This window comes from Streptosporangium amethystogenes (assembly GCF_000721075.1).
Classification (GTDB): Bacteria; Actinomycetota; Actinomycetes; order Streptosporangiales; family Streptosporangiaceae; genus Streptosporangium; species Streptosporangium amethystogenes.
The window spans coordinates 115,344-173,014 of record NZ_JOEQ01000007.1; the positions used below are offsets into that span (position 1 = coordinate 115,344).

Sequence of the window (57,671 nt, forward strand, 5' to 3'; positions counted from 1 at the left end):
TCTTCGAGATGGACTTCCGCCGCCACGTGACCGCCGGCCGGCTGTCGGAGATGTTCGGCTCGGCGACGCTGACCGAGGACAAGGTCATCCGGACCATGGGCTGGCGAAAGGTGGCGGAGAAGGAGCTTCCCCTGCTCGGCGAGCAGACCCGGCGCTACCTGGACGCCTACGCCGGCGGGGTGAACGCCTGGATGGAGCAGAACAACGGCTTCGCCGCCCGGAGCCTGGAGTACGTGCTGCTGCGGGCGACCAGCCCCGACTACAGCCCCGAGCCGTGGACCCCGGTCGACTCGCTGGCCTGGCTCAAGGCCATGGCCTGGGACCTGCGCTCCAACATGACCGACGAGATCGGCCGGGCCCTCGCGGCGAGCAAGCTGCCCCGCGGGCGGGTGGAGCAGCTCTGGCCCTCCTATCCGTATGACACCCACCAGCCGATCGTCACCCGGGGCTCGGTCGGCGAACGCGGGTTCGACCAGGACGAGGAGCCGAAGAAGAGCGTCACGGAGCCGCCGGGGACACCGGCCACCGGGGCGCTGATCCGGGCGGCGGCGGCCATCCGCGCGGTGCCGAGCCTGATGGGCGACCCGGCGGGCGGCAGCGGCATCGGCTCGAACTCGTGGGTGGTCGGCGGCAAGCACACCAAGTCGGGCAAACCCCTGCTCTCCAACGACCCCCACCTGTCCGCGAGCATGCCCTCGGTCTGGTACCAGACCGGACTGCACTGCCGCGCCAAGGGTCCCGAGTGCCCGTTCGACCTCACCGGGTTCAGTTTCTCCGGCGTGCCCGGCGTGATCATCGGTCACAACGACAGGATCTCCTGGGGCTTCACCAACCTCGGCCCGGACGTCGCCGACCTCTACCTGGAACGGATCAAGGATGATTCGTACCTGTTCATGGGCGACTGGAAGCCGCTGACCACCAGGACTGAGACGATCAAGGTGGCCGGAGGCGCCGACGTACAGCTCAAGGTGCGCGACAGCATGCACGGGCCGATCATCTCCGACGTCCTGCAGAGCACAAAGGACACGCTGCCCGGTATGGACGCGGTCTTCGAGGAGAAGGGCGACGCGGTCGCGCTCAAGTGGACGGCCCTGGAACCGGGCAGGACCGCTGACGCGATCTTCGCGCTGAACACCGCGCAGGACTGGCAGCAGTTCCGGGCGGCGGCGAGCAAGTTCGAGGTGCCCGCACAGAACCTGGTCTACGCCGACACCGCGGGCAACATCGGGTACCAGGCCCCCGGGCGGATCCCGGTGCGGAGCCGCGGCGACGGCACCTGGCCGGTGCCGGGCTGGACCGGCGAGTACGCCTGGCAGTCGACGATCCCCTTCAGCGAGCTGCCCAGCGTCTACAACCCGCCGGAGGGCTACATCGTGACCGCCAACAACGCGGTCATCGACCCCACCCGCTATCCGTACAACCTCACCAAGGACTGGGCGTACGGATACCGCTCCCAGCGCATCCTGGACCGCCTCAGCGACGCGGTGAAGGACGGCAAGGTGGACGTGGCGGCGATGAGCGCGCTGCAACAGGACACCGACAACGGCTTCGCCGACTTCCTGGTGCCCAAGCTGATGGACGTCAAGATAGCCGGACCCGCCGAGGACGCTCGCGAGCTGCTCCAGAAGTGGGACCGCTCGCAGGGCGAGGACTCGGCCCCCGCGATGTACTTCAACGCCGTCTGGCGGCACCTGCTCATCGAGACCTTCAACGACGACCTGCCCGAGGGGGCCTGGCCCGGCGGCGGCGACCGCTGGTTCGAGGTCGTCCGGGTCATGCTCGACAAGCCGAACGACGCGTTCTGGGACGACGGCGGCACCCCGCGTACCGAGTCCCGGGACGACATGCTGCGACGGGCGATGGCCCAGGCCTACGACGAGCTGAACGCCCAGCTCGGCCCGGACGTCAAGGACTGGCGCTGGGGAGACCTGCACTCGCTGAAGCTCGTCCACCAGACCTTTGGAACCTCGGGGATCGGCCCGATCGAGTGGCTGTTCAACCGGGGCCCGTTCCCGGTGGCCGGCAGCGACGACGCGGTCAACGCCGCCGGCTGGGACGTCCAGTCCGACTACACGGTGGGCTGGCTGCCGTCCATGCGAATGGTGGTCGACCTGGGGAACCTGGACGAATCCCAGTGGATCAACCTGACCGGCGCCTCCGGTCACGCGTTCCACGACAACTACTGGGACCAGGCGCCGCTCTGGGCGAGCGGGAGGACCGTCCCCATGCTGGCCCGCGAGGAGTCCGTCAGCAAGGCGGCCACCAACGTCCTGACGCTCAGCCCCTGACGTCCCGGGGCGGGCGCCGGGAGGCGCCCGCCCCGGGACTCCGGGTCACAGGTCGTCAGGCCGTCAGCACGCGCGACTCGCCGACGGCGAGGTCCCACAGGTCGGCGCGGTCCCGCCCCGCCTCCGCCCAGGCCGCCCTGGCCTCCTCGATCGGCGCGAGGAGCGACTCTCCGGACAGTACGAACGTGCCCCAGTGCATGGTCGCCATCCGGCGCGCCCCGACGTCCTGGCAGGCCCGTACGGCCTGCGCGGGGTCGACGTGCGCGGCCTTCATGAACCAGCGGGGCTCGAACGCGCCCACCGGCATCAGGGCCAGGTCGATGCCGCCCGGATAGCGCGCCCCGATCTGGGCGAAGCGCTCGCCGTAACCGGTGTCCCCGGCGAAGTAGATCGTCTGGTCGTCGGAGGCGATCACCCAGCCGCCCCAGAGGGTCCTGCAGGTGTCCCAGACCGTGCGGCGGCTCCAGTGGTGGGCGGGTACGAAGTCGAAGCGGACACCGCCCACCCAGGTGCTCTCCCACCAGTCGAGCTCGATGACGTGGCGGAACCCGCGTCTGGTGAACCAGGACCTGAGCCCTGCCGGGACGAGGACCGGCGTGCTCCGCGGCAGCCGCCGCACGGTCGGCGCGTCCAGGTGGTCGTAGTGGTTGTGGCTGATCACCACGGCGTCGATCCGGGGCAGGTCCGCCCACGCGACGCCGGGCGGGGTCAGGCGGGGCCGGGTGCCGGGGATCTTCCTGGCCCAGACCGGGTCGGTGAGGATGGTCAGCCCGCCGATCTGCACCACGTACGTCGCGTGGCCCACCCAGGTGAGGACCGCGTCGGTCCCCGCCGGGCGGGGAAGACCGTCCCGGTGGACCGGGATGCGGTCCGCGTCCCCGACCCCCGGGCGGAGCCTGCCGTGCCACACGATCGCCAGCAGCTCCTGGAAGGTCGGGACCGGCGAGGTCAGCCGGTCCCTGAAGCCTCCCGGCCACGACCGCCGGGGCACGGGTGCCAGGTGGCCCGGCAAAGGCGCCGGTCGTACGGACGACTCCGGCCGGGTGGGGGCTTCCGGGAGCGTGGCGGAGTCGGCCGCCGCCTCGACCACGGCCGTCCGTTTGGAAGCCCGGCCCAGCTGTCTCAGCGCGCGCGCCGGACGCGTGGCGAACCGGGCCGACCACCCGGAACGGCGGGTCGGCGCTTCGACAGGGCCCATGGATTCCGCGGCGGCGGCTTCGGGGTGGGACGTCTGCGACATGGGCGGTCCCCTTCTGTCATCGTCGGCTCACCCCCTGTTGATCCCCCCACAGAGAGATCCATTCCCTTTTAAGAGGATTTAGTACGAAACCACCATGGGGACCTGCGGGCGTAGTTGCCGTCCTCCAGGTTCGCCAGCCGCTCGAAGAGGTTCCACGAGGCGTGGTCGCCGCAGACCAGCATGGAGACCGCCACCGCCACGACGTAGAGCGGGAGCATCGGCAGGCCCACGCAGAGCATGTACTGGGAGGCGTGCCGGTCCTCGTGCCTGAGCAGGGCCCCGGTGAGGAAGCCCTCCTCGTGCTTGGTCAGCACCACGTTGCCCACGGTGAACGCCGAGGCGATCGGGAACCGGAAGCGATAGCCGTACGCCAGGACCAGCCCGTCGGGCCCGGCGGCCACCCTGGCCCGCCCGAGGCGCGCCAGCAGCAGCCCCAGGGGCGTGGCCAGGTTGATGTAGTTGACAGTCCGCCGTACCCGATGCAAGCGCCGCATACCGGGATTGTGCGTCATCCGGACGGCTCGCGGTAGCGACCCCCACCGCGCGAGGTCCGGGCGGAACCCGACCGGACGAGCTTCAGGTGCCGGGCGGGGGTGGCGGGGCGGGTGGTGCCTGCGGGGCGGGTGAGGGCTGCGGGCGGGGACCGTACCCGTGCTGGGTGAGCAGCCACGAGCCGCCCGCCGGGGCCGGTGGCGAGAGCAGGACCCCCACCGCGACCACCGCGAGGCCCCCGTAGAGGTAGACGTAGCCGGACAGGTCGTTGGCGATCACCAGGTCGCCCTCCGGCCGTCCGGTGATCCAGATCATGGTGATCAGCGCCCAGCCCATCGCGAACGACAGGGCCGCCGCCTTGCCGCGGGTCATCCGGCCCGCTCCGTAGGTGATCGCGAACAGCAGGGCGACGCAGACGAGGGCGGAGACCGGGACGGGCCTGATGTACCAGGAGTGCTCGAACCCGCCGAGGACGCCCATCAGCAGTCCGAGCATGACGAGCACCGCGTTGACCGCCACGGTGACAACCGTCTCCGAGGGTTCGCGTGTCGCTGGGACCTGCTCCATCACAAACATCGAGGCTAGTCGATCCCGGCGAAGAGGTCGTCCTCGCGGCCGTAAGGCTCGCCGAGACCTCCCACCTCGATCGGCGCTCCGGGCCCCGCGGGACCCCGTGCGCCGGAGCGGAGGATGAAGTGCTCGATCCCGAGCAACTCCTGGCCGACGTCGTTGGACAGCGCGAACCAGGGTGGGCTCACGCTGATCTGGGTGGCGTGCGCCCGCATCGCGGCTGTCTTCCGTTCGATGTGGGCACGGGCGTCGATCTCGGTGGTGACGTCATCGTCCGCGCAGCCGAACGGCAGCTCGGCGACCGGCTCGACCAGGAAGGGGGCGCCGTTCTCGCGCATCGCCTCCTCCCCTCTGACCATCACCGACCTGGGCACGGCGGTGTGGTAGAACTTCGAAACGCGCCATGGGTCGCCCTCGCCGAACGCCGGGTCCGCCGCCAGCTCGAAGGCCCGCCAGGTGATCCGGTGGGCCTGGATGTGGTCGGGGTGACCGTAGAAGCCGTTCTCGTCGTAGGTGACGAGCACCTGGGGCCGCACCTCGCGGAGGATCCTGACGAGCTCACCCGCCGCCTCGTCCAGATCGGCCTGCCAGAAGGCGTTCGCGGCGTGGTTGGAGACGACGCCCATCATGCCGGAGTCGCGCCAGCGGCCCCGGCCGCCCAGGAACCGGTGGTCGGTGACGCCGAGCGCGGCGCAGGCCGCGGCGAGCTCGGAGACGCGGTGCTCTCCCAGGGTGTCGTCGCGATCGGCGGTCAGGTGGGCCAGCTCGGGCGGGATGACCTCGCCCTCCTCCCCCAGGGTGCAGGTCACCAGCGTGACGTGCGCGCCCTGGGCCGCGTACCTGGCCATGGTCGCCCCGCTGCCGATCGTCTCGTCGTCCGGATGGGCATGCACGAGCATCAGGCGCCGGTCAGTCATAGGTTTGAGGGTATCGAGGCCAGGGATCGCCTAGAACCTCCGAATTCACCACTTCTGGAAAACAGGACAGTCGATGCGGAACTGGCAAGATGGCTCGTATGAGTGAGAGCTTTCCTCGCCTGCATGCCAGAACCCGCCGATTCACCCTCGGAGTGCCCCGCGGTTTCACGATCGCTCCGAGCGGTGATCGCATCGTCTTCCTACGGACCAGGGGCGGCTCCGACCCGGTGACCTGCCTGTGGGAGTACGACGTCCTCAGCGGCACGGAACGGCTCGTCGTCGATCCGCGCGCCCTGGCCGCGGATGACGAGAACCTGCCCCCCGAGGAACGGGCGCGCCGAGAACGGAGCAGGGAGCAGGCCGGCGGCATCGTCGGATACAGCACCGACGCCACGGTGGCCACCGCCGCGTTCGCGCTCTCCGGCGGCCTCTACGTCGTCGACCTGAAGACCGGGTACACAAGGAACCTGAAGACCCCCGGACCGGTGATCGACCCCCGGATGTCCCCCACCGGAGAACACGTCGGTTACGTGACCGGCGGCGCCTTCCACATCCAGGACCTGACGGACGAGGTCGACCACGCGCTGGCCCGCCCCGAGGCCCCGGAGGTGACCTACGGCCTGGCCGAGTTCATCGCCTCCGAGGAGATGGACCGCATGCGGGGCTACTGGTGGTCCCCGTCGGGGGACGCGATCCTGGTCGAGCGGGCCGACGAGTCGCCGGTCCAGCGATGGCACATCGCCGACCCGGCCAACCCGGCCCGGCCCGCCGCCGAGCAGCGCTATCCCTCCGCGGGAACCGCCAACGCCGGGGTCGAACTCTTCGTGCTGACCCTCACCGGGGCCCGCGTCCCCGTGCCCTTCGACGACGAGTACCTGGTCAACGCCGCCTGGGACGCCCACGGCCTGTCGATCGTCACCATGACGCGCGACCAGCGGACCATGCGGCTGCTCGCCGTCGACCCGGCCACCGGCACCTCCACCCTGGTGCGCGAGGACACCGACCCCGCCTGGGTCGACGTCGTCACCGGCGTTCCCGGCCACCTGGCCGACGGCAGCCTCGTCTGGACCGCCACCTCCGAGGGCGGCCACCGCCTGATCGTCGGCGACGGCCCCGTCACGCCGCCCACCCTCCAGGTCCGCGAGATCCTCGACATCGACGGCGAGACCGTGCTCTTCCGGGCGAGCGGGGAACCCACCGAGATCGCGGTATGGGCGTACCGGAGGGGTCAGATCACGCTCGTCAGCCCGACCGAGGGCGGTGTCTACAGCGGCCACACCGCGGGCGGCACCCTCGTGATCACCGGTCAGACCCTCGAAAGCGAGGGCTCCGTCACCCGCGTCCTGCACAACGGCACGCCCCGCGGCCACATCACCTCGTACGCCGAGCGGCCCGGCCTGGACCTGCGGGTCTCCCTGATCAGGGCGGGCGAGCGCGACCTGGCCACCGCGGTGCTGCTGCCCTCCGGGCACGTGCCGGGCTCCGCGAGACTGCCGGTCCTCATGGACCCGTACGGCGGACCGCACGCCCAGCGCGTCCTGGCCGCGGCCGGGGCGCACCTGACCAGCCAGTGGTTCGCCGACCAGGGCTTCGCGGTGGTCGTGGCCGACGGCCGCGGCACCCCGGGGCGGGGCCCCGAGTTCGAGCGGGCCATCCTGCACGACCTGGCCACCCCGGTCCTGGAGGACCAGATCGACGCCCTGCACGGCGCCGCCGCGCGGTTCCCCGACGACCTGGACCTGACCCGGGTCGGCATCCGCGGCTGGTCCTTCGGCGGCTACCTGGCCGCCCTGGCCGTCCTCCGGCGCCCCGACATCTTCCACGCGGCCGTCGCGGGAGCCCCGGTGACCGACTGGCGCCTGTACGACACCTGCTACACCGAGCGCTACCTCGGCCGGCCCGACGAGGGACACTACGACTCCTCGTCCCTGTTCGCCGACGCCGAGAAGCTGGACCGCCCCCTGCTGCTGATCCACGGCCTGGCCGACGACAACGTGGTCGCCGCCCACACCCTCCGTCTCTCCTCGGCCCTGCTGGCCGCCGGTCGCCCGCACAACGTGCTGCCACTGTCCGGGGTCACCCACATGACCCCGCAGGAGGTCGTGGCGGAGAACCTGCTCCTGCTCCAGGTCGACTTCTTTAAGAAGGCCCTGGTCTGACCCGTCGGAGGATATGACGCCGTGCCGGTGCGGCACAGAACCGCTCACCGGCACGGCGTTTCCCACCGAACGCGTGACTGAGTTCCGCCGGTCATCACGTTCCGGAACAAGTACGACTCGACCCCTCAACAGCCCCACCGAGGATATATAGGCGAGTCCCCAGGGCAACGTAGGCAATCCAGCCCGCCGCGCCCCCCGATCGGCCCATCGGGCCCGCCGGGAAACAGCCAAGAATGTGCCGGTATTCTCCCGGGCCGATCCATGGATTGGCGATGAAAATCCGGCACGCCGCCAAACACTCGTCATCATGGGATTTGGGACGGGTATGGCTTTTCCCCGCTCGGCACTTTTCCCATTCGCCGGTGGCCGTCCGCCCCTCATCTCGGATTCGTCGCCATTCCGGGGTTCGCCGATGCCTCGATTTACCCTGGAGAAGTTTCAGCGCTCGTCGTGGCGGCCTTCCCCGGTCGGCCACGCCGAAAATTGATCGAGCTGGGCGGATCCAGAAAGAAGGCGTTCCCAGGTGCGCGCGAATTCAGAGAAGGTACTTGTCGTCGGAGCCGGTGTGAGCGGGTTGACGACCGCGCTGTGTCTGGCCAGGGAGGGATTCCGGGTCACCGTCGTCGCGGACAGGTTCGCACCCGACATCGTCTCGGTCGTCGCGGGCGCGCTGTGGGAGTGGCCGCCCGCGGTCTGCGGTTACCACCACGACCAGGTCTCGCTCGCCCGCTCCAAGAACTGGTGCGTCACCTCGTACCGGATATTCGAGGAGCTGGCCCGGTCCGGAGTCCCCGGGGTGGCCATGCGAAGGTCCAACTTCTATTTCAAGCACCCCGTCGAGGAGAGTCCCCACGATCTCCACAAGATGCGGGAGCTCTCGGGGAAGGTGCGCGGCTTCGTCCACGACCGGTCGCTCTCCGAGCGGAACGGCGTCGACCCAGGCTACGGCGTGGTCGACGCCTACTCCCATCTGGCGCCCATGATCGATACAGACCGGTACATGCTGTGGCTGATGCGGCAGGTCAAAATGCACGGGGTACAGGTCAGACGGCATCGGATCGAGGGGGCGCTGACCGACAGGAGGGCCGAGCTCCTCGACCGGTTCGACGCCGAGGTGATCGTCTGCTGCGCGGGGCTCGGCACCGCCGAGCTCCGCGGTGTCAGCATGTACCCACTCCGCGGTGCGCTGGTGCGGGTCCGCAACGACGGGATCGACGAGGCCCACTGCGTCTCCCACGACGAGACGAACGACGGCGAGCAGGACATCGTCTTCATCGTGCCGCGCAGCCCGCAGATCCTTGTTCTCGGCGGCCTGGCGGAAAAGGACGAGTGGGACACCGGAATCAACCTGGAGAACCACGCCCCGGTGCGGGACATGTACGAGCGCTGCCTGGCCTTCATCCCCGCGCTGCGAAGTTTCCAGCTGGATCCCGATGAGCCGGTACGGGCTGGATTGCGGCCGTTCCGGAAGGAGAACGTCTGCCTTGAGTGGGACGAGGAAGGACGGGTCATCTACAACTTCGCACACGGCGGGGCCGGATTCAGCTTTTCCTGGGGCTGCGCCCAGGAAGCCGTCGGCCTGGTGCGCGCGGCCGTGCAGGACCGCACGTACTCCTACTCCTGCTGAGCGTTCTCCTTTCTTCCCGGAGTCGACGCGAGACGGCCTGAACACGGCGAGCCCGCACCGCCGCATATCAGCCTGCCCGGTCGCGACGCCAGACCAAAGAGGCTCACTGAAATGCAGAGAATCGTCAAATGCCTTCTGATCGTGAACACGGCCCTCGCGTTCACCTCGTGCCTGCCGTTCGGCATCGCGAACACCGGCGTCGCGTCACCGAGACGCTCCGGACCCGCCGTTGCCGATGACCACCCACCCCGTTCCGAGCACACCCCGCTGTCGCGTTTCCCCGTCCTTCGCCCCGGTGACCGGGGAACCCAGGTCCAGGAGGTCAAAAAACGTCTCGACCGGCTGGGGTTCCACCCGGGATCTTCCAGCCAGGAATACGACCCCGCGCTGCGCGCGGCCGTGTGGGCCTTCCAGAAGGCCAACGGGCTGCCCGCCGGCGACGAGATCGACCCGTCGACCTGGAAGGCACTCGCCCACCCGGCGCGCGTCAGGCCGCTGGTGCCCTACGGGGAGCCCACCAGGGTGGAGATCGACCTGCGTCGTCAGTTGCTCACCGCCTGGCAGGACGGCAAGCCGGCGCTGGTCTCCCATATCTCGACCGGTAACGACAAGCACTACTGCAAGAACGGCCACTGCGGGGTCGCCGTCACACCCACCGGGGACTTCCGCGCCTGGTGGCGGACCACCGGATGGACCCACGGGCCACTGGGCGACCAGTTCTACACCATCTACTTCAACGGGGGTATCGGCTTCCACGGCTCGGAACGGGTCCCGCTCCACCCCGCGTCCCACGGCTGCATCCGCGTCCCGCTGCACAACGCCAGGCCCCTGTTCGACATGACCCCGACAGGAACCCCGGTCCACGTCCGCCGCCCGGCCCCTCCCGAGCCGCCGAAACAGGACGCGGCCCGGCCGAAGGCCCTCCGAGGCTGATCACGGCCAGAACCTCAGCCGGAGGTGCCGTGCCAGCTGCGCCACAGGGCCGCGTAGGAGCCCCCCTCGGCGACCAGTTCCTCGTGGGAGCCGAGTTCGCCGATGCGGCCGTCCTCCACGACCGCGACGCGGTCGGCGTCGTGGGCCGTGTAGAGGCGATGGGCGATGGCGATCACCGTACGGCCTTCGAGGACGGCGGCCAGCGAGCGTTCCAGGCGGCGGGCCGCGCGGGGGTCGATCAGCGAGGTGGCCTCGTCGAGGACCAGAGTGTGCGGGTCGGCCAGCACCAGCCGGGCCAGGGCCAGCTGCTGGGCCTGGGCGGGGGGAACGTGCTCGCCGCCGGAGCCGACCGCCGTGTCGAGCCCCTCGGGCAGGGTCTCGACCCAGTCCCAGGCGTCCACGGCCTCCAGCACCTCGCGGACCCGCGCGTCGTCGGCCTCGGGCCTGGCGATCAGCACGTTGTCGCGCACCGTGCCCCGGAAGACGTGGTGCTCCTGGGTCACCAGGGCGACCTGACCGCGCAGGTCGTTCAGGGGTAGTTCGACCAGGGGGACGCCGCCCACGGTGACCGAGCCGGTGCGGGGGCCGTGGATGCCGGCGAGCAGGCGGCCCAGCGTGGACTTGCCCGCCCCCGACGGGCCGACCATGGCCAGCCGCTCGCCCGGTTTGACCAGCAGGTCGATGCCGTGCAGCACGTCGTGGCCCTCGCGGTAGGCGTAGCGGACGTCGTCGGCCGCCAGCTCACTGCCCTCGGGAGCGGCACCGGTGGCCTCGCGGTCGTCGGGCACCTCGGCGACGCCGAGCAGCCGGGCCATCGAGGCGCCACCGACCTGGAGCTCGTCGATCCACATCAGCAGCCGGTCGAGCGGGTCGATGAGCTGCTGGACGTAGAGCGTGGCCGCGGTGACCTGGGCCAGCGAGACCCAGCCCTGGAGGTGGAACAGACCGCCGATGACCAGCGTCGCCACGATCGGGATCACGTAGCCGAGCTCGACCGAGGGGAACCAGACGGTGCGCAGCCCCAGCGTGTAGCGCTCGGCCGCCCACGAGCGGGCGATGTCGGTGTCGGTGCGGCGGTGCCGCCGCTCCTGCAGACCCAGGGCCTCCACCGCGCGGGCGCCCCCGACCGTCTCGGCCAGCCCGTCGGTCATGTCGGCGTACGCGGCGCTCTCCCGCAGGTAGCCCTCCCTGGCCCGGTTGAGATACCAGCGGGTGGAGATCCACAGGATGGGGACGGCCAGCAGCGAGGGCAGCGCGAGCAGCGGCCCGACCAGTACCAGCGCGCCGACGGTGATCAGGCAGGTGACCAGCGCGATCAGCGTCTCGGGCACGGCGTGCCGTACGGTGCGCGACAGCGAGTCGACGTCACGCGAGGTCCGCGAGATCAGGTCGCCGGATCCGGCCCGCTCGACGACGGACAGCGGCAGGCCGAGCACCCGCCCGACGAACTCCTCGCGCAGCTCGGCGAGGACCTTCTCGCCGAGCCTGGCCGAGGCGTAGACGGCGAACCTGATCAGCACCGCCTGGGCGACCAGGAAGCCGCCGATGGCCAGCGACACCGCGGTGACGTCGACCCCGGTGCCGTCCTGGACACCCTGGACGAGGCCGCCGAGCAGCCATGGCACCGCCAGGCCGGCGACGGCGGCCAGGCCGTGCAGACCCAGCGCCACGGTGAGCTCTCCGGGATATTTCAGGGTGAGCCTGCGGGCGTACGCCCGAACCTGCGCGGTGTCGGCGACGGGCAGGATCTGCCTGCTCACGACTCCTCACCCCGGGTCACGACGGCGGTGTAGCCCGGGTGGGTGGCCAGCAGCTCCCGGTGTGTGCCCTGGGCGCGCACGACGCCTCCCTCGACGTAGATGACGTGGTCGGTGCGGTCGAGCACCAGCGGGCTGGTCGTGCAGACCAGCGTGGTCTTGCCCGCGCGGGCCTTGGCCAGCCGGTCGGCGATGCGGGCCTCGCTGTGCGCGTCGACGGCGCTGGTGGGCTCGATGAGGATGAGCACCTCCGGGTCGAGGGTCAACGCCCTGGCGAGCCTGAGCCGCTGCTGCTGGCCGCCGGAGAACTCCCGGCCGGCCTCGGCGACGCGCCCCTCCAGACCGCCGGGCAGCGCCTCGACGATGTCGGTGGCGCACGCGGCCTGCAACGCCCGGGTGATCTCCTCGTCGGAGGCGCGGCCGGTGACGTCCAGTTCGTCCCTGAGCACCCCGGCGAACAGCTGGGCCTCGTTGTCGGCGACGAGGACGCGGCGGCGGACCTCGGAGATCGGCAGGGTGTCGAGCGCCACGTCGCCGAAGTCGACGTCGCCGTCGCTGTAGCGGCCGAGCCGGTCGGCGATGGTCACGGCCTCCTCGGGGACGGCCGCCGCGACGGCGGTGAGCATGCCGGGACGCACCGCGACCCCGGAGGTCACGTCGCGCAGCAGGCCGCCCTCCGAGCGGCCGGTGCCACCCTCCACCTCGGGATTCAGCGCCAGGATGCGCACCACCCTGCGGGCGGCGACGTGCCCCTTGGTCAGCTTGTCGGCCGCCTCGGTGAGGGTGCGCACCGGGGCGATCAGGAAGACCGCGTAGCCGTAGAAGGCGACGAGCTGGCCGGCGGTGATCTCGCCGCGCATCGCGAAGGTCGCACCGAGCCAGGTCACCCCGGCGATCAGCAGTCCGGGCAGCAGGACCTGTGCGCCCTCCAGCATCGACTCGACGGAGGCCACCCGCACGCCGGCGTGGCGCACCCGCTGCGACTCGGCGCCGTAGCGGTCGGCGAAGACCCGCTCACCGCCGATGCCGCGGAGCACCCGCAGGCCCGTGACGATGTCGGCGGCGCGGGTGGCGAGGTCGCCCTGCAGGTCGCGGTGGTCGTTCTGGCGGCGGTGCAGCGGCTTGAGCAGGGGCGCGACGGCGACCGCCACGAGGGGCAGGCCGACCAGCACCATCAGTCCCAGTTGTGGCGAGGCGTCGATCAGGATGACGGTCACGACGGCGATGGCGACGACGGCGCCGCAGCCGCGGAGCAGGATGTCCATCGCGTTGCCGATGTGGGCGATGTCGGAGTTGCCGACGCTGACCACCTCACCGGTGGACATGCGCTTGGGCAGGGTCGCGCCCAGCCGGGTCGACTGCCTGACGGTGACCTGGACGGTCCGGTAGGCGGCGGCCAGCCAGTTGTAGACGGCCATCCGGTGCCGCAGGATGCCCATGACGGCCTGGGTGATTCCCAGGGCGAACACCACGGCCCCCCAGGTGACCAGGGCAGGCAGGTCCTTGGCCGTGATCGCGTCGATGCCGTTGCCCATCGCGGCGGGTACCAGCGCCATCGCCAGCCACCACAGGATGGCGTAGCCGATGCCGAGCAGCAGCGGGCCTCGCTGCATGCGGGCCACCCACAGCAGGTAAGCGATCGGACTTCGGGCATCGGGAACGCCGGGGTCGGCGGCTGGTAAGGAGCGCATCTCACAACAAGGGTCACAAACTCCGACCTGGCCCGGCAAACGATTTTCGGCCTCCCCGGCGTGTTGCCGTCAATCAAGGTTGACAGAATGGGCTGCGTCAACCTAAATTGACAGACATGAGCGATACGGCGCAACTGGCATCCGACGCCGGTAGCCGCGATCCGGCCGTCGGCCTGCGGGCCGTGCGGGCACTGCGGACACTGGTCGACCGGCTGGAGGCCCTCCAGGTGGAGAACGCCAGGGACCAGGGCTGGTCCTGGCAGGAGATCGCGTACTGCCTTGAAGTGAGCCGGCAGGCGGTGCACAAGAAGTACGCGGGTGGCCGAGGCCTGCTGAGACGGGAGAGATAGTCATGTTCGAAAGGTTCACGGATCAGGCCAGGCAGACGGTGACGCTCGCCCAGGAGAACACCCGCAGGCTGAAGCACCCCTCCATCGGCACCGAGCACCTCCTGCTGGGCCTGCTCGACCAGCCACAGACCGTTTCGGCCCGAATCCTCGGACGGCACGGCCTGGACCGTGAGCGGGCCGACCGGGCCGTGGTGCGCCTCGTCCCCCACTCACCGAAGGACGCGCTCGACGCGGACGCGCTGGAGACGATCGGTATCGATCTCTCCGCCATCAGGGAGAAGGTCGAGGCCGCCTTCGGCCCCGGCTCCCTGGACCGGCCGCCGCAGCGCGACCACCGGGGCGGCCTGTTCAGCGGTCGCCACATCCCCTTCTCCAAGGGGGCGAAGAAGTCCCTGGAACTGTCCCTGCGGGAGGCCATCGCCCTCAAGCACAAGTACATCGGCGACGGCCACATCCTGCTGGGGCTGCTCCGCGAGGGGGAGGGGCTGGCCTCGCGCGTCATCGCCGACGCGGGCATCGATCAGGGGACGCTGCGCAGGGAGATCGTCCGGGAACTCGGGACACGGCGGAAGCCCGGGTAGGGGCGCGCGATCGAGCCCGGACCTCGACGGCCCGGCGGACGGCGTCGCCCGGGCAGGGGCACCCGCGATCGAGCCCGGCGGTTCCCCTGCACCCCCGGGAACGCCACTCAGGACCGGGAGAAGCAACCGCCCCGGTGCCGGCCGCTGGGCCGGGCACCGGGGCGGAACGGTCGAAAGGACCTACTTGGCGGCCCGCAGGTAGTCGTGGTTCATCTGGGCGATGGTGTCCAGCGGGATGCCCTTGGGGCAGACCGCCGTGCACTCGCCGGTGTTGGTGCAGCCGCCGAAGCCCTCGGCATCCATCTGCTCGACCATCGCGACGGCGCGGGAGTCGCGCTCGGGCTGGCCCTGCGGCAGCAGGCTCAGATGGGTGATCTTGGCCGCGGTGAAGAGCGAGGCCGAGCCGTTCGGGCAGGCGGCGACGCAGGCGCCGCAGCCGATGCAGGTGGCCGCGTCGAACGCCGCGTCGGCGTCGACCTTCTTCACCGGGACGCTGTGCGCGTCGGGGGCCGAACCGGCCGGGACGGAGATGAAGCCACCCGCCTGGATGATCCGGTCGAACGCCGAGCGGTCCACGACCAGGTCCTTCACCACCGGGAAGGGCGCGGCGCGCCACGGCTCGATGGTGATGACCGCGTTGTCCTCGAAGTGACGCATGTGCAGCTGACAGGTGGTGGTGGCCACCTGCTCACCGTGCGCGACGCCGTTGATGACCATGCCGCACATGCCGCAGATGCCCTCGCGGCAGTCGTGGTCGAAGGCGATCGGGTCGTCGCCCTCCAGGATGAGCCGCTCGTTGAGGACGTCGAGCATCTCCAGGAAGGACATGTCCGGTGAGACGTCCTCGACCCGGTAGTTGACCATCCGGCCCTTGTCCTTGGGGCCCTTCTGACGCCAGACCTTGAGAGTGAGGTTCATACTCATGGTTCGCTTACCTCTCCTCATTCGCTGCGAGGATCGCTCGTTCCTCGCGAACCAGTCCGCTCACCGCGTCGGGTGCACTCACTTGTAGCTCCGCTGGCTCATCTTGACGTACTCGTAGTCGAGGTCTTCCTTGTGCAGGATCGGCCCCTGCTCGCCGTACTCCCAGGCCGCGACGTAGGAGAAGTTCTCGTCGTCGCGCAGGGCCTCGCCGTCGGCGTCCTGGGACTCGGCGCGGAAGTGGCCGCCGCACGACTCGGTACGGTGCAGCGCGTCGATGCACATCAGCTCGGCCAGGTCGAAGAAGTCCCCGACCCGTCCGGCCCGCTCCAGCGCCTGGTTCAGCTCGTCGGCCTCGCCGGACACCTTCACGTTCTGCCAGAACTCCTCGCGCAGCTCGGGGATCCGCTCCAGCGCCTTGCGGAGCGACTCCTCGGTACGCTCCATCCCGCAGTACTCCCACATGATCCTGCCGAGTTCACGGTGGTAGGAGTCGGCGGTGCGGGTGCCGTTGTTCGTCAGCAGCTTTTCGATCTTCTGGCGCACCTCGGCCTCGGCCTCGGTCACGTCGTCCTCGTCGACCTCGCCGTAGGGGCCGTTCGCCAGGTAGTCGCCGATCGTGGTCGGCAGCACGAAGTAGCCGTCGGACAGCCCCTGCATCAGCGCGGACGCGCCGAGGCGGTTGGCGCCGTGGTCGGAGAAGTTGGCCTCGCCGATCACGAACAGGCCCGGGATCGTGGACTGCAGGTCGTAGTCCACCCACAGGCCGCCCATCGTGTAGTGGACGGCGGGGTAGATGCGCATCGGCTGGGCGTACGGGTCCTCGCCGGTGATGCGCTCGTACATCTCGAAGAGGTTGCCGTACTTCTTCTCCACCGCCTCGCGGCCCAGACGGCGGATCGCGTCGGCGAAGTCGAGGTAGACGCCCAGGCCGCCGGGGCCGACACCGCGGCCCTCGTCGCAGACGTTCTTGGCCGCGCGGGAGGCGATGTCACGCGGGACCAGGTTGCCGAACGCCGGGTAGATCCGCTCCAGGTAGTAGTCGCGCTCCTCCTCGGGGATCGCCGAGGCCGGACGGGTGTCGCCCGCCTTCAGCGGCACCCACACGCGGCCGTCGTTGCGCAGCGACTCCGACATCAGGGTCAGCTTCGACTGGTGGTCGCCGCTGACCGGGATGCAGGTCGGGTGGATCTGGGTGTAGCAGGGGTTGGCGAACATCGCGCCGCGCCGGTGTGCCCGCCAGATCGCCGTGGTGTTGCAGCCCTTGGCGTTCGTCGACAGGAAGAACACGTTGCCGTACCCGCCGCTGGCCAGCACCACCGCGTCGGCGACATGCCGTTCGATCTCGCCGGTGACCATGTCACGGACGATGACGCCGCGTGCCCGGCCGTCGGAGACGATCAGGTCGAGCATCTCGTGACGGGTGTGCATCTTGACGGTGCCGGCCGCGATCTGGCGCTCCAGCGCCTGGTACGCGCCGAGCAGGAGCTGCTGGCCCGTCTGGCCTCGGGCGTAGAAGGTACGGGAGACCTGCGCGCCGCCGAAGGAGCGGGTGTCGAGCAGACCGCCGTACTCGCGGGCGAACGGCACCCCCTGGGCCACGGCCTGGTCGATGATGTTCACACTGACCTGGGCGAGCCGGTAGACGTTGGACTCGCGGGCGCGGAAGTCGCCGCCCTTGACCGTGTCGTAGAAGAGCCGGTAGATCGAGTCACCGTCGCCGCGGTAGTTCTTGGCGGCGTTGATACCGCCCTGGGCCGCGATGGAGTGGGCGCGACGGGGCGTGTCCTGGTAGCAGAACGAGGTGACGTTGTAGCCGAGCTCGCCGAGGGTCGCGGCGGCCGAGCCGCCCGCCAGCCCGGTGCCCACGACGATGACGTGGAGCTTGCGCTTGTTGGCCGGGTTGACCAGCTTCGCGGAGAACTTGCGCTTCTCCCAGCGGTCCTCGATCGGACCCTCGGGAGCCTTGGTGTCACGGATCGGCTCACCTTCGGTGTACCCCGTGCTCATCGCGCTCCTCACTCCTTGTTCTCCGTGCGGAAGACCCGCCGGGTTCGCGCTCTTGCTCACTTGATCACTCCGATCGCGACCGCCACCGGGACCACGAGGAAGCCGATGACCAGCAGCGCCGACAGGCCCGCGGCGACGGCCTTCAGCGGGCGGTAGCTACGGCTGCTCGCCAGACCGAGCGTCTGGAAGGCGCTCCACAGGCCGTGGCGCAGGTGCAGGCCGACCATGACGAGGGCGAGCACGTAGAACAGGGTGACCCACCAGCGCGACGGCGCGAAGCCCTCGACCAGGCGGTCGTAGGGGGTGGCGCCGCCACCGGCCGGGTTGGCCGCGCCGAACGTCAGGTCCAGCAGGTGGTAGATCACGAACAGCACGATGATGACGCCGCCGTAGCGCATGGTGTGGACCGCGTAGCCGTTCGCCCTGGACTTACGCCTGGCCGCGTACTTGACCGGGCGGGCCTTGCTCGCCCGCCGGGCCAGGGAGATCGCCGACCACATGTGCAGGGCGACCGCGACGACCAGCGCGACCTCGACGACGGTCAGCAGGACCCGGTGCGGGAGGATCGGCTCGCCCATGGTCCGCAGGAAGGCCGCGTAGGCGTTGAACGACTCGGCACCGGCGAAGCTCTTGAGGTTTCCGGCCATGTGGCCGATGAGGAAGAGCACCATCACGGCGCCCGTGATGGCCATCACGGCCTTCTTGCCGTTGGAGGAGCCCAGGAAGCCGCCTTTTCGTCCGGGCTTCGCGGTCTTCACGGTATCCGCTGGGGGGTTTACAGAGGCGGTGGCGGATCCGCGCTCAATCGTGGCAGTCACCCTCGTGACGCTAGGTAAGGGTATTTATCCAAGTCCAAGTCATCGTGGATGTGGTTTCCATAGCCTGCGGCTATTACCTCTGCGTCCCTGTCGCTTCCATCGCCGCTCCCTCCGGAGCGGTGCGAGCAATCTCACATTGTCTCCCCCACCACCACCCGCCCCGAATCCGCGGTCGGGCAGTCCGTACGCTAGGGAAACGTGCAGCTCCAGCAACTCGCCTATTTCGTGGCGGTCGCCGAGGCCCGGCACTTCACCCAGGCCGCCGAACGGATGCGCGTAGCCCAGCCCTCGCTGAGCAAGCAGATCAAGGCCCTGGAGGCCGAGCTCGGCGCACCGCTGTTCAGCCGTGCCCGGGGAAACGTCACGCTGACCCCCGCTGGCGAGGCGTTGCTACCGCTGGCCCGCCGCATGCTGGCCGACGCCGAGACCGCCAGAAGCGAGGTCGGCGAGCTGGCCGGGCTGCGCCGCGGCCGGGTCCGGCTGGGCGCCACGCCCTCGCTCTGCGCGGGGCTGCTCGCCGACGCGCTGGCCAGGTTCCACCACGCCTACCCCGGCATCGAGCTGTTCGTGGAGGAAGGCGGCTCCCGCGACCTGGTCCGCACCCTGGCCAGGGGCCAGCTCGACCTGGCGTTGATCATCATGCCGCTGCACAGCGACGACCCCGCCCTCGTCACCGAGGAGGTCCTGCGGGAGAACCTCGTCGTCGCCTCCCCCTCGACCACTCGCGCCCGCAGGCCGTACGTGCGCATCGAGGAGTTGCGGCAACGGCCGATGGTGATGTTCAGGCGCGGATACGACCTGCGGGAGGCCACGCTCAACGCCTGCCGGCAGGCCGGGTTCGAGCCCAGGTTCGCGGTGGAGGGCGGCGAGATGGACGCCGTGCTGCGCTTCGTGGAGGCCGGGCTGGGGGTCGCACTGGTCCCCTCGATGGTCCTGGACGGCCGCCCGGGACTTTCCGGGACACCCCTGGCTCCTCCCGGGCTGCGCCGCACCATCGCCATCGCGCACCGCAAGGACGTCGAGCCCACCCGCGCGGCCCAGGCCTTTCGCGCGACCCTGCTCCTCTTCCTCGCCGAGGCCGCCCACGAGGGCAGCCTCCCCCAGGGACTGGACCTGATCATCCAGGGTTGACTCCCGGCGAGGACACCGCCGAGATCTCGCGCCACTCCGTACCCCCCGGTGTCCGACGGGTGGTGAATCACATCGCATCGGCGCCCCGGTACCTGACGTGTCGCACTATTCTACGTAGCGTTGACACGTTCTCCCGAGCTCACGAAGAGGCGTCAGTGACCGCCCCCGCCAATGAAACGCTCACGCTTCTTCTCATCGAAGACGACGCGGGCGATGCCTTCCTCGTGGAGGAGCTGCTCGGCGAGGCGGACAACCCACCGAAGATCATATGGGTGCGGAGCCTGGCCGAGAGCAGGGTCCGGCTGACCTCCGACGTGCAGTGCGTGCTCGTCGATCTCTCCCTGCCCGACGCGACCGGCCTGGAGGCGCTGGAGCAGGTGCTCTCGATGGCGCCGCATGCCGCCGTGCTCGTGCTGACCGGCCTGAGCGACACCCACGTCGGCGTGGAGGCGGTCGCCGCCGGCGCCCAGGACTTCCTGGTCAAGCAGGACGTGGAGGGCCGCCTGCTGGCCCGGGCGATCCGCTACGCGATGGAGCGTAAGCGCGCCGACCTGGCCCAGCGCAGGCTGGTCGAGGTCGAACTGCTCACCAAGGAGAACTCCCGCCTCGAACGCGGGCTCCTCCCGGTCCCGCTGCTGTCCACCGAGATTCTCGAACACCACGCCCGCTACCTGCCAGGACGCAGGCGCGCCCTGCTCGCCGGTGACTTCTGGGACACCGTGCAGAGCCCCGACGGCGCCGTCCACGTGGTGGTCGGCGACGTGTGCGGGCACGGTCCCGACGAGGCCGCGCTGGGAGTCGCGCTCAGGATCGCCTGGCGGACCCTGGTCCTGGCCGGGCACACCGGCAACGAACTGCTCGGCACGCTGGAGTCGGTGCTCCGCCTGGAACGCAAGTCGGCGGAGATCTTCACCACCCTGTGCATCGCCACGATCGACCCCACGCTCAGCCACGCGCGGATGCACGTGGTCGGCCATCCGCCGCCGCTGCTGATCCGCGACGGCGTGATCGGCGTGGTGCCGGGTACCCCCTCGGGGCCGCCACTGGGCATCTTCCAGGACGTGCACTGGTCGGAGATCGACGTCGTGCTCGGCGACGACTGGTCGCTGCTGCTCTACACCGACGGGCTGATCGAGGCCACCGTGGGCGGCGGCCCCGACCTGCTCGGCACCGAGGGCCTGCTCAGGCTCGTCCAGGAGCAGGGCGGGATCGAACTCGATCGCCTCATTGAACGCGTCATCGAGCTGAACCGTGACGCGCTCAGCGACGACCTGGCGACCGTGCTCATCTCACGGAACGGAAAACGATGACCGACCGCTCGGATCACGGCACCCGCCCGCATCCCCTGCCCGCGCTCACCCCCGCGAAAGGTTTCGGGAGGCTCCCGGTCGGCCGCTGGTTCATGTTCGCCGGGGTGGGCATCGCGCTGGTCTTCATGATCTCGGCCGTCGTCACGATCAGGTCGATCGAGGACGCCCGCCAGGCCAGGGAGACCCTGGTGGACGTCATCGACCCGGCGACGCTGCGCACCCTGGAGATCTTCAACGCGCTCACCGCGCAGGAGAGCTCGGTGCGGACGTACGGCAGGACCAACGAGGAGACCTCCCTGAAGGAGTACCGGGAGGCTCTCACCGCGGAGGACAGGGCGATGGGCGCGCTCAGCGCGCTGCTCCCCCGGATTCCGGAGCGGCAGACGGTCCGCGCCGAGGTGGCCCACCTGAAGGCCAGTGGCGACGCCTGGCGGCGCGACTACGTCGAACGGGTCATCGCGGCGGTGCCGACGCTGAAGAGCGACGCCTCCCGGCAGAACGCCACGATCAACGCCACCCGGTTCACCGAGGTCCGGCAGTCCCTCGCGGATCTGCAGGACCATCTGAGCCGGCTGCACGAGATCGGCAGCGTCCAGCTCGACCGCGGCTGGCAGGCCCTCTACATCTCGCTCATCGGGGTCGCCACGGCACTGGTCGCGGCCGCGATCGCCGCGGTCTTCATCGTGCGCCACGCGGTGCTCCGCCCGCTGGCGGAGCTGAACGAGCAGGTACGCGCGGTCGCCCAGGGAGACTTCGACCACAAACTCAGGGTCGAGCACCCCGCCGAGCTGGCCGAGCTGTCCGGCCACGTCGACGCGATGCGCCGCCGCATCCTCGCCGAGTGGCACCGGGCCTCGGAGACGCAGCGCAAGCTGGAGGACCAGGCGACGGAGCTGAGGCGCTCCAACAGCGAACTGGAGCAGTTCGCCTACGTGGCCAGCCACGACCTGCAGGAGCCGCTGCGCAAGGTGGCCAGCTTCACCCAGATGCTGGAACAGCGCTACAGCGACCAGCTCGACGACCGCGCCAAGCAGTACATCGCCTTCGCGGTCGACGGCGCCAAGCGCATGCAGATGCTGATCAACGACCTGCTCGACTTCTCCCGGGTCGGCAGGATGGGCGGCGAACGTATCGACATCGACGCCGAGGGGCCGCTGAGGGCCGCGCTGAACAACCTCGCCGCGCCGATCGAGGACACCGGCGCGACGGTGACCCACGACGAGCTGCCTCGGGTGTACGGCAACCGGGTGCAGCTCACCCAGCTCTTCCAGAACCTCATCGGCAACGCGATCAAGTTCCGCTCGGAGGATCCACCGAAGGTCCACATCGGGGTGCGGCGCGACGGGGACATGTGGGAGTTCTCCTGCACCGACAACGGCATCGGCATCGACAGTAAATACACTGACCGCATCTTCCTGATCTTCCAGCGTCTGCACGGGCGTGACGTCTACGCGGGCACCGGCATCGGGTTGGCTCTCTGCAAGAAAATCGTCGAGTACCATGGCGGTCGCATCTGGGTGGACACCGAGGACAGCGAACCTGAGAACACCACCAGAACCGGTACGACCTTCCGCTGGACCTTTCCCTCAGGAGAAACCGCTGATGAATGACCTGCGCTGGATCGACGTCCTGCTGGTCGAGGACGACCCGGGCGACGTCCTGCTGACGCGGGAGGCGTTCGAGCTCAACAAGGTCCGCAACAAGCTGCACGTGGTCAACGACGGCGAGCAGGCCATGTCCTTCCTCCGCAAGGAGGGCGAGTTCGCCGACGTACCCCGGCCCGACCTGATCCTGCTCGACCTCAACCTGCCCCGCAAGGACGGCCGGGAGGTGCTCCAGGACATCAAGGCCGACGAGAAGCTCCGCGGGATCCCGGTGGTGGTGCTGACCACGTCGGAGTCCGAGGAGGACATCCTGCGCAGCTACAACCTGCACGCCAACGCCTACGTCTCCAAGCCCGTCGACTTCGACCAGTTCATCAGCGTGGTCCGGCGGATCGACGACTTCTTCGTGACCGTCGTCAAGCTGCCCACCTCCGGCCAGCACTACTGACGACACGCCACGCCCGGCGGCGGGGTCTCCCGGCCCGCCGGGCGTCGTCCATCCGGGCGGGATTCCCGCGCCCGTTTTCACGACCCCCGAGACCTCCCTGTGATCGTCCACCTCCTGAGACGTCGCAGGCAGGGCACCTCTGCGCACCAACGTGACAGGAATCACACCTGGTCAGTGAAATTGTAAGTGACCTCTCTCACATAACCCCCGGGCTCCGCCGTAACGTATCCCCCACCAACATGCGCGCGCACGTGTGAGCCGGCGCGACCATGGCCCAGCGCGCGGCACAACTGAAACGACCCGGACCCCAAGGCGAGCGGGGTTCGCGGGAGGTGGAGAGGTCTCGATGACCCAGACAACGGCCGAGAGCCCGGCCAGAAGGCAACGTGCGCAGATCAAGGAGCGCACCCTGCGAACCGACCCGTGGTGGCGCTATCCACTGGTCACATTCATCATCTTCACGGCATTCGTCGTCTACGCCACGTGGACGATCTTCGACGCGAGCTACTTCGTGTCCCCCTATCACGCACCGTTCACATCACCCTGCCTGGCGACGAGCTGCCCCGAGGAGGCGCGGCTGTTCGGCCTCGCCCCGTTCGGCGACTGGTACACGCTGCCCCCGGCCCTGCTGATCCTCGGTTTTCCCGGGGGGTTCCGCCTCACCTGCTACTACTACCGCAAGGCCTACTACCGGGGCTTCTGGCTCTCGCCCCCGGCGTGCGGGGTGGCCGAGCCGCACAAGAAGTACACTGGTGAGTCACGCTTCCCGTTGATTCTTCAGAACATTCACCGCTACTTCTTCTACGCGGCGATCGTCATCGGCCTCATCCTGGCGTACGACGCGGTGAAGGCGCTGATCGCCAAGCCGGGCGGCCTGGGCACCTGGATCCTGATCGTCAACGCGATCCTCATCAACCTGTACACGCTGTCGTGCCACTCCTGCCGACACATCACGGCCGGGCGCCTGAACCACTTCTCCAAGCACCCGATCCGCTACCGGGCCTGGGGCATCGTCTCGAAGCTCAACGCCAAGCACCAGGAGCTCGCACTGATCTCCATGTTCAGCATCATGGGCGCCGACCTCTACGTCCGCCTGGTCGCCAAGAACATCATCGCCTTCCCGTTCGTATAAGGATCACCTGTGGAAATCGAGCGTCACGAATACGACGTCGTCGTCATCGGCGCCGGCGGTGCGGGGCTGCGGGCGGCCATCGAGGCCCGCCAGCAGGGCAAGCGGACGGCGATCGTCTGCAAGTCCCTGTTCGGCAAGGCGCACACGGTCATGGCCGAGGGCGGCGCCGCCGCCGCCATGGGCAACGTCAACAGCGACGACAACTGGATGGTGCACTTCCGCGACACCATGCGCGGCGGCAAGTTCCTCAACAACTGGAGGATGGCCGAGCTGCACGCCAAGGAGGCGCCCGACCGGGTCTGGGAGCTGGAGGCGTGGGGCGCGCTGTTCGACCGCACCAAGGACGGCAAGATCAGCCAGCGTAACTTCGGCGGGCACGAGTACCCGAGGCTGGCCCACGTCGGTGACCGCACCGGCCTGGAGCTGATCCGAACCCTGCAGCAGCGGGTGGTCGCGCTCCAGCAGGAGGACGAGAAGCTGCACGGTGACGCCGAGGCGTACATCAAGGTCTTCCAGGAATGCACGGTGACCCGCCTGCTCAAGGACGGCGACGCCATCTGTGGCGCCTTCGGCTACTGGCGGGAGAACGGCAAGCTCATCCTGTTCGACGCCCCCGCGATCGTGCTGGCCACCGGCGGCATCGGCAAGTCGTACGTGGTCACGTCCAACTCGTGGGAGTACACCGGCGACGGCCACGCGCTGGCCCTGCTGGCCGGGGCGAACCTGATCAACATGGAGTTCATCCAGTTCCATCCCACCGGGATGGTCTGGCCGCCCTCGGTCCGCGGCATCCTCGTCACCGAGTCCGTCCGCGGTGACGGCGGGGTGCTGAGGAACTCCGAGGGCAAGCGCTTCATGTTCGACTACATCCCCGAGGTGTTCAAGGACAAGTACGCCACCTCCGAGGAGGAGGGCGACCGCTGGTACACCGACCAGGCCAACAACCGCCGCCCTCCGGAGCTGCTCCCCCGTGACGAGGTCGCGCGGGCCATCAACTCCGAGGTGAAGGCGGGACGCGGATCACCCCAGGGCGGCGTCTACCTCGACGTCTCCACCCGCCTCCCGGCCGCCGAGATCATCAAGCGGCTGCCGTCGATGCACCACCAGTTCAAGGAACTGGCCGACGTCGACATCACCAAGGAGGCCATGCAGGTCGGCCCGACCTGCCACTACATCATGGGCGGCGTCGAGGTCGACGCCGACACCGGCGCGGCGGCCGTACCCGGCCTGTTCGCGGCCGGTGAGGTCTCCGGCGGCATGCACGGCTCCAACCGGCTGGGCGGTAACTCGCTGTCCGACCTGCTGGTGTTCGGCCGCCGCGCGGGCATGGGAGCGGCCTCGTACGTGGACGGCCTGGCCACCCGGCCGAAGATCTCCGAGGAGTCCGTGGCCACGGCGAGCGCGGAGGCGCTGGCCCCGCTGGAGCGCTCGGGCGAGAACCCGTACGAGGTCCACCACGAGCTGCAGCGGACGATGAACGAGCTGGTCGGCATCATCCGCAAGTCCGAGGAGGTCTCCGAGGCGCTGGAGGCGGTGGAGAAGCTCAAGGAGCGGGCCCAGAACGTCGGCGCGGCCGGCAGCCGGATCTACAACCCGGGCTGGCACCTCGCCCTCGACCTGCGCAACATGCTCCTGGTCTCGGAGTGCGTGGCGAAGGCGGCGCTGCTGCGCGAGGAGAGCCGCGGCGGCCACACCCGTGACGACTTCCCGGTCATGTCCGCCGAGTGGCGGACCAAGATCCTGCGCTGCGCCCTCACCCCGGACGGCTCCGGCATCGCGGTCGAGGAGCAGGTCCAGACCGCGATGCGGGACGACCTCATCACGCTGTTCGACCGCGACGAGCTGAAGAAGTACATCACCGAGGAAGAGCTGGCCGCCTTTGACGCGCTGGCCAAGGAGTAACCATGAGTTACAAGGCGAAGTTCCGCGTCTGGCGGGGCGAGGGCGGCGAGGGCAAGCTTGAGGACTTCACCGTCGAGGTGAACGAGGGCGAGGTCGTTCTCGACATCATCCACCGGCTCCAGGCGACCCAGGCCCCCGACCTCGCCGTCCGCTGGAACTGCAAGGCCGGCAAGTGCGGCTCGTGCTCCATGGAGATCAACGGCAGGCCGAAGCTCGGGTGCATGACCCGGATGTCCACCTTCAGCGAGGAGGAGACGATCACCGTGACGCCCATGCGGACGTTCCCGGTGATCAAGGACCTCGTCACGGACGTCTCGTACAACTACCAGAAGGCCAGGGAGATCCCGTCCTTCACCCCTCCGGCCGACGTGAAGCCGGGCGAATACCGCATGCAGCAGATCGACGTCGAGCGGTCCCAGGAGTTCCGCAAGTGCATCGAGTGCTTCATGTGCAACAACGTCTGTCACGTCATCCGTGACCACGAGGAGAACAAGCCCGGCTTCGCCGGTCCGCGCTTCCTGATGCGGATCGCCGAGCTGGACATGCACCCGTACGACGTGGCCGACCGCAAGGACTCCGCTCAGGAGGAGCACGGCCTGGGCTACTGCAACATCACCAAGTGCTGCACCGAGGTCTGCCCCGAGCACATCAAGATCACTGACAACGCGCTGATCCCCATGAAGGAGCGCGTCGCCGACCGGAAGTACGATCCGCTGGTCTGGCTGGGCAACAAGATCTTCAAGCGTTCCAGCTCGAAGAGCTGACCCCCGCACGGCGGCGCCGCCCACGGGGCTCTCCCCGGGCGGCGCCGCCGTGTTTCCCCGATGTTCCAAGAAGCACCCGACCTGCCACGGCGCTCAGACCTTCGCGATCTTCCGCGGTGTCTCAGGCCGGCGGCGCGACCAGGGGTGAGAACGGTTCCAGAGGCCGGGGAGAACCGCGACCGGCCACGGCGGTGACCGCCGGGCCGGTGGAGGTCAGGTGGAGCGGCGGAAGAGACCGCGCTTCTTCTTGCCGCTGTCCTGGCCGGGGAGCGGGTAGACCGCCGTCGAGGCCGGCCCCACGGGAGGCTGCTCTCCGGCGTCCGGCCGATCACCGGGGCCACCGTGGATCCCCGGGCCCCCGGGTCCGATCAGCGTCGCCGGATCACCGCCGGGGCCGCCGGGACCGCCGGGACCGCCGGGACCATGGTGAACCGGCGGGCCGCCACTGCCGTGAGCCCCACTGTGAAAACCGGCCTGAGCCCCGCCGACGGGGCCCCCGTGGCCGCCTTGGGCGGGCTCCTGCGGAAACGGCGCCCCGGGGAACTCGGGCTGCCCCTGAGGGAAACGCCCCTCGCCAGGCTCGGGGCCGAGGTTCTCCTGCCGGCCGGGCCGGGTACGCTCGTCCGGCCCACCCTGTGGTTCGGGTCCGAGAGGCTGGAAATCGCCCTGGGGGCGGCCCGACAGGTTCCGGTCGTCCTGCGGTTCCTGGCCGAAGGGCTGGGCGCCGTGGGAGACGCCCTCCTGCCCCGCCGGGCCGTAGGGCATGGTCTGCCGGCCGTACGGGTCGCCGTAGCCGGGCGCGGGCATGTACGCCGTCGTCTGCTCGTAGCCGTAGGGGTACTGCCCGGGGGCGTAACCCTCCGGGTAGACCGGAGGGTACATCTGCATCGGGACGAGGCTGATGATCGGCGCGTAGGCCGTGCCGCTCTGGTAGGGGCCGGGAACGAAACCGGGTCCGGCGGCGTAGCCGGGACCGCCGTGATAGGCCATCGGGTCCATCGAATCGACGCGGGGCCCCATTCCCCGGGGGCCGGCCCGACGGATGGCCGCGGCATGGGCCAGGCGGCGCAGCCTGCCCTCGAAGATCAGAACGGCGAACAGCACCAGCAGCACCAGGATCAGCGCCGGGATGCCGAGCTGACGGCTCAGCGTGGCCCCGTCAAACTCGGCGTTCGCGTTGCGGATCTCGGACACAGAGGAACCGGAGGCGTTCTCGTCGAACGTGGCGCTCTCTTCGGGAGCAGGCGTGGCGGACGGCAGCGTGGCCGGCGGGGTGTTGGTCGGGAACTGGACCTCTGGTTCCTCGGACGTCGAAGGGCTGGTCCCGGTCTCCGGCGGAGCGATCGGGGCCGCGCTCTCCTGGGCCGGCGGAGCGGCCGACTCCTGCGCGGGTGGCGGGGTCGTGGTCTTCGGAGGCTTCGTCGTCGGCGGGACGGTCACCGTGGTGGTCACGGTCTTCTGCGGGGCCGGGGTCTCCTCCGGGGTGCCGCCCCCGGGCTCCTCGGTGACCGTGACCGTGACCATCGGCGTGGGTTCCTCACAGGGCCCCGCCGGATCGACGTCACATCCGGGGATGTACGACGGGTCGACAACCATCGTCCTGACCGTCGCGCCGGCCACGGAGGAACCGGCCAGCGGTGCCACGACGACCAGGAAGGCACCGCTGATCCCCAAAGACATCACAACGGCGGAGACAGCTGCCCTGAGCCGTGCTCGCGTCACCGGTGCCCTCCGCGCAATCAACCATGAACACGTCAAAGAAATACTAGTTGGGCAAAAGTAACAGTAAATCGCCTTTTACAAAACGTGTCGCGAACGACGGCGGCGCTGGATCCTCCGCTGCAGCCAGAGGAGACCGAGCAGTGCTCCCACCGCTGCTCCCACCGCCGGTAGGCCCCGTACTCCTGTCAGCAGCGGGCTTGACTCGGCGACCGCCCGGACCTGGGTGTTCGGGCCGTCGAGATCCTGCGGGAGAGGCGCACCCTGCGGTGCGGGGGCCTGTGCGGCGGCGGGGAAGGGACCCGCCGGCGGCAACTGGAGCTGGAGTCCGGTCCCGGTACCGGGCATCTGGCCCGCTCCCGCCATCCCCGTGGAGCCCGGCGGCACCTGCTGCGGTACGCCCGGCACCTGCCCCATGGGCGGCGGCGGCACCTGCTGCGGCACCATCGGCGCCTGGCCACCCGGCGGCTGCGCCATGGGCACCTGCTGTCCCGCTCCCGGGAAGCCGGGACCGACCGGCCCGCCCACTTCCCGTTGTGGCGCACCGGGCTTACCCTGCCCGCCTGCCCCCGGATGGCCCGGGAGCATCGGCTGCGCGCCGAGCTGACCGGGTGGGACGAACATGCCCTGACCGGGCATCCCCTGGCCGGGCGGGAGTCCCGGCTTACCCGGCCGGCCAGGCATGTTCTGACCGGGCTGGACGAGTTGTCCGGCCGGCCACTGGACGGCCCCCGGGTAACCGGGCCCCATCGGCGCCACCATCGGGCGGCGTGCTCCGGACTTGCCGATCATCGTCTGGCCGCCTGCCGGATAACCGGGTCCCACGGGCCCGAGCATCGGTCGGCCCGTCCCCTGCCGACGCGCGCCGGACCGGCAGGCCGCCCGCCGCTTCCCGGACATCTTCCGCCCGGCCGCCCCGCGTCCCGCGTGAGACCCCATGACCGAATGGTTCCTGCCGTTCTGCCGCTGCGGGAGATGTTCCTCGGGTGTTCTCGTCGGCTGCGGTACGGCGACGGCCGGGCCATGGCCGGCCACACCGCCGCTCGTCTCCGGTGCGGCGCCCGGAACCGCGGCGTCGGCGGGAAGCCGCGTTCCCGGTCGAACCGAGCCCTCGGGAGCCACCGGGACCGCGGGAGCAGCCGAGGTCGCGAGGACCGCCGTGCTCCCGCCCATACCCGCAGCGGCACTGCCGCTCGCACCCGCACCAGCCACGACCGATCGCGGCGCCTCGGGGACCGACGACCTTTCCAGGACATCAAAAAGGAACGCCAGCGTGCGCTGCTCGACCTTCTCCGCCTCCGGCGCGTCGGGGGCGATCTTCGGAACCCAGCCCCGCTCCCCGACTGCCTGGGGAGCGTTGAGGACCAGGTCGGCGTCACTGAGCGTCTCCACGCCCGCGCGCGGATCCGCGGGCCGGGCCGGCGAGGCATCTCCCAGATAGATCCTGGAAGGGCCGGAGATTTCCGGAGCACCGGAGCCGCCGCGCGACGGCGACGCCCCGGCGCTCCCTCCGGAGACAGGTTCAGGCAGGGCAGAGCCGGGCAGGGTCTGCCTGATCTCCCGCTGGGCGTGGGCGAGCTCCGAACTCCCGGCGGCGCCCCCGACAGCGCCCCCGACAGCGCCCCCGAGGGTGCCCCGCACCTGCCGGGTCACCACATCCGCCCCCCGGAGCGTGCCCTGCCCCTGCTGCACCGTCTCCCCACCGGGTCCGCGCATCCGGGCCATCGCGGTCAGCGTGATGTCCCGCGGACGCTCCGGCGCGGCGAGCAGCACGTCGACGAGCCCGCCGTCGGCGGGCAGGTCACCGACCGAGCAGACCGCCGTCCCCTTGGGGAGCGGTGTCACGGGCCTGGTCGCCGCCGGGCACTCGATGCCTCTGAGGGCATCGGCGGGGGTCGTCACGACCGCCAGCCGCGCGCCGGCGCCCGGCCCTCGCAGGCGGATACGGAAGCGGATCGCCTCCTCGGCGCGGCTCCACCGCGACCACGTACCGGAGGCGGCGGCCAGATCGAGGGGCGACTCGGCCGGTTCGGCCGGCTGGGCGGCGTACACCCCCGAGGCACCGCCGAGGATGAGCACCCCCGCTCCGACCGCCGACACGATCCGAGTACCACGCCACCATACGGTCACCGCATATCTCCGTTCCCCGGGTACGGACACGCGACATCGCCACGTCCAGTAGCAGTTATGTCACGGTGCGGAGTCGATCAATCCTTATTGAACCGACCTTGCCCGTCGTTGAGACGACCTTGTACCGCCCGCACGATTGGAAGGTCCGCGGGCAGCCACGCCACGTCGTAGAGCTCTTCCATCTCCAGCCAGCGCAGATCCAGGTGCTCCCTGTTCTCCGGCCTGCCCTCGGCGATCATCGCGAACCAGACCCGCAGGACGTAGCCGCCGGCGAGCGCCCAGTCGCCGCCGACCCGCTCGCCCACCTCGATCAGTACGCCGAGCTCCTCCTGGCATTCCCTGACCAGCGCCGTGTGCTCGTCCTCGCCGGGATCGACCTTGCCTCCCGGCAGCTCCCAGCCACCGGCCAGCTCGGGAGGGTCGGCGCGCTGGGCGGCGAGCAGCCTGCCCTGGCCGTCGACGATGGCGGCACCCACAACGACCTTTTCCGTGACTCCTCCGCTCCCCGAGGAGAGCGGCTTCTCGCTTCCCCGGCCGAGTTGGGCGATGGTCAAGCCCTGACCGCTTCGAACACCGGAACCGTAACAGGAAGCGATTCATCCGCCGGGTAGGCCAGGCCGTCTCCTCGCCGAACATGACGCCCCGATTCTGTCAGCCCTGCTCCCTCAACTTGAGTTGCTCCAGGATCTGGGGGTGTTGCAGCGGTCGGGTGAATCCCACGATCCCGGTGCGTTCGCGATAGGTGGTGACCTTGATCGGCCCGCAGAGCCGGCATCTCGCCTCGACCATCTTGCCCGGCGACACCACCAGGCCCACATGCCCGGGACGGTCAGGGCCGGTGCCGGGACCCGCGTTGAAGAAGACGAGATCACCCGCCTGCTCCTGCCCCTCGGGGACCGGCACACCGAACGGCCACTGACCGAACGTGGTCCGCGGGATGGTCAGGCCAACGCTCCGGTAGGCCATGTAGATGATCCCCGAACAGTCGTAGCCGGCGGGCCCGGTGCCGCCCCAGATGTAGGGCTTGCCACGCTGGGCCAGCGCGTACTGCAGGATCGCGGCCACCGTACCTGTCGGCGCCGCCTCCAGCATGGGTTCGTCGCAGCTGTCGTCCGCCTCGGGCGGAGTGGTGACCTCACCGTCCTTGGCGTACTTCTCGGCGATCTCCATGACCTGGTCGACGTACCACCAGGCACGGTTGTAGACGAACAGCGAACGCCGTACGTTCTCCGGCGCGCCGTTCCGCTTCAGCATCTTCGCCGCGCCTAGGATGGCGTCAGCCGGGTTGTACACGTCGGCCCAGCCGTCTCCGTCGCCGTCGGAGGCGTAGCCGTTGAACGTGGACGGGATCTTGATCTTGGCCTTGCCGCCCCAGGTGCTGATGAGAAACTGCATCGGCCCGGCGGCGCCCGCGTAGTTGACGCCGCTGCGCACGCCGGGGAGCGTGGAGCGGCCGTGGTCGGTCTCGCGCTTGCCGACCCCGGCGAGCACGTTCCACTGCACGCCGACCTTCTGCCCGTGCTCGCGGTAGAGCTTCAGATACTCCTCGGGGATGTCGGACGTCGCGGTCTCCGACTCGTCGCCCACCGTCTGGACGTTCTTCCCGCAGTCGGGTTGCGCCTGCCCGGTGACGGAGGGGAACGAGGGAAAACCACTGATCATCATCATCGGCGCCATGATCAGCGTGATCAGGCAGAGTCCGGCGACTCCGAGGATCAGCGCGAGGCGGAGCTGTCTGTTCTCCCTCATGAGATTCCGCCGTTCATCCGGCCGCGCCGGTCTCGGAAGGCTGTTCGTCTCCCTCCTGGCCGGAATCCGCCGGCTGGAGGTCGTGGACCCGCCATTCGGCGCCGACCTGGATGAGCGTGACGGCGTACTCCGCGGTCCTCTCGTTCACCCCGCTCTTGGCCGTGACGTTCTGGGTGCCGACGACCACGAACACCACCGAGGCGCTGTTGATCTGCCGGATCTCCTTCACCCGCGCCGCGCCGACCGAGACGACCTCGTCGGCCCTGTTCGCCTCGACGGTGCCCGGCGAGGTGACCGTGCGCAGCAACACCCCGGAGAACTCAGCCGTGGTGTAACCCTTCAGACGGTCGCCGTAGACCGCCGGGTCCTCGTCGTAGCTGAACGTGCCGTACTCGGCGGTGAAGCGCTGCGCGTAGTCGGCGGCGGCCGCCAGCTCCTGCTTGGTCATCGGCAGGTAGGAGTAGACGTCGAAGGGCGCGTTGCTGGCCGTCGCCTCCGGACGCGCCGGCTCCGCGACCGGCTCCCGTCCCGATGCCACGGTACGGGTGGCACCCGCGGGCTCTGGCAGGTTCTCCACCCCGCCACCGCTCTCCGGCCACATGGTCAGGTAGACGCCGACCGCTGCGAGTACCGCGACCAGCACCGCGAAGACGACTCCCCGCCGGCTGCCTCCCTCGGTCAACGTCAGTCCCTGTCCGGGTTGGACGGGCGGAGCCAGAACGGTGGCGGCTCACCGGCATCACCACCGCGCTCCGCTCGCCTGGTGATCCAGAGCGGTGGCGCCTCGGACGACCTGCCCCCGGCGTCCCGGTTCCGCGAACCGCCGGAGGAGCTCCGCGAGCCGCCGAAGATGCTCTCGCCCGACCTCGAACCGCCCGAGCCCTTCGAGCCCGAAGAGCCACGGGAGGAGTTGCCGTTACGCGACCCCGAGCCGGAGCCGCCTCGCGAGGAGCCGCCGAAGATGCCGCCGCCCGACCGGCCGCCGCCACCCGAGGACGGCGCGGCGGGCCTGACCGCCGAGGGGCCGGACGATCTGCCCGCCGAGGACGCCCCGTTGCCCGAGGAGCCGCCCTGCGGCGCCCAGCCTCCCGACGAGCCGCCGAACCAGCCGCCGGAGCCACCTGCCGAGGACCCTCCGGACCGGGTGGGGGGCGCGCCGCCGCCCGTACCGGCACCGGACAGGTTGAGCGGTGGCGCCGCACCCGAGCGGGCCGCGGTGACCGGGCGGCCGGTGCCCTTGCGTCGCCCTGCCGCCTGGGAGTCGGTGTCGAGCGGCGCCGGTTGCGCGCCGACCGGGACCCGGGTGCCCGACGGGGTGGCCGGCGTGGCGCCGTCCTCACCGCGTCCCCTGCCCTGGGCGACCGTGGCGGCGGCCGCCGCGCCGACGGAGGCCCCCCCAGCCATCGCGGCCGCCTGGAGCATCGGCTCCGCCTTGCGCATGCCCCAGCGGCCCACCCTGGCCGCCGCGACCGGCGGCAGCGCGGACGCGGCCCGCTGCAGGGTCGGCGCGGTGGCCGCGTCGCCGAGCATCCGGGTGGTGAGCGTGTGCCCGTCCATCGAGGCGAACAGGTGCTGGAAGGGCCGCCGGTAGAAGAACACCGCGATCGTCAGGATCGCCATGAACATGACCTGCATGCCCCACGGCATCGCGGTGGAGATGATCAGCGCGTAGCCGTACACGAGCACGCCCAGGACGAGGGCCAGCACCGCCTGTCTGAGCAGTGTGCCGATCAACATCTCCACCCAGCGCATGGCGATGATCCGCCCGGACCCCGGATGGACGCCGATCAGCAGGAAGACCGGCGCGAGGATCAGCAGCAGCAGGAACCCGACCTTGAGCACCAGCAGCGAGACAGCCACCAGGAAGATCAACAGCCCCGCGACCACCGCGGCCATCAAGGCGCCGATCGCGACCCCCAGCCGGTTCGTCCAGTCCTTGCCCTGGAAAAGAGGGAAGATCGGCGTGTTCTGCAGCTTGTCGGCGACCTCTGTCTCGTATCGTGCCTGGTGGAAGCCCGCTTCGGGCGCCTGCTGGGCCTTCAGCTCGGCCGCGTCGATCGTCTGGATCTCCAGCAGTTTGGCGCCGAACACCTTGATGACGGGGGCGTCGGCGTCGGCCGTGCCGAACTGGCCCATCAGCCACGGCTTGCAGACCAGGGTGGACCAGAGCGCGTCGGAGTTCTGCTCGACTCCCGGCACGCCGCTCTGACCATATCCACCGCCCTGGACCTGCGGGTTGGCGTCGCCCTTGGCCGGCAGGCAGGAGGTGCCGCCCGCCCCGGGCAGTCCGGAGAAGGCGGAGTTGACCACCTCGCCGGTCTTGTCGGTGACGACCTTGCCCAGCCCCGTGAGGTCGCCGGGGCGGCTGAAGAACCAGACGGCCACGGTGACCGCGAGGACCATCCAGATGACGCCCTCGGCGGTGGTGGTGGCGCGCTTGCGGATCAGCCCGTACCAGGCCAGCCAGACGGCGCCGAGGATCACCAGCGGCCGCAGGTACGGCCAGTACATGGCGTCGGCCAGGCGGACCACGATGTCGTCGACGACGTTCTTGATCGACTCCAGCGGCCCCTCGGTGGCGGCCGCCTGGTAGGTGGTGATGGTCAGCCGGTCCAGCGCCTTGGCCCACAGGAAGACCGTGTTGGCCATCGCGTTGCCCATCACCGCCGCGATGTCGTCACAGCCGAGCTGGTGGGTGTGCCAGAACTGGCCGCTCATGCCGTAGGTCGCGTAGTTGCCCTGAACCGCGGGAACCTCCGCCTGGGCCCCCGGCTGCGCGGAGTCGGGGACCGGCGGTTTGATCAGGCCGTCCACACCTCCCGCGACGATGTCAGGGGACAGGTCGGGCGACATGTCGCAGGGCGCGGCGGCGACGGCCGTGGACGCGTCGTCGGGGAACACCATTGGCAGCGCCAGGAACGCGGCCAGTGCCACCAGCCCGATGGCGATCCGCCTGCCCAGTCTTCCCTTGCGGGAATCCCTCTTGCGAGAGCCCTTCATGACCGCACCTCCAGCGCCGCAGCCCCCGGCCCACCGACTCTGTCGCCCCCAGGGAGATCATGCACTTTCTCGTCGGGTTTGTCGTGGGTAGGGTTCGTATCCAGCCAGCGCAGCAGCTCATCCGAGATCAGGTCCACCCCGATACGGCCTGCACGGCCGTCCAGATCCCGGAAGACGCACTCACCGTTACCGAGCGAGCGCAGCACCGCCTTGTGCTCCTCGGACGCCTCGACGCCGAGCAGCGCCATCACGTGCTCCACCTCGACCCGTTCGGTGGAACGGAACGCGAACACCGAGGAGAGGCAGTTCGTCACCTGCTCGCTCAGCAGGTCACCGGCGTTCTGCGAGACCAGGACCAGCGCCGTGTTGCGGGAGCGGCCCATCCTGCTGACCTCGGGCACCAGCTTGGCGCCCTCGGGAGTGGAGGTGATCGCCCATGCCTCGTCCAGAAAGATCGCCTTGGGGGTCCGCCGGTCCAGGCCGTTCATCAGACCCCGCGCGAACTGCGCGACGAGATAGAGCAGCGCCACCGACAGCCGCTGCTCGTAGGAGTAGTCGTCGCGGCCGGTGGAGGCGTCGGGCAGGGTCAGACCGCCCAGGGTGAAGACGGTGGTCCAGCCCTCGGTGTCGATCTGGTCGCCGCCCGAGGGGTCGAAGCAGAGCCTGGCCAGATGCATGTCGGACATGGAGCGGAGCACCGCGCCCAGGTTCTTGGAGGCGGCGTCGTCCGTCTGCTCCAGGAAGTCGACCACCTTGCCCAGCGACGGGTCCTCGGCGTTGGAGACCGCGGCGACCGCCTGGATCATCGCCGACTCGCGCTCCTCCGACATGCGCGGCAGCAGCAGGCGCAGGGTCTCGGTGGCCATCGTCTTCTTGGCCGCGAGATCGTCGCCGAAGGAGAACGGGTCGAGCAGGCCCGGTGCCGCGGAGCCGAGCGGGATGATCCGTGCCTTCCTGCCCCGCTTCCGCAGCAGCTGGACCAGCGAGTCGGCGTCGCCCTTGGGGTCGATGACCGCGACCGTCACCCCGCGCAGCGCCATCTGGTAGATCATCAACAGCGCCAGCGTGGTCTTCCCACCGCCGGGTTCGCCGGTGATGGCGATGGCCGTAGGCCGGTTGCGCGTCGCCGCCACCAGCGGATCGAAGTGCACGATGCTGCGCGCCCGGCCCAGGGTCTCCCCCACGTACGGCCCCATCCAGCCCGAGCCGCCCTCGTCCGTCCGGTCGCCCAGGTCGACGGTGGCGGTGGCCATGCCGCCCGCGATGGTGCGCAGCGGCTGCCGCTGCGCGTAGGCGTTGACCCTGACCCGCTCGCCCGGCAGCGTCTCGCAGAACAGCGAGAACTGGTCGCCGGTGGAGTTGACGATGTCGATGCCCATGTCGCGGTAGTGCTCCACGACCGCCTCGACCCGCTGCACGCAGATCTCCTCGGTCGGGGCCGACACGATCAGCCGATGCCAGCCGTACACGAACGGCAGGCGCTCCTTGGTGATGCCGTGCTCCAGCATCCGGGCCGCGTCGATCTGTTCGGCCAGGGCCAGCGGCGCCTCCGCCCCGGCCTCACGGATGTGGATGTCCATGTCACGGGCATGGGCGAGCTGGCGCGCCACGTCCTTGCTCGCCTTGACCGGCGGGATCAGCCGCATCCTCGAACTGATCTCCACGGGGAAGGGCAGCTGGTCGGCGAAGTGCATCCAGGGTTCGCCGTCGGGGAAGGGCATCAGGTCGGGGAAACGGGCGAAGGACATGTGCGCCACATAGGAGTCACCGTGCGGCTGTTCGATCCGGAGCAGCGCCCTGCCGTTGTGGATCTGCCCTTCGACCAAGGACTCGATCTCCCCCTGCCCCCACCGGCGCTTGGGGCTGGCCGAGGCCGGGGGGTCGCCGAGGGAGCCGGTCGTGGCGTGTTGGAACAGCCAGGCGAGCTCGACGGAGCTGGCGTGCCTGGCGTACAGGGCGCTGGCCGACAGTGCCCTGCCCAGCCGCTCCGCCTGCTCGGACCACTTGGCGATCTCCGCCTTGGGGACGTGGTCGTCCTCGATGCCCAGGGCCTTCTCACTGCGCTGGTAGAAGCCGAAGAGCTGGGAGAGGACCCCGCTGCCCAGTTGCCTGCCGCGCGTGCCGAGCCGCACGCCGAGATAGACCTCCTTGGTCCAGAAGTCCTTGGCCCAGACGTGCCGGTACATGTCCTCCAGGTAGTCACGCCAGCCGGGGCCCTCGTCGGAGGTGGCGTTCAGCGCCATCGCCCATTCGGCGGCCGGGTAGGTGCGGTGCGCCACCCGCAGGTGCACCTCGGCGTCCGGCATCCGGATGGCGGCCAGCGCGATCGTGATGTTGGTGGCCAGTGCCTCCCGCTCCTCGGGAGTGATGAACTCGTAGCTCACGGTGGGAAGCCGGAAATAGGCCCAGACCGCCGAGTCGGTCAGCAGGATCCGGTCGTCGAAGTACCGGACGGCGAGGCGGCTGCGCGCTCGGGACGCACGACTCACAGGCCCTCCCCCACCGGTCGTACGGCCCTGCCCGCGCGGCCTCCGGCCCACCCGCTCACCCTCACCTCGTCACGCCCGTTCACCACGTCTTCTCGCGCCCGGGGGATCACTGAGCTAGTTCCTCCTCGCTGGGTCGACCCGCCTGCACCGTTCCGAAGCCCGCCACCACGACACCCGCCAGGGCGAGGTACGCCCGGCGGCCCGGAGCCCTCAGGTGGGACGGTTCCACCCGATCGGCCCTGCCGGGAGCCAACGCGTCCTCCCAGGGGACCCTGACGATCGCCCGGCACCTGCCCCGCGCGACCGCCTCCGCCTGCTCCACGTCCTCCATGCTGCGGCGGCTCACCCCGTTGACGACCATGACCGCCCGACGACGGAGGTCCGCGCAGCCGTGCCCGTCGAGCCACTCATAGGTCATGGCCACCGCGTCGGGCCCGTCCTCACTGGCCGGGACGACGAGAACGAGCTGATCCGCGTAGGGGAGCACCCGAGCGGCCAGGGCCGCCGCCGGGTCCATGACGATCATCTTGTAGTACCGGTCGAGCGTGTCCATGGTCTGACCGAGCCGCCGGTCGGAGAAGAGCGTGCGGTCGGACAGGCGCTGCTCGGCACCGGCGTCGGTGTCCCCGGCGAGAACCTCCAGCCCCGAGGCACAACGGCTGGTGTAGGCGCGCATGCCCAGGTATCCCTGGACGTTGTCGAGACCGGCGAGCAGGGAGCTCAGGGTCTCGGGCGACTCGCCCTGGATCCGGCTGGACAGGGCGTGGGAGCCGGCGCTGGCGTCGACCGCGAGAATCCGGTCCTCCCGGTAGCGGGCGAGGGTGTGGCCGAGCATGAGCGCGGTCGTGGTCTGCCCGGCACCGCCGGTGCAGCCCAGCACCACCACCCGGCGGCTGCCGCTGAACACCGCCCTGGCCCGTGCCTCGTCGATCTCCGAACCGTCCGTACGGCCGCCGCCCCCGGGCCCGATCACCACCTGGGCCAGCCGCCGCCAGCCGCCCGAGGAGTCCCGGCCGACCACCGACTCCACCCGGCGGACCCTGGCCCCCGCCTCCCCGGCCGAGGAGGTGGGCACCGGCACCACGGGGGCCACCGGATCGGCCTTCGCCGTTCCCGAGGGGACCGCGCGGATCGACATGCCGGCACCGGTCTGGACGCCGGTGTCCCCCGGGATGCCGGGAGCCGCCTGCGTCCCGGCGAGCCGCTCGGGCGGCCATGCCTTCGAGGTGTCGGCCGCCCGGCCGATCGGGGTGGGCCGTCCCCTGCGGTGCTGGTGTCGGGCGCTCCTGTCGTCCGGCGAGAGTTCGGCCGCCTCAACGTCACGGCGTCCGGTCGGCGCCGGTCCGACGAACCTGGGCACGAAGGACGGAACGGCCGGGGCGGAGGGCTTCTCCACCGGGTCCGGCACGACGGCCGGCCTCTCGGCGGGCACCGTACGGCCCTTGGCGGGTGTCTCCACACGGGCCGGCTCCGGAGCCGAGGGCGTGGGCGGCGGCACGGCCGGGGCCTCGGGACGCTCTTGGACGGGAGAGCGCGAGGCGGGCACGGAGATCTCCGGAGCCGCCTCGGGCTCGGACGGGGCGGGCTGCGCGGGCGGGGCCGCGGCGCGCTGGGCCTCGGCGGAGGCGGCGAGCCTGCGCAGCCGCCGCAGCGCCTCGGTGCTGATCGGAGCTGCCGGAGCCTCCGGCGTGTCCGGCGTGTCCGATGTGCCGGGCGCCGCCGGAGTGCCCTCGGTGTGCTCCCCTACGGGGGCACGATCCTGCCGGGCCTTGGGCCGGTCGGCGGAGCCGTCGGCGATCGGCCGCGAGGGCGGGCCCAGGACCGGCGTATCCGGCGGGGAGATGACGGTCTCGATGGGAGCCGGCTCCGGGGGCACGGCGGGCAGCGAGGCCCCGGGCACCGCGGACAGGACGGGTGCGACGGCCGGGGCCGGCTCGACGGCCGTGGTCTGGGCGAGGGCCGGGGCGGTGCCCTGACGGAGTACGCGGGCCTCGCCCCAGGCGACGCGCTCGCGGGCGACCGGGGCGGTGGCGGCCGCCGCCGCCGCGGCGGCCACCGCTGGACGCACCTCGCGCGAGCGTGCGGCGGCGCGTTTGGACTGGGCGTGGCGGGCCTTGCGCGACGCCTTGGCCCGGACCGGGGCGGGCCGTGGCGCGGCCCGCCAGATCCGGCCGTTCAGCGCGATCTCGGCGGGCTCGGAGATGGGAGCCATCCGGCACCAGGTGCGCGGTTCGCCCACGTAGCGCATCTGTGACTGGAGCAGCTCGGTGAGCCGCTTGCTCTCGATCACCGGCCGGGTGGAGAGCCAGGTGACCACACCGGGCGGTACCAGGTAGAGCACGTGCCAGGGGGCCGCGAAGGGCAGGCCGAGCAGGTAGAGCAGGAGCGACCACGGGGCCAGCACTCCCACGAACCCACCGATCCAGACGATCGGGAGCGGCGTCGGCAGCCGTAGGTCGTACAGCTTGTAGAGCCGCTTCTCGATCCTCCAGATATTGGTGTACGTGGGCAGGTCCACGTGATCCTCCTCTCCGCCTCTCCTTGTTTGACCGTTTGGAGGCGGTCTCAACCCCCCGAGATGCCCAGTGCGCCCGCGATCGCCTTGGCAGTCACCTCGATGATGTTCGGCACATAGAAGATCACTCCGATGGCGATCGCCAGGATGATGAACTGAACGAACCTGGTGATCTCACGGGTGAAGAGGAAGAAGAGGGCCACCACCGAGACGATGACGAGGAAGAGCGGCGCGAAGAAACTGCGGAGGAAGTCAGCGAGGCCTTCTGTGTTGACACCTGCCGGAGGGGCTGTGGGCTGAGCGAACTCCATGGCGCTCAGCAGCATGGTCTTGAGAATCACTTCTTGTCCTCCGTACTCACGATCGCGGCCCCCGGGCGGCGACGGGCCCGCGACGCACTCGCGCGCGAACCCGAACCGGCGGCTCGTCGATCAGGGGGGGGTCTGCTCACCGTGGACCGGCACCATTCGATCATGCGTTACCTCGCCACGGATCGATACGCACCGCGAATGTCCTTGACGAACCACTTGTCGCCTTGCTTGACCACGGTGAGCAGATAGGCCTGTTCGAGCTTGCCTTCCATCTGGCCGGGATCCGCGGGTTCCGGGTCGGTGGACTGCCTCGCCTTTGACGGCACACCCCACAGGACCGTCGCGGTCACCTCGCGGGTGACTCCCCCTCCAAGGGGCACGGCGAGCTCTTTGAGCTGCAGGAAGGTGAACGCGCCGGCGAATCCCTCCAGGGTGATCCCGGCGTCGGCGTAACGCTGCAGCGAGGCGGTGTCACTCGCCGCGTAGGCCTTGAAGAAGTCTTCCAGCGGGGTGCGCAGCTCCTGCTCCGCGGCGCGGTCACGCTCGGGTGCGGCCTTGGGCGGCAGGCCGGCCGCCTTCGGCGCCGGCAGGATGCCCGGACGCCCCGCGACGACGAACCTCTTCGTGGACCGGTCGTGATAGACGGGCACCGACAGGAGCTGGCGGCGGTTGTCCGACTGGTAGAGGACGGTGACGACCGCGTTGTCCGCGTCGACGACCTCGATCCCGTACGGTTGCACCGCGCCGGCGCTCATCCGGCCGAAACCGTCCCAGCCGAACTGCGGCTCCGTGCCTTCGGGCAGGTAGGGGGCGAGCCGCGACCTTCTTTCCTCAAGACGGGCCCCGTCGAAGTTCAGGTAGACCTCGGCGAACTGGGTCGCGAAGGCGGACCCCTGGGCGGCGGGGAACCCGCTGTCGGAGGCGGGGGCCGCGCCCGAGGGGGCGTTCTGCTGGGTGAAGCGCTCGAAGGGCGCGCGGACCCCGTTCACCACGATGACGACTATCAGCGCCCAGAGCACGGCGCGGCCGGTCCACACCAGCCAGCGACCGCCTCCACCGGACCAGCGGCCCCGCGACGCGCCCCGCCCGCGCGCCGGGGCGCGTCCGAGATCGGGGTCGTCGGGAAAGTCCGGGTATGCCGACAGCTCAGGGTCGCCAGCGATCCGGGGATCACGCTGGACCGTCGACCTTCGAGCCATCACGCCTCCGCTCGCGTCAATCCTCGGCCGTACGGTGTCATATCGCCGCCGATCCCGTTGGCCATGGTGACGCACTTACTCTAGCCGCCCCGCCGATTCTTCCAGGAAAGCCACGCCTATGCTGCAGGCATCGCGATGACTGAGCAAACCCGGTCTGGAACCCCGGTGAGACCGGCGATGCCGCCAATGCCCGATGAAAAGTGCATTACCCCTGGCCAGCGCATGGGTCGATTACTCAAACGCCACGCATTGCTAACTGGACGGTTCCCGGACTGTCGCGACCTGCGCATTTAACCCAAAACACATCACCCAGTGTCACAATCCCACGGAATGGACTCGTTTCCCGGCCCGAACAACGACCGGGCCACGAGGGTGCCCACCGGCGCGTCGGCTTCCCGCTCGGCACGACGTCCGATGTCTCCGGGCCGAGGAGATCGTCGACCCGGCCCGGCGGGCATCGTGACGATCATCGACGGATGACCACGCGAACGCGTCGCGCCCCCGCTTTCGGCTTTCGGCTTTCGGCCGAGCCGGCCGGACGAACCTCGTACGACAGGAGAAGACCCCCGCTCGATCGGGCGAGCGGGGGCCTTCTGGGCGATCGGTCAGACGTTGAAGCGGAACTCCACCACGTCGCCGTCGCGCATGACGTAGTCCTTGCCCTCGATACGGGCCTTGCCGGCCTGGCGGGCGGCGGCGATGGAGCCGGTCTCCACCAGCTCGGCGAAGGAGACGATCTCGGCCTTGATGAAACCGCGCTGGAAGTCGGTATGGATGACCCCGGCCGCCTCGGGGGCGGTGGCGCCCTTGGGGATCGTCCAGGCCCTGGTCTCCTTGGGGCCGGCGGTCAGGTAGGTCTGCAGGCCCAGGGTCTCGAAGCCCACCCTGGCCAGCTGGGCCAGGCCCGACTCCTCCTGGCCGACGGACTGCAGGAGCTCCAGCGCCTCGGCGTCGTCGAGCTCGACCAGCTCGGACTCGATCTTCGCGTCGAGGAAGACGGCCTCGGCCGGTGCGACGAGCGCCGAGAGCCGGGCTCGGAGCTCGGAGTCCATCAGCTCGTCCGCGTCGAGGTTGAAGACGTACAGGAAGGGCTTGGCGGTCAGCAGGTGCAGCTCGCGCAGGTCCTTCGGGTCGATCCCGGCACCGGAGGCCCCGGCGTACAGGGTGGTGCCGCCGTCGAGGAGCTTGAAGGCCGCCTCCGCCGCGTCCAGCGCGGACCTGCGGTCCTTGTTGGTCCGGGACTCCTTCTGCAGGCGGGGAATCGCCTTCTCCAGGGTCTGCAGGTCGGCGAGGATCAGCTCGGTGTTGATCGTCTCGATGTCGCGCCCGGGGGAGACGCCGCCGTCCACATGGGTCACGTCGGGATCGTTGAAGACCCGGATGACCTGGCAGATCGCATCGGTGTCGCGGATGTTGGCGAGGAACTGGTTACCCCGCCCCTGTCCCTCCGAGGCACCGCGGACCAGCCCGGCGATGTCCACGAACTCCACCTTCGCCGGCAGGATCTTCGCGGACCCGAAGATCTCGGCCAGCTTCCCAAGACGCGGGTCGGGAACGCCGACGATGCCCACGTTGGGCTCGATGGTGGCGAACGGGTAGTTCGCCGCCAGGGCGTTGGCGGTCTTCGTCAGCGCGTTGAAAAGCGTTGACTTGCCGACGTTGGGCAATCCGACGATGCCGATGCTCAAGCTCACGTGAGCCGAGTTTACGCGGAATGACCCACTGCTACCCGCCATCGGCAGGTCACAGGGTGGTGGACATCCCGTTCGCGCGACCGCCGTCGGTGGTTCGGCACCGATCGGGACCGTCCGGGTGGCTCTCCCCGGTTCGGCCGGGTTCGAACACGATGCCGCGGCTCCCGGTCCGGCCCCGGGCGCCTTCGGAAGGCGTGTCGGCGCGCCAGAAGTGACCGAGCCTGGAATCATGCCGGGGTGGACGTCATGGCGCTCTCCTTCCAGCTCGCGGTGGGCCTCGCCGCGGGGCTCGCGATCGGCTTCCTGCTGGGCCGGGCGCGCGCCTCCTCGGGAGCCGCCGACGTCATCGCGCGTCTGGCCGACGCCGAGGCCCGCGCGAAGATCGCCGAGGAGAAGGTCGTCTACATCGAGGAGCAGCTCTCCGAACGGTTCCAGGCCCTGTCGAGCCGGGCGCTCGACGTCAACAACCTGCGGTTCCTGGAGCTGGCCGAGACGAGGCTGGCCGCCAACCGGGCCGAGGCGGCCGGTGAGCTGGAGCAGCGCAAGCAGGCGGTCGAGCATCTGATCGAGCCGTTGAAGGACACCCTGGCCCGCGTCGAGACGCAGCTGCGCGACACGCAGACCGGCCAGCGGGCCGCCCACGCGGAGCTGGCCAAGCACATCGACGTCGTCCGCGAGAGCAACGAGCAACTCCGCGCCCAGACCAACTCCCTGGTACGGGCCCTGCAACGCCCCGAGGCCCGGGGCCGGTGGGGAGAGCTCCAGCTCCGCAGGGTCGCCGAGATCGCCGGGATGCAGCGGTTCTGCGACTTCGACGAGCAGGTGAGCGTCACCACGCCGGACGGCGTGCTACGGCCCGACATGGTGGTACGACTGGCCGGCGGCAAGAACATCGTGGTGGACTCCAAGGTCTCCCTCGCCGCCTACCTTGAGGCCGCCGAGTCGGCCGACCCCGACCACCAGTCGGCCCGGCTCGACTCCCACGCCCGTCACGTGCGCGAGCACGTGGACCGGCTGGCCGCCAAGGCCTACTGGCAGGCGTTCAGCCCGGCACCGGAGTTCATGGTGCTGTTCATCCCCGGTGAGGCGTTCCTCGCCCCGGCGCTGGAGCGCGACCCCGCCCTGCTGGAGTACGCCATGCGGCGGCGGGTCCACATCGCCACCCCCACCACGCTGATCACCATGCTCCGCACCGCGCAGTACGCCTGGCAGCAGGCCGCGCTCAGCGAGAACGCGCGGGCGATCTTCGAGGTCGGCAGGGAGCTGTACGAGCGGCTGAGCAGCATGGGTCGCAACGTCGACGCGCTGGGCCGCTCGCTGAACCGGGCCGTGGAGTCGTACAACAGGACTGTCGGCTCGCTGGAGACCCGGGTGCTGGTGAGCGCGCGCAAACTAAACGATCTGGGACTGGTCGAGACCGATCTGGACAGGCCGCAGGCGGTCGAGGACCTGCCACGCGCGCTGACCTCGCCGGAACTGCTCGTGGAAGAGGAGCCAAGCTCGCCTCTCGTATCCCGCCTGAACGGTAGGTTGGCCAACGACCTGCCCTGAAACTGTTCTCCCAAGGCGCCGACGGCCGGACACTGGAGGCGACGGGGTTGACGACGTGGGGTCCGAGGTCATGGGGAGCGAGTGGTGGACGAACGAGGCGGCGTACAGCCGGTCGGCGGGGTGATCGTATGAGTGAACTTGACCGGACCACCGGCGGTATCCGGCTGACCGTCCGGGGCGCGCTGGCCCTCGTGCTGGTGTCCACGCTGGTGGGCAGCGTGCTGCAGGCGCTGTTCGGAGTGGCGGCGCTGACCGGGGCGGCGTTCGTGGCCGGCTGCGTGGCCGCGGCGGCGCTGGTGAACCGCAGGGACCTGCTGTCGCTGGTGGTCTCTCCGCCCCTGGTCTTCTTCGTGACCACCGTGCTCATCGAGGCGGTCCGTTCCCTGTTCGCGCCCACGCTCGTCCAGGCCTTCGGCCTGGGCATGTACACCGCGCTCTCGCAGGGTGCCCCGTGGCTGTTCGGCGGTTCGCTCCTGGTGCTGGTCATCGCCTGGCGCCGCGGTCTGACCCACTGCGTCCGTGAGCTGCGCGACGAGCTCAGGGCCGGCAAGGCCTCCGTTCCCGCGCCGAGGAGCGGCGAGGGCGCCTTCGCCCCCGAGCCCGAGGGGTACTTCGAGCCCAAGGTGTACGGCACACCGCGCGAAGGCTCCTGACCGCCGGGCACGAGGTCTCAAAAACGGCCGCAAAACGGGCCGGTGGGGCGGCACCGTGCCCGTAGAGCGGCGGCGGAACTCCTCGAACAGCGGTGCGGTCAGACCGTGACGCGCAGGTCCTTGCGCAGCTCGTGCGGGAGCGCGAAGCGCACGCTCTCCTGGACGGACTCGACCTCTTCGACGTCCTCGAAGCCGCACCTGGCGAGGCGGGCCAGGACTTCGGTGACGAGCTCCTCCGGCACCGAGGCGCCGCTCGTCACGCCGACCGTGGTGACACCGTCGAGCCAGGCGTCCTCGATGAACGCGGCGTCGTCGACGAGGTAGGAGGCGTCGGCCCCGTGGTCGAGGGCGACCTCGACCAGCCGCTTGGAGTTGGAGGAGTTCTCCGAGCCGACCACGATGACCAGCTCCGCCTGTGCGGCGATCTCCTTGACGGCGACCTGACGGTTCTGGGTGGCGTAGCAGATGTCGTCGCTCGGCGGGTCGATCAGGTTCGGGAAGCGCTCCTTGAGCCGGGAGACCGTCTCGACCGTCTCGTCCACGGAGAGCGTGGTCTGTGACAGCCAGACCAGCCGCTCGGGATCCTTGACCCGCACGGCGCCGACCGACTCCAGACCGTCGACGAGCTGGATGTGGTCGGGTGCCTCACCAGCGGTGCCCTCGACCTCCTCGTGGCCCTCGTGGCCGATGAGGAGGATGTCGTAGTCCTGGGACGCGAAGCGCCTGGCCTCGTTGTGCACCTTGGTCACCAGCGGGCAGGTGGCGTCGATCGTCTTGAGGCTGCGCCGGGCGGCCTCCTGGTGGACCGCGGGAGAGACTCCGTGGGCGGAGAAGACCACGATGGCCCCCTCGGGCACCTGCTCGGTCTCCTCGACGAAGATCGCTCCGCGTGCCTCCAGCGTCTTGACCACATGGGTGTTGTGGACGATCTGCTTGCGGACGTAGATCGGGGCACCGTACTGCTCCAGCGCCTTCTCCACGGCCTGAACAGCACGATCGACCCCCGCGCAGTAACCGCGGGGCTTCGCCACCAGTACGCGTCGGGTCGCGGAGGTCTTGGAAGTCATGCTCTTATGCTACGTGGAGACGCCCGCGAGACAGCCCATACGTCCCACAAGCTCATGCGGCACAGTCTTGCCACAATAGCCTTTCTCGATACAGACCTCCCAGGGAGACGATATGTCAGTCCCCGACATGATCCGCAATGTCACGCAGAAGGCAAAAGACCTGCCGCTGCACATGTTGCAGACCGCACTGAGCGGGGTGGGCCAGGCCCTGCTCCTCGGCGACCGCGTACGGTCCAAGATCAAGGGTACCTCCGGCCAGGGAGAAGAGCCCGACGGGTCCCGGGAGACGCCCGGCGGCCAGTCGGCGGAGACCACTGAGAAGGCCGCGGAGCAGTTGGAGAAGCCCGCCCGCCGTGCGCCCGTCATCTTCGCGCCGCGCCCGGAGAAGGCCGCGGACAAGGCGACCGCCGCCGAGAGCAACGGCGCCAGGACCACCCGCGAGCCGGTCATCTTCAGCCCCGCCAAGCCCAAGGCCGCGGAGCCCTCCGCCGCCGAGGCCGCCACCGAGGCCGTCGAGACCCCGGCCGCCACCGAGGCGCCGGCCACCGCCCCGGAGCCCGAGGCCGCCGAGACCAAGGCCGCCGAGGCCCCCATCGCGGAGCCCTCCAGCACGGAGGCCCAGGCCACCACCGAGACCCAGGCAGAGGCCCCGATCCCCGCGGAGACCCCCGCCGCCGAGCCGAAGACCGCCGAAACCCCGGCCGCCGAGACACCCGCCGCGAAGAAGCCCCGGGCCACCCGGGCCAAGCCCAAGGCCGCCGTGGAGTCCGTGGAGACCGAGGCCCCCGCCCCCAAGACCGCCCCGAAGGCCAAGGCGACCAGGGCACGCAAGACCGCCAAGACCTCCGCCCTGGCGACCCCGGCGGCGGAGAACGACGCCCCCGTCGAGACGCCCGCGGCGGTGAAGGTCGAGGTCGAGCGGGTCGAGACCGCGAAGCCCGAGAGCACCGACGCCGCGGCGGTCGAGGTGACGAAGACCAGGGTCGCGGCACCCGAGGCGGCCGAGCCGCTGCCCGGCTACGCGGAGCTGACCGTCGCGTCGTTGCGAGCGCGGATGCGGGGCAGGACGTCCGAGCAGATCCGGGAGCTGCTCGCCTACGAGCGCGCCACCGCAGGCCGCGAGGCCGTCGTGCGGATGTACGAGAACCGCCTGGCCAAGCTGGAGGCCGCCGAATAGTCGCCTCCGGCGCGTAGGCTCCCGGCCATGAGCTCGAACACCACCCCTGAGCAGCCCCTCCCGGTTCGCACGGTGTTGCAGATGGTCGGCGGCTGGATCGGCAAGCTCGGCACCGTCTGGGTCGAGGGGCAGATCACCGAGCTGACCGCCCGAGGCGGCACGGTCTTCCTGACGTTGCGTGACCCGGTGGCCAACGTGTCGGCCCGGATCACCTGCCCGCGTGGTGTCTACGAGGCGACCGTCCCCCGGCCGGTCGACGGCGCGAGGATCGTGGCCCACCTGAAGCCTGACTTCTGGGTCAACAAGGGCTCGTTCGCGTTCACCGCGCTGGAGATGCGGCCTGTCGGGGTGGGCGAGCTGCTGGCGCGGCTGGAGCGGTTGCGTCGGTTGCTCGCCGCCGAGGGGCTCTTCGGCGTCGACAGGAAACGGCGGCTGCCGTTCCTGCCGGGCGCGGTCGGCCTGATCTGCGGCCGGGACTCGGCCGCCGAGCGCGACGTGCTGGAGAACTCGCGGCGCCGCTGGCCGGCGGTGCGGTTCAAGGTCGAGCCGGTGGCCGTGCAGGGGCCGTACGCGGTCGGCGAGGTCATCGAGGCGCTACGCAAGTTCGACGCCGACAGCGAGGTCGACGTCATCGTGGTCGCGCGGGGCGGTGGGTCGATGGAGGACCTGCTTCCCTTCTCCGACGAGGCGCTCGTCCGGGCGGTCGCGGCCTGCCGCACGCCCGTGGTCAGCGCGATCGGCCACGAGCAGGACAACCCGCTGCTCGACCTGGTCGCCGACGTGCGCGCGTCCACGCCCACGGACGCGGCGAAGAAGGTGGTGCCGGACGTCGGCGAGCAGATGACGCTGATCCGCCAGCTCAGGGACCGGGGCCGCAGGGTGGTGGGCGGCTGGCTGGACCGCGAGACGGCCTGGCTGGCCGCGGCTCGCTCCCGCCCCTCCCTCGCGGATCCGGTCCGTGAGATCGAGCGCAGGGCCGAGCAGGCCGAGCAGCTCAGGGACCGGGCACGACGTTCCCTCACCGGTTCCCTGGACCGCGCCACCGATTCGCTGGAGCACCTGCGCGCCCGCCTGGTCTCGCTCTCTCCCGCCGCCACACTGGAGCGCGGCTACGCGATCGTGCAGCGCCCCTCGGGCGATGTCGTACGGCTCGCGAGCGAGGTCTCCCCCGGCGACGAGCTGACCGTGCGCTTCCCCGACGACCGGGTGCGGGTCAGGAGTGATCCCGCCAGGTGAGCGAGGGGTAGCCGTCGTCGACGAACCCCAGCTGCCGGTAGAGCGACTCGGCGTCCGAGGTGGCGTGCAGGTCGACCCTGCGGACCCCGCTGTCGCGGTACCACTCCAGGAGGGCTCCCATGATGGCCCGGCCGTGCCCCCTGCGCCGGTAGCGCGGGTCGGTGGTCATGCCCTGGACGTAGCCGTAGCGGCCGTCGGGAAGGCTGGGGCCGGGAAACCGGTCGAAGATGAGGCCGATCCCGCAGGCCGCCAGCCCCTTTTCCGGGGAGTCCACCACGTAGACGGCGGTGTCGAGGCTGCCCAGCCGCTCTTCGAGGCTCTCGGCGTAGGCCCGCTGCCACTCCTCCTCGATGGGGAGGTTGCCGTCCCTTGCCATCCGGTCGGCCAGGATCTCACGGAGGCGTACCAGTTCGGGGATGTCCCCACTCGTCGCGTCACGAACGTTCACCTGGGCATTCTTCCAGCCGTACATGCCGGCGGAGCGGCCGGGGAGGTGTCTTGTCGATCACGCCGTCGCGGGGAGGCACCACGACTCCCGGTACGGCACGGCGTCATCGGGTGGGCGCCACGATCTAAGGTGGGGTGCGTGGCCGATGAGAAGAGACCGTCGTACGAGCAGGCGCGCGAGGAGCTGACCGAGGTGGTCCGCAGCCTTGAGGCGGGCGGGCTCACCCTGGAACAGTCGATCGAGCTCTGGGAGCGCGGCGAGAAGCTGGCCGCGGTCTGCGAGGAGTGGCTCCAGGGTGCCCGGGTGAAGCTCGCGGCCGCCATGGCCCAGCGGCGGCACTCCGACCCCGCCGGAGAGACGCCCTTCTAGGCCCTGTCCCGCGCTAGGAGTTGTTCCTCGGCTGCTGCTTGAGGGAGCCCGCCAGGGCGGACAGCTCGTCCCAGGGGGCGGTGCCGGTGACGACGATCGTGACGTCGGGCAGGAACCGTACGAGGGCGCGCTGGTTCTTGTCCTCGCGGACGCGCTGCTCCCAGGTCACCCCGCCGATCTGGACGGTCCCGGTGACCGTGGAGGTGTTGGAGAGCCTGTTGGCGAACTCGGCCGCGGGCCTCTCGTCACTCTGGGCGAGCATCGCGTGGAAGCGCTTGGCGGTGGCGAAGCCGAGCTTCCAGGTGGTGGCGCCGTTCTCACGGGTGCTCCGGGAACTGTTCGGCACCCACCCGGCGGCGACGGGCTCGGGGGCCCACACCTGGAAGGGCGCCGTACGGCGCAGATCGGCCAACGCGATCGAGTAGTCGACCCTGGGGATGTGTTCGGTCCTGCTCTGCGGTGTGACCAGCAGGAACAGGCCGACGGCGGCCAGGCAGACCGCCATCGCGACCACGTAGCCGTAAAAGCCCTGAGTGAACTTTCGCACGACTGTCGACACTATCCGTTCGGGGAGGTGGTCCGCCCTCAGGGGCGGCGGATCTGGGCGATGATGGCCAGCACGTCCTCCACGAGCACCCGTGAGGCGTCCTCGTCGTCGGACAGGGCGACCTCGGAGACCGCGGCGGCGAGCGCCCCGGTGAGGACCACGACCAGCGCCCCCTCGTCACCCTCGAACAGGGCGGCGTTGCGCTTGGCCCACTGCCGGAGCCGGTCGCGCACGATGACCTCGAACCCCGGCGGCCCGTCACCCCGCAGGAACAGCGCGGAGATCTCCCGCTCGGCCAGGCAACCCTCCAGGTAGGCGCGGGCCCCGGCGATGAACAGCCGCATCGGGTCGCTCTCGCCGGCCGCCCTGGCCTGGCCGACCGCCTGCTTGGTCCGCTGGGTCTGCCGGGCCTGGAACTCGTCGAAGAGCGTGAGGTAGAGGTCGGCCTTGCCGGAAAAATGATGGTAAAGACTTCCGACGCTCGCCCCCGCGCGGGCGACCACGTCGGTGACCCCGGTCTCGGCGAATCCGCTTGTGACGAAAATCTCCCTGGCGGCGGACAGCAACGCGGCGCGCGTGGCGGCACCCCGCTCGGAGGTCCGCGCGCCCACGCCTTTCACCAGCCGTTCTGCGTCGCTGCTCATGGTGGGCACATTATCCTCCGCCGACCGGTCAGAGGGGCGCCAACTACGATCGTTGCATTATCCACGAGAGGGGTTTCCCACCATGTCTGATCAGACGTCCGTTCCTGCCGCCCTTGCCACGGGCGAGCACGCTCCTGATCGCAACCTCGCCCTGGAACTGGTCCGGGTCACGGAGGCGGCCGCGATGGCCGCGGCCCGCTGGGTCGGACGGGGTGACAAGAACGGCGCCGACGGCGCCGCGGTGAACGCGATGCGCCAGTTGATCAACACGGTCTCGATGCGCGGCGTGGTGGTGATCGGCGAGGGCGAGAAGGACAACGCGCCGATGCTCTACAACGGCGAGCAGGTGGGTGACGGCAGCGGCGCGGCGTGCGACGTGGCCGTCGACCCGATCGACGGCACCCGGCTGACCGCACTCGGCATGCCCAACGGGATCTCGGTGATCGCGGTCAGCGAGCGCGGCTCGATGTACGACCCGTCCGCCGTCTTCTACATGGACAAGCTGGTCACCGGCCCCGAGGCCGCCTCGTCCGTGGACATCAACGCGCCGGTGGCCGACAACATCGCCGCGGTGGCCCGTGCCAAGGGCGGCGAGCCCTCGGACGTGACCGTGGTCATCCTCGACCGGCCCCGCCACGAAAAGATCATCCGGGAGATCCGGGAGACCGGCGCCCGGATCAGGCTCATCACCGACGGCGACGTGGCCGGTGCGATCATGGCGGCCCGGGTGGGCACCGGTGTCGACCTGATGCTCGGCATCGGCGGCACGCCGGAGGGCATCATCGCCGCGTGTGCGCTCAAGTGCCTGGGCGGCGTCATCCAGGGCAGGCTCTGGCCGCAGGACGACGCCGAGCGCCGCCGGGCGCTGGACGCGGGCCTCGACCTCAACGCCACGCTGAGCACCGACGACCTGGTCAGGTCCGACGACGTGTTCTTCGCGGCCACCGGGATCACCGACGGCGAACTGATGCAGGGCGTCCGCTACCGCGCGGGGCGGGCCATCACCAACTCCCTGGTCATGCGCGGCCGTTCCGGGACGATCCGGAAGATCGAGAGCGAGCACCAGCTCTGGAAGCTGCGGGCGTACAGCGCGATCAACTTCGACAGCGCCAGTTGAGGTCAGCGACGGAACCAGGGACGGCGAGGGCGCTTGGGGGACTTGGCCACGATGCTCCCGAACGTGACGACGCCGGTGATCTCGATGACCGGGCCGTCGGGCGAGGCCGGGGGGACCTGGTTCTTCTTGCTCCCCATGAAGGACGAGGCGGGCATCTCGATCCGCACGCCCTCGGGGACGATCAGGGTGAGGGTGCCGCCGACCACGGTGACCTGCAGGGTCACCCGACTGGACTGGAGCAGCGCCTCGCACAGGTCGAGCTTGACGTTGGCGCAGATCGCGGTGGCGGAGAAGTGGGTCGGCACGACCCAGCGGCCACCGCGCTCCTGGGAGCCGAACAGGGCCGTCACCGGGCCGACGTCGGTGCGGAGCGGCTGCGCCTCGGGTGGGAGCAGGTCGGCGGTGAGCGCGGAGAGCTCTCCCAGCGTGCGGGCACGGTAGAGCGCCTCGGCGCGCTCGTCGTACTCGTCGTGGCCGAGACGTCCGTCGGCGAGCGCGTCGCCCAGTACGGCGGCCACCCTCTCGCGGTCGGAGTCCGCCGCCCGTAGGTCGGCGGGGGCGGGTTCACGGTTGTGACGGCGGTTCGCGGGCGGTCGGGGGCTCTCCACCCCCCCGACCCTAATCTCTGCGTGACCGCCCTGAGCGCCCCCGCACCGCCCGGCCGTCCCGACCCGCCCCCGGCCCGCGCGGCCCCCGGAGCATCTCCGGCGAACCGCTGGAGCCATGCCTCGTCGCGGAACTCGGTCAGAAAACTCGATTTACCTACCGGTTAAATTGCTAAATATCGTTTTTGTGATCTAGATTGGGCGGGCGAGAGCCGGAGCCCCCTGCGGGCCGCCCCGCCACGTCGACCGTCTGGTCACCCCAGGTACTCGACCGCCCGACGTTCAGGAGCGCTATGAGATCACCCTTGGAAATGCCCGGCGAGAACGGCGACGAAGAGCTCGACAGACTGCTGGAGCGGTTCCGCGATGAGGTCACCGGGCTTGAGGAGCTTCAGAAAAGCGTCTCCGAGGTCCGCGGCCGAGGCGAGGCGGCGCAAGGACGCGTCACCGCCGAGACCTCGCTGACCGGCGCACTCACCAGCCTCACGATCGACCCCCGTGCCATGCGACTGGGCTCCGGTGAGCTGGCGTAGGCCATCCTCCAGGCGGCCGACGAGGCGGCCCGCGACGCCGGGGACCAGATGAGACGACTGGTGGACCCATTCGTCACCGGCACCCCGCTCGAAACCGTTCTGCCGCCTCAGGACACTCGGACCACCTCAGGTCCGTCGCGAGCGCCTTCGACACCGAGAAAGAGGGGCTCGCCGACGTCGTCAGGCAGGCGGCCGCGGAGCTGAACGACATCGGAGACTTCTGGGGCGGCGACCCCGAGGGGAGGAACTTTTTCAAGGGACAGGGCGGTGGCACGGGGTACGAGGCCGTCTCCAGCCAGGTCATGAGGGGGACGGACGCGCTGCTGCAAGCCCACGAGGACATCCCCGCACTCATCCGCCTCATGAACGACACGGTCAAGACCGCCGACTGGGCCGGCGTCGCCGCGATCCTTTCCGCCCTCCCCGCTCCCGATCCGAGCCGCCCGGTATGGGGGGAGCCGAACGACGCCGACGACCGGTGATGACCCGAGACGGGTGTCGGGACGACGGCGCGGGACCGTGGATACCGGGTGCCGCGGGGCATTGACCGCCGGGGGCGGCACACCTAACCTGACGAGAACTTGAACCCCCCTCATGTTCTCTGGAGACCGCCGTGCCCCTCCCGCGTGACAGACAGGCGCGTGTGGCGACCTGGGCGGCGTTCTTCGTCCAGGGCCTCTGCTTCGCCACCCTGCTCACCCATGTGATCGACCTCCAGCACAGGTTCGGGCTCAGCGACGGCGACCTCGCCCTGGTCCTGCTGCTCGTACCGGTGATCGCCGGTGTCGGCAGCGCGATCGCCGGCCCGCTGGCGAGCCGGTACGGCAGCGCCCCGATCCTGCGCGTCTCCCAGGTCGCCGTCTGCGTCATCGTGGCGCTGTTGGGCTGGAACGGCCAGCTCGCCGGGCTGTACGCGCTCAGCGCCGCGTTCGGCCTGTCCGTCGGCGCGGTGGACGCGGCGATGAACATGCAGGCGGTCGCGGTGGAGCGCCGGTACGGCATGAGCGTGCTGACCGGCTTCCACGCCGTGTGGAGCGTCGGCTCGATGCTGGGCGCCGGATTCAACTCCGCCTTCAGCGAGCTCGGCGTCGAGCTGGGCTGGTCCTTCTCCGTCCCGGTGCTGATCGGCGCGGTGATCTCCGTGGTCATGCTCCCCCGCCTCTACGGGCGGGACGCGGAGCGGGCCGGCGAGCAGGCAGCGCAGGTGGCGGCCAGGGTGCCGTGGCGGCCGATCATCCCGCTCTGCCTGGCGATGGCGTTCCTGTACGTCGGGGACGCGGCGGTCTCCAACTACAGCACCGTCTACATGGAGAGGGCGCTGGCGACGAGCGGCTGGCTGGTTCCCTTCGCCTACTTCGTCTACCAGGCGACCATGCTCCTCGCCCGGGTCCCCGGTGACCTCGCGGTACGCAGGTACGGACCCGCGCCGGTCGTCCGCGCGGGCGCGGTGATCGCGGCCGTGGGCACGCTGGGCGTCGTCGTCGCGCCCGGTGTCGTGACGGCCGTCCTGTCGTTCGGCCTGGTCGGCGTCGGCCTGTCCGTCATCGCCCCGCAGTCGTTCTCGGCCGCCGGGCGTCTCGGCGCCGGGGCGGAGACCGCGATCGCGCGGGTCAACATGTTCAACTACGTCGGCTTCCTGGTCGGCGTCGCCCTGGTCGGCACCCTCAACGACACGGTGAACGTCCGCGTGGCGTTCGTACCCGCCGCCGTCCTGGTGGCCCTGATCGTCTTCCTAGCCAGGGGTTTCCAGCCGGAACCGGAGCTCGCCGCGCGCCCCTAAGGCGCTCGCGAGGGCGCGGACCGCCTGGTCGGCGCGGTGTTCGGGCAGGCGGGCGAAGCCCATCAGGAGCGCGGGCGGGCCGGGGGCGTGCCGCATCGGCCCCACCGGCTCGACCGCCAGCCCGCACTCCTCGGCCCTGGCCACCACCGAGGCCTCGTCCCAGCCGTACGGCAGCTCGGCGAACAGGTTGAGCCCGGCGGAGACGCCCCGCACGGTGATCTCGGGAAGGTGCTCGCCGAGGGCCAGCACCAGGGCGTCGCGGCGGGCGCGGTACTGCCGGCGCATCCTCCTCAGGTGCCGGTCGTAGTCGCCGGTGGCCACGAAGTCGGCCAGGACGTACTGCTCCAGGACGGGCGACCCCATGTCCAGCTCACCTCGGGCCAGCCGCAGCGACCCGGCGATCCGGGGCGGGGCGACCGCCCAGCCCAGGCGGAGCCCGGGGGCCAGCGACTTGCTGACGCTCCCGACCAGGACCACCCGGTCGGCGGCCAGCCCCTGCAGACAGCCCACCGGGTCGCGGTCGAAGCGGAACTCCGCGTCGTAGTCGTCCTCCAGGATCATCGCGTCGGTCGCGACGGCCCACTCGATCAGCTCGGCGCGGCGGCGGGGCGAGAGCACGACCCCCGTCGGGTACTGGTGCGCGGGAGTGAGCATCACCGCCCGCGCCCCGGTCCCGGCCAGTGCCTCGACATCGATGCCCTCGTCGTCCGCGGGGACGGCGACCAGGTCGGCTCCCGCCGCGCGGAGCAGCGGGAGCTGGCGCACCCCGGCCGGATCCTCGACCGCCAGCAGGATCCGGCCCGGGGAGGGCACGGGGTGCTCGACCCGCCGGACGAACCAGTCGAGGTCGTGGTGCGCCCGGGCCTGGGGAAGCCGCCCCGCGAGCGCCTGGACCGTGAGGCTCAGCCCCTGAGCCACCCCGCCCACGATCACCAGGTTGTCCGGGGTCACATCGGCCGCCCGGACCCTCCCGAGGTAGGCGGCCAGTTCCTCGCGGAGCGCGGAGACACCGCCGGGGTCGCCGTAGTCCAGGGCCTCGACGGGCAGCGCGGCGAGCGTACGCCGCATCGAGGCCAGCCACCGCTCCCTGGGGAACGCCCTCAGGTCGGGCGAGGTGGAGCGGCGCCCGTGGTACGGCTCGCGGCCCTCCGCAGGGCTGGTCGACCCGGGATCGGCGGGCGAGGTGGCGCTGTCCGGCGGCCGGGAAAGGCCACCGGGAAGGCCACCGGGAAGGGCCGCTGGGCGGCCCGCGGCCGGGGCCACCGTGGTGCCCACCCCGGTCCTGGAGATCAGGAAGCCCTCGGCGACGAGCTGCTCGTACGCCTCGACCACCACTCCCCGGGAGAGCCCGAGGTCCCTGGCCAGTTCACGGCTGGCGGGCAGCCGGACCCCGGCCGCCAGGCGTCCACGCCGCACCGCCTCGCGGAGTTCGCGGGCGATCTGGGCGGCGACACCGCCCGCCGCACGGTCGACGACGAGATGCAGATCGGCCAATTGGTCCTCTGTTTCGATGCTTCATTGGACCCGACAGGGGAGCCATTGGCTTCCTAGCATTTCGCACATGAACGTGGATGTCAGTACCGTCTCCCGGCCGGAGTTACGCGGCCTGAGCGAGGCCGCAGGGGCGATGTTCCTGGTGGGAACCCTGGCGGGGGTCTCCGGGGTGATCGGGGACTATCCGGTCTACGGCGGACAGGCCGTGCGCTACCTGCTGGCGGCCGTGGTCCTTCTCACGGTCACCCGGATGGCGGGGCTGCGGTTCGTGCGGCTCACGCCTCGTGAGACGGCACTGCTGGCGGCGCTCTCCCTGACCGGGCTGGTGATCTTCAATGTGTGCGTGATCGAGGCCACCCGGCACGGCGGCCCGGCCCTGGTCGGCACCGTCCTCGGTACCGTGCCACTGGCACTGGCCCTGCTCGGCGGGCGCCCCTCACCCCGGCTCCTGTCGGCGGCGGCGGTCGTCGTCACCGGAGCGACGGTGGCCACCGGGCTGGGCAGCGGTGACCTGACCGGACTGCTCTGGTCGCTGGGCGCGCTGGGCTGCGAGATCTGCTTCTCCGTGCTGGCCATCCCGCTGCTGCCGAAGCTGGGCGCCGTACGCGTCTCGGCCTATTCGGCGTCGCTGGCCGTACCACTGCTGGTCGTCGCGGGCCTGCTCGCGGACGGCACCGCGATGATCCGGGTGCCGACCGCACCCGAGATCGCGGGCCTCGGCTACCAGTCGCTGATCGTGACCGCCGTGGCGTTCTTCCTCTGGTACGACGCCCTGCCCCGGCTCGGCCCGGGGACCGCGGGACTGTTCGCCGGGCTGATCCCGGTCGGCGCCATCGTCACCGGCGCGGTCCTCGGCCTCGGTGCGCCCTCGGTGCCCGACCTGCTCGGCGCGGCGCTCGTGGTCACCGGCATCGTCATCGGCCTCAGAGCCGGTCCACCCGCTGCCGGGGCAGGTTCACCGACTGCGAGGACGCGTCGTCCTGCGGGGGCAGGCTGACC

General features: G+C 70.4%; 50 protein-coding genes (2 of these 50 cut by a window edge). 23 read left to right on the forward strand and 27 right to left on the reverse strand.

Annotation, left to right across the window (positions count from 1 at the left end; genetic code table 11):
- Positions 1 to 2,288, forward strand: partial view of a penicillin acylase family protein gene (locus IG98_RS0113040; RefSeq protein ID WP_037970202.1) — the 3' portion only. It extends 247 nt beyond the left edge of the window; the window shows 2,288 of its 2,535 coding nt (coding positions 248-2,535); the start codon falls outside the window, past its left edge; it ends in the stop codon at positions 2,286 to 2,288.
- A 55-nt stretch (positions 2,289 to 2,343) separates the two neighbouring features.
- On the opposite strand, the gene IG98_RS0113045 is transcribed toward IG98_RS0113040, so the two are convergent.
- The 4 genes from IG98_RS0113045 to mshB all read right to left on the reverse strand — a co-directional run bounded on the left by IG98_RS0113045 (position 2,344) and on the right by mshB (position 5,507).
- Positions 2,344 to 3,528: an MBL fold metallo-hydrolase gene (locus IG98_RS0113045; protein WP_245651533.1), complete on the reverse strand. Its 1,185-nt coding sequence runs from the start codon at positions 3,526 to 3,528 to the stop codon at positions 2,344 to 2,346.
- 68 nt (positions 3,529 to 3,596) lie between these two features.
- Positions 3,597 to 4,022 carry a hypothetical protein gene (locus IG98_RS0113050; protein ID WP_030910689.1) on the reverse strand — a complete coding sequence of 142 codons (426 nt, stop codon included), beginning with the start codon at positions 4,020 to 4,022 and terminating at the stop codon, positions 3,597 to 3,599.
- A gap of 82 nt (positions 4,023 to 4,104) precedes the next feature.
- On the reverse strand, positions 4,105 to 4,587 hold the full coding sequence (locus IG98_RS0113055; protein ID WP_030910692.1) for a DUF6113 family protein: 483 nt from the start codon (positions 4,585 to 4,587) through the stop codon (positions 4,105 to 4,107).
- Positions 4,588 to 4,601: 14 nt separating this feature from the next.
- Positions 4,602 to 5,507 carry an N-acetyl-1-D-myo-inositol-2-amino-2-deoxy-alpha-D-glucopyranoside deacetylase gene (mshB, locus tag IG98_RS0113060; protein WP_030910696.1) on the reverse strand — a complete coding sequence of 302 codons (906 nt, stop codon included), beginning with the start codon at positions 5,505 to 5,507 and terminating at the stop codon, positions 4,602 to 4,604.
- 98 nt (positions 5,508 to 5,605) lie between these two features.
- On the opposite strand from mshB, the gene IG98_RS0113065 reads away from it, so the two are divergent.
- The 3 genes from IG98_RS0113065 (at position 5,606) to IG98_RS46820 (ending at position 10,226) form a co-directional block, all read left to right on the forward strand.
- Positions 5,606 to 7,666, forward strand: a complete 2,061-nt coding sequence (locus IG98_RS0113065; RefSeq protein WP_030910699.1) for a S9 family peptidase — start codon at positions 5,606 to 5,608, stop codon at positions 7,664 to 7,666.
- A 523-nt stretch (positions 7,667 to 8,189) separates the two neighbouring features.
- Positions 8,190 to 9,293, forward strand: coding sequence for an FAD-dependent oxidoreductase (locus IG98_RS0113070; protein WP_037970147.1), 1,104 nt, complete (start codon positions 8,190 to 8,192; stop codon positions 9,291 to 9,293).
- Positions 9,294 to 9,434: 141 nt separating this feature from the next.
- Entirely contained in the window at positions 9,435 to 10,226 is a 792-nt protein-coding gene (locus IG98_RS46820) for a L,D-transpeptidase family protein (RefSeq protein WP_169750110.1), read from the forward strand.
- 14 nt (positions 10,227 to 10,240) lie between these two features.
- Here the strand turns inward: IG98_RS46820 and IG98_RS0113080 are convergent, their stop codons facing one another.
- A complete protein-coding gene (locus IG98_RS0113080; RefSeq protein WP_030910709.1) occupies positions 10,241 to 11,986 on the reverse strand; it encodes an ABC transporter ATP-binding protein in 1,746 nt (581 codons plus the stop codon).
- A complete protein-coding gene (locus IG98_RS0113085; RefSeq protein WP_030910712.1) occupies positions 11,983 to 13,674 on the reverse strand; it encodes an ABC transporter ATP-binding protein in 1,692 nt (563 codons plus the stop codon). Before IG98_RS0113085 ends, IG98_RS0113080 begins: the two co-directional genes overlap by 4 nt.
- 116 nt (positions 13,675 to 13,790) lie before the next feature.
- Here IG98_RS0113085 and IG98_RS0113090 point away from each other — a divergent pair, with 116 nt between their 5' ends.
- Complete coding sequence (locus IG98_RS0113090) at positions 13,791 to 14,024, forward strand: hypothetical protein (protein ID WP_030910714.1); 234 nt, start codon at positions 13,791 to 13,793, stop codon at positions 14,022 to 14,024.
- Between the two features lie 2 nt (positions 14,025 to 14,026).
- The gene (locus tag IG98_RS0113095) at positions 14,027 to 14,605 is read left to right on the forward strand and encodes a Clp protease N-terminal domain-containing protein (RefSeq protein WP_030910717.1); all 579 of its coding nucleotides are present in this window, start codon (positions 14,027 to 14,029) and stop codon (positions 14,603 to 14,605) included.
- 180 nt (positions 14,606 to 14,785) lie between these two features.
- Here the strand turns inward: IG98_RS0113095 and IG98_RS0113100 are convergent, their stop codons facing one another.
- The 3 genes from IG98_RS0113100 to IG98_RS0113110 all read right to left on the reverse strand — a co-directional run bounded on the left by IG98_RS0113100 (position 14,786) and on the right by IG98_RS0113110 (position 18,294).
- On the reverse strand, positions 14,786 to 15,523 hold the full coding sequence (locus IG98_RS0113100; protein ID WP_030910720.1) for a succinate dehydrogenase/fumarate reductase iron-sulfur subunit: 738 nt from the start codon (positions 15,521 to 15,523) through the stop codon (positions 14,786 to 14,788).
- 84 nt (positions 15,524 to 15,607) lie between these two features.
- Positions 15,608 to 17,536: a fumarate reductase/succinate dehydrogenase flavoprotein subunit gene (locus tag IG98_RS0113105; RefSeq protein WP_030910722.1), complete on the reverse strand. Its 1,929-nt coding sequence runs from the start codon at positions 17,534 to 17,536 to the stop codon at positions 15,608 to 15,610.
- 56 nt (positions 17,537 to 17,592) lie between these two features.
- A complete protein-coding gene (locus IG98_RS0113110; protein WP_281178473.1) occupies positions 17,593 to 18,294 on the reverse strand; it encodes a succinate dehydrogenase cytochrome b subunit in 702 nt (233 codons plus the stop codon).
- Positions 18,295 to 18,552: 258 nt separating this feature from the next.
- Between IG98_RS0113110 and IG98_RS0113115 the strand changes: the two genes are divergently transcribed.
- The 7 genes from IG98_RS0113115 to IG98_RS0113145 all read left to right on the forward strand — a co-directional run bounded on the left by IG98_RS0113115 (position 18,553) and on the right by IG98_RS0113145 (position 26,645).
- Positions 18,553 to 19,485: a LysR family transcriptional regulator gene (locus tag IG98_RS0113115; protein ID WP_030910728.1), complete on the forward strand. Its 933-nt coding sequence runs from the start codon at positions 18,553 to 18,555 to the stop codon at positions 19,483 to 19,485.
- A 155-nt stretch (positions 19,486 to 19,640) separates the two neighbouring features.
- Positions 19,641 to 20,795: a PP2C family protein-serine/threonine phosphatase gene (locus IG98_RS0113120; RefSeq protein ID WP_037970149.1), complete on the forward strand. Its 1,155-nt coding sequence runs from the start codon at positions 19,641 to 19,643 to the stop codon at positions 20,793 to 20,795.
- A complete protein-coding gene (locus tag IG98_RS0113125; RefSeq protein ID WP_051752038.1) occupies positions 20,792 to 22,405 on the forward strand; it encodes a sensor histidine kinase in 1,614 nt (537 codons plus the stop codon). Before IG98_RS0113120 ends, IG98_RS0113125 begins: the two co-directional genes overlap by 4 nt.
- Positions 22,398 to 22,847, forward strand: coding sequence for a response regulator (locus IG98_RS0113130; RefSeq protein WP_030910737.1), 450 nt, complete (start codon positions 22,398 to 22,400; stop codon positions 22,845 to 22,847). The genes IG98_RS0113125 and IG98_RS0113130 overlap by 8 nt, the downstream gene beginning before the upstream one ends.
- Before the next feature lie 346 nt (positions 22,848 to 23,193).
- Positions 23,194 to 23,979, forward strand: coding sequence for a hypothetical protein (locus IG98_RS0113135; protein WP_030910742.1), 786 nt, complete (start codon positions 23,194 to 23,196; stop codon positions 23,977 to 23,979).
- A 9-nt stretch (positions 23,980 to 23,988) separates the two neighbouring features.
- Positions 23,989 to 25,881: a fumarate reductase/succinate dehydrogenase flavoprotein subunit gene (locus IG98_RS0113140; RefSeq protein WP_030910745.1), complete on the forward strand. Its 1,893-nt coding sequence runs from the start codon at positions 23,989 to 23,991 to the stop codon at positions 25,879 to 25,881.
- 2 nt (positions 25,882 to 25,883) lie between these two features.
- Positions 25,884 to 26,645 (forward strand): succinate dehydrogenase/fumarate reductase iron-sulfur subunit, encoded by a 762-nt coding sequence (locus tag IG98_RS0113145; RefSeq protein WP_030910748.1) that lies wholly within the window; start codon positions 25,884 to 25,886, stop codon positions 26,643 to 26,645.
- Positions 26,646 to 26,858: 213 nt separating this feature from the next.
- Here IG98_RS0113145 and IG98_RS44790 read toward each other — a convergent pair whose 3' ends face one another.
- The 11 genes from IG98_RS44790 to ychF all read right to left on the reverse strand — a co-directional run bounded on the left by IG98_RS44790 (position 26,859) and on the right by ychF (position 43,451).
- A complete protein-coding gene (locus tag IG98_RS44790; RefSeq protein ID WP_157594305.1) occupies positions 26,859 to 28,325 on the reverse strand; it encodes a hypothetical protein in 1,467 nt (488 codons plus the stop codon).
- 117 nt (positions 28,326 to 28,442) lie between these two features.
- Positions 28,443 to 30,464: a hypothetical protein gene (locus IG98_RS0113155; protein WP_157594306.1), complete on the reverse strand. Its 2,022-nt coding sequence runs from the start codon at positions 30,462 to 30,464 to the stop codon at positions 28,443 to 28,445.
- Positions 30,465 to 30,571: 107 nt separating this feature from the next.
- Positions 30,572 to 31,042, reverse strand: coding sequence for a (deoxy)nucleoside triphosphate pyrophosphohydrolase (locus IG98_RS0113160; protein ID WP_425428026.1), 471 nt, complete (start codon positions 31,040 to 31,042; stop codon positions 30,572 to 30,574).
- 103 nt (positions 31,043 to 31,145) lie between these two features.
- The gene (locus tag IG98_RS0113165; RefSeq protein ID WP_030910757.1) at positions 31,146 to 32,243 is read right to left on the reverse strand and encodes a C40 family peptidase; all 1,098 of its coding nucleotides are present in this window, start codon (positions 32,241 to 32,243) and stop codon (positions 31,146 to 31,148) included.
- 13 nt (positions 32,244 to 32,256) lie between these two features.
- Complete coding sequence (locus IG98_RS0113170; protein WP_030910760.1) at positions 32,257 to 32,925, reverse strand: hypothetical protein; 669 nt, start codon at positions 32,923 to 32,925, stop codon at positions 32,257 to 32,259.
- Positions 32,926 to 32,927: 2 nt separating this feature from the next.
- Positions 32,928 to 35,243, reverse strand: coding sequence for a type IV secretion system protein (locus IG98_RS0113175; protein ID WP_030910762.1), 2,316 nt, complete (start codon positions 35,241 to 35,243; stop codon positions 32,928 to 32,930).
- Complete coding sequence (locus IG98_RS0113180) at positions 35,240 to 37,732, reverse strand: ATP-binding protein (RefSeq protein ID WP_030910765.1); 2,493 nt, start codon at positions 37,730 to 37,732, stop codon at positions 35,240 to 35,242. Before IG98_RS0113180 ends, IG98_RS0113175 begins: the two co-directional genes overlap by 4 nt.
- Before the next feature lie 106 nt (positions 37,733 to 37,838).
- Positions 37,839 to 40,250: a TcpE family conjugal transfer membrane protein gene (locus IG98_RS0113185; protein WP_030910768.1), complete on the reverse strand. Its 2,412-nt coding sequence runs from the start codon at positions 40,248 to 40,250 to the stop codon at positions 37,839 to 37,841.
- 47 nt (positions 40,251 to 40,297) lie between these two features.
- The gene (locus IG98_RS0113190) at positions 40,298 to 40,573 is read right to left on the reverse strand and encodes a hypothetical protein (RefSeq protein WP_037970213.1); all 276 of its coding nucleotides are present in this window, start codon (positions 40,571 to 40,573) and stop codon (positions 40,298 to 40,300) included.
- A 152-nt stretch (positions 40,574 to 40,725) separates the two neighbouring features.
- Positions 40,726 to 41,757, reverse strand: a complete 1,032-nt coding sequence (locus tag IG98_RS0113195) for a conjugal transfer protein (protein ID WP_030910774.1) — start codon at positions 41,755 to 41,757, stop codon at positions 40,726 to 40,728.
- A 605-nt stretch (positions 41,758 to 42,362) separates the two neighbouring features.
- The gene (gene ychF, locus IG98_RS0113200; protein WP_030910777.1) at positions 42,363 to 43,451 is read right to left on the reverse strand and encodes a redox-regulated ATPase YchF; all 1,089 of its coding nucleotides are present in this window, start codon (positions 43,449 to 43,451) and stop codon (positions 42,363 to 42,365) included.
- 246 nt (positions 43,452 to 43,697) lie between these two features.
- On the opposite strand from ychF, the gene IG98_RS0113205 reads away from it, so the two are divergent.
- Together IG98_RS0113205 and IG98_RS44795 are read left to right on the forward strand one after the other, a co-directional pair.
- A complete protein-coding gene (locus tag IG98_RS0113205; protein WP_051752056.1) occupies positions 43,698 to 45,002 on the forward strand; it encodes a DNA recombination protein RmuC in 1,305 nt (434 codons plus the stop codon).
- Between the two features lie 128 nt (positions 45,003 to 45,130).
- Positions 45,131 to 45,655 (forward strand): DUF6542 domain-containing protein, encoded by a 525-nt coding sequence (locus tag IG98_RS44795; protein ID WP_037970159.1) that lies wholly within the window; start codon positions 45,131 to 45,133, stop codon positions 45,653 to 45,655.
- A 98-nt stretch (positions 45,656 to 45,753) separates the two neighbouring features.
- Here IG98_RS44795 and IG98_RS0113215 read toward each other — a convergent pair whose 3' ends face one another.
- The gene (locus IG98_RS0113215; RefSeq protein WP_030910786.1) at positions 45,754 to 46,722 is read right to left on the reverse strand and encodes a 4-hydroxy-3-methylbut-2-enyl diphosphate reductase; all 969 of its coding nucleotides are present in this window, start codon (positions 46,720 to 46,722) and stop codon (positions 45,754 to 45,756) included.
- A gap of 112 nt (positions 46,723 to 46,834) precedes the next feature.
- Between IG98_RS0113215 and IG98_RS46825 the strand changes: the two genes are divergently transcribed.
- Together IG98_RS46825 and xseA are read left to right on the forward strand one after the other, a co-directional pair.
- Complete coding sequence (locus IG98_RS46825; RefSeq protein WP_051752039.1) at positions 46,835 to 47,899, forward strand: DUF8129 domain-containing protein; 1,065 nt, start codon at positions 46,835 to 46,837, stop codon at positions 47,897 to 47,899.
- Between the two features lie 27 nt (positions 47,900 to 47,926).
- Complete coding sequence (gene xseA / locus IG98_RS0113225; RefSeq protein WP_030910792.1) at positions 47,927 to 49,135, forward strand: exodeoxyribonuclease VII large subunit; 1,209 nt, start codon at positions 47,927 to 47,929, stop codon at positions 49,133 to 49,135.
- On the opposite strand, the gene IG98_RS0113230 is transcribed toward xseA, so the two are convergent.
- Positions 49,113 to 49,583, reverse strand: a complete 471-nt coding sequence (locus IG98_RS0113230) for a GNAT family N-acetyltransferase (protein WP_211263965.1) — start codon at positions 49,581 to 49,583, stop codon at positions 49,113 to 49,115. The genes xseA and IG98_RS0113230 overlap by 23 nt on opposite strands.
- A gap of 138 nt (positions 49,584 to 49,721) precedes the next feature.
- Here IG98_RS0113230 and IG98_RS0113235 point away from each other — a divergent pair, with 138 nt between their 5' ends.
- Positions 49,722 to 49,952, forward strand: a complete 231-nt coding sequence (locus tag IG98_RS0113235) for an exodeoxyribonuclease VII small subunit (protein ID WP_030910800.1) — start codon at positions 49,722 to 49,724, stop codon at positions 49,950 to 49,952.
- 13 nt (positions 49,953 to 49,965) lie between these two features.
- Here IG98_RS0113235 and IG98_RS0113240 read toward each other — a convergent pair whose 3' ends face one another.
- Both IG98_RS0113240 and IG98_RS0113245 read right to left on the reverse strand, forming a co-directional pair.
- Positions 49,966 to 50,499, reverse strand: a complete 534-nt coding sequence (locus tag IG98_RS0113240; RefSeq protein ID WP_030910802.1) for a DUF4245 domain-containing protein — start codon at positions 50,497 to 50,499, stop codon at positions 49,966 to 49,968.
- A 38-nt stretch (positions 50,500 to 50,537) separates the two neighbouring features.
- Positions 50,538 to 51,143, reverse strand: coding sequence for a TetR/AcrR family transcriptional regulator (locus tag IG98_RS0113245; protein WP_030910805.1), 606 nt, complete (start codon positions 51,141 to 51,143; stop codon positions 50,538 to 50,540).
- An 82-nt stretch (positions 51,144 to 51,225) separates the two neighbouring features.
- Here IG98_RS0113245 and glpX point away from each other — a divergent pair, with 82 nt between their 5' ends.
- A complete protein-coding gene (glpX, locus tag IG98_RS0113250; protein ID WP_030910808.1) occupies positions 51,226 to 52,260 on the forward strand; it encodes a class II fructose-bisphosphatase in 1,035 nt (344 codons plus the stop codon).
- Positions 52,261 to 52,262: 2 nt separating this feature from the next.
- On the opposite strand, the gene IG98_RS0113255 is transcribed toward glpX, so the two are convergent.
- A complete protein-coding gene (locus IG98_RS0113255) occupies positions 52,263 to 52,868 on the reverse strand; it encodes a DUF1707 SHOCT-like domain-containing protein (protein ID WP_030910812.1) in 606 nt (201 codons plus the stop codon).
- Between the two features lie 290 nt (positions 52,869 to 53,158).
- On the opposite strand from IG98_RS0113255, the gene IG98_RS0113260 reads away from it, so the two are divergent.
- From IG98_RS0113260 to IG98_RS0113270, 3 genes are all read left to right on the forward strand, one after another.
- Entirely contained in the window at positions 53,159 to 53,398 is a 240-nt protein-coding gene (locus tag IG98_RS0113260; protein WP_157594309.1) for a YbaB/EbfC family nucleoid-associated protein, read from the forward strand.
- A gap of 302 nt (positions 53,399 to 53,700) precedes the next feature.
- Complete coding sequence (locus tag IG98_RS0113265) at positions 53,701 to 53,880, forward strand: hypothetical protein (protein ID WP_030910818.1); 180 nt, start codon at positions 53,701 to 53,703, stop codon at positions 53,878 to 53,880.
- 161 nt (positions 53,881 to 54,041) lie between these two features.
- Positions 54,042 to 55,178: an MFS transporter gene (locus tag IG98_RS0113270; protein ID WP_245651535.1), complete on the forward strand. Its 1,137-nt coding sequence runs from the start codon at positions 54,042 to 54,044 to the stop codon at positions 55,176 to 55,178.
- Here IG98_RS0113270 and pdxR read toward each other — a convergent pair.
- The gene (gene pdxR / locus IG98_RS0113275) at positions 55,131 to 56,672 is read right to left on the reverse strand and encodes a MocR-like pyridoxine biosynthesis transcription factor PdxR (RefSeq protein WP_030910824.1); all 1,542 of its coding nucleotides are present in this window, start codon (positions 56,670 to 56,672) and stop codon (positions 55,131 to 55,133) included. The genes IG98_RS0113270 and pdxR overlap by 48 nt on opposite strands.
- Positions 56,673 to 56,739: 67 nt before the next feature.
- Here pdxR and IG98_RS0113280 point away from each other — a divergent pair, with 67 nt between their 5' ends.
- Positions 56,740 to 57,669 (forward strand): DMT family transporter, encoded by a 930-nt coding sequence (locus tag IG98_RS0113280; protein WP_030910828.1) that lies wholly within the window; start codon positions 56,740 to 56,742, stop codon positions 57,667 to 57,669.
- Here IG98_RS0113280 and IG98_RS0113285 read toward each other — a convergent pair.
- Positions 57,596 to 57,671, reverse strand: the final stretch of a protein-coding gene (locus IG98_RS0113285) for a hypothetical protein (RefSeq protein WP_030910831.1). 272 nt of this gene lie beyond the right edge of the window; only the last 76 of its 348 coding nucleotides appear in the window; the start codon falls outside the window, past its right edge; it ends in the stop codon at positions 57,596 to 57,598. The two genes, IG98_RS0113280 and IG98_RS0113285, sit on opposite strands and share 74 nt — an antisense overlap.

Coding starts and splice junctions, on each gene's coding strand:
- IG98_RS0113045 (WP_245651533.1), bottom strand. CDS start 3,528: ATGTCGCAGACGTCCCACCCCGAAGCCGCCGCCGCGGAATCCATGGGC.
- IG98_RS0113050 (WP_030910689.1), bottom strand. CDS start 4,022: ATGCGGCGCTTGCATCGGGTACGGCGGACTGTCAACTACATCAACCTG.
- IG98_RS0113055 (WP_030910692.1), bottom strand. CDS start 4,587: ATGGAGCAGGTCCCAGCGACACGCGAACCCTCGGAGACGGTTGTCACC.
- mshB (WP_030910696.1), bottom strand. CDS start 5,507: ATGACTGACCGGCGCCTGATGCTCGTGCATGCCCATCCGGACGACGAG.
- IG98_RS0113065 (WP_030910699.1), top strand. CDS start 5,606: ATGAGTGAGAGCTTTCCTCGCCTGCATGCCAGAACCCGCCGATTCACC.
- IG98_RS0113085 (WP_030910712.1), bottom strand. CDS start 13,674: ATGCGCTCCTTACCAGCCGCCGACCCCGGCGTTCCCGATGCCCGAAGT.
- IG98_RS0113090 (WP_030910714.1), top strand. CDS start 13,791: ATGAGCGATACGGCGCAACTGGCATCCGACGCCGGTAGCCGCGATCCG.
- IG98_RS0113095 (WP_030910717.1), top strand. CDS start 14,027: ATGTTCGAAAGGTTCACGGATCAGGCCAGGCAGACGGTGACGCTCGCC.
- IG98_RS0113100 (WP_030910720.1), bottom strand. CDS start 15,523: ATGAACCTCACTCTCAAGGTCTGGCGTCAGAAGGGCCCCAAGGACAAG.
- IG98_RS0113105 (WP_030910722.1), bottom strand. CDS start 17,536: ATGAGCACGGGGTACACCGAAGGTGAGCCGATCCGTGACACCAAGGCT.
- IG98_RS0113125 (WP_051752038.1), top strand. CDS start 20,792: ATGACCGACCGCTCGGATCACGGCACCCGCCCGCATCCCCTGCCCGCG.
- IG98_RS0113130 (WP_030910737.1), top strand. CDS start 22,398: ATGAATGACCTGCGCTGGATCGACGTCCTGCTGGTCGAGGACGACCCG.
- IG98_RS0113135 (WP_030910742.1), top strand. CDS start 23,194: ATGACCCAGACAACGGCCGAGAGCCCGGCCAGAAGGCAACGTGCGCAG.
- IG98_RS0113145 (WP_030910748.1), top strand. CDS start 25,884: ATGAGTTACAAGGCGAAGTTCCGCGTCTGGCGGGGCGAGGGCGGCGAG.
- IG98_RS44790 (WP_157594305.1), bottom strand. CDS start 28,325: ATGTCTTTGGGGATCAGCGGTGCCTTCCTGGTCGTCGTGGCACCGCTG.
- IG98_RS0113165 (WP_030910757.1), bottom strand. CDS start 32,243: ATGAGGGAGAACAGACAGCTCCGCCTCGCGCTGATCCTCGGAGTCGCC.
- IG98_RS0113175 (WP_030910762.1), bottom strand. CDS start 35,243: ATGAAGGGCTCTCGCAAGAGGGATTCCCGCAAGGGAAGACTGGGCAGG.
- IG98_RS0113190 (WP_037970213.1), bottom strand. CDS start 40,573: ATGCTGCTGAGCGCCATGGAGTTCGCTCAGCCCACAGCCCCTCCGGCA.
- IG98_RS0113195 (WP_030910774.1), bottom strand. CDS start 41,757: ATGGCTCGAAGGTCGACGGTCCAGCGTGATCCCCGGATCGCTGGCGAC.
- IG98_RS0113205 (WP_051752056.1), top strand. CDS start 43,698: ATGGCGCTCTCCTTCCAGCTCGCGGTGGGCCTCGCCGCGGGGCTCGCG.
- IG98_RS44795 (WP_037970159.1), top strand. CDS start 45,131: ATGAGTGAACTTGACCGGACCACCGGCGGTATCCGGCTGACCGTCCGG.
- IG98_RS0113215 (WP_030910786.1), bottom strand. CDS start 46,722: ATGACTTCCAAGACCTCCGCGACCCGACGCGTACTGGTGGCGAAGCCC.
- IG98_RS46825 (WP_051752039.1), top strand. CDS start 46,835: ATGTCAGTCCCCGACATGATCCGCAATGTCACGCAGAAGGCAAAAGAC.
- xseA (WP_030910792.1), top strand. CDS start 47,927: ATGAGCTCGAACACCACCCCTGAGCAGCCCCTCCCGGTTCGCACGGTG.
- IG98_RS0113245 (WP_030910805.1), bottom strand. CDS start 51,143: ATGAGCAGCGACGCAGAACGGCTGGTGAAAGGCGTGGGCGCGCGGACC.
- glpX (WP_030910808.1), top strand. CDS start 51,226: ATGTCTGATCAGACGTCCGTTCCTGCCGCCCTTGCCACGGGCGAGCAC.
- IG98_RS0113260 (WP_157594309.1), top strand. CDS start 53,159: ATGAGATCACCCTTGGAAATGCCCGGCGAGAACGGCGACGAAGAGCTC.
- IG98_RS0113265 (WP_030910818.1), top strand. CDS start 53,701: ATGAGGGGGACGGACGCGCTGCTGCAAGCCCACGAGGACATCCCCGCA.
- IG98_RS0113280 (WP_030910828.1), top strand. CDS start 56,740: ATGAACGTGGATGTCAGTACCGTCTCCCGGCCGGAGTTACGCGGCCTG.